This window comes from Actinoalloteichus fjordicus, from assembly GCF_001941625.1.
Classification (GTDB): Bacteria; Actinomycetota; Actinomycetes; order Mycobacteriales; family Pseudonocardiaceae; genus Actinoalloteichus_A; species Actinoalloteichus_A fjordicus.
In genome coordinates this window covers 5,013,553-5,071,223 of the sequence record NZ_CP016076.1, presented here as the reverse complement: position 1 = coordinate 5,071,223, position 57,671 = coordinate 5,013,553, and the positions used below count along the sequence as shown (strand labels likewise).

Sequence of the window (57,671 nt, the reverse complement as noted above, 5' to 3'; positions counted from 1 at the left end):
CGTGATGGCGAGCACTCGGCGCTCGGGCCGCACCGTGTCCCAGCGGTCAGCGTGCAGGCGGTCTCGACGCGTGTGGCGGCGGACTCCACGCCTCATCCGACCTCCTTGACGTGCACGCGGTCCGCGACGCTTTCCCGTGACCCGACGAAGGTGACAAAGCTACCGTGATGCGGAGCGTCGGTCGGCTGTTCCCTGCGTCTCGCAGGCGGCTTCGTTCCGGCTCGACCGGCGGCGGACGTCTCTGAACGGGCCGGTACGTCTCGGTGTCCCCGCGCACGCCGCGTTGCCCACCTCGCTATGACCATCTCGGCACCTGCTGTGATAGTCGTCGCAGGTCAGCGGGGCGATCGTGGTGGCGAACGAGTACCTCGGGCCACGACGTTCCTGACAGGCAGGAGATCATGGAGGGGACCGCCTCGGAGAGATGATCGCCGTCGTCTGCCGAGATCGGCCGCGGACGCGGCAGGCACGCTGATGCGCCTCGGTTTCGAGGCTCGAGCGCCTCGATGCCTCTCGTGGGCAGGGTGCGTCCGGTGACGGCGAAGCGTGGTGCCGTGTCCTGTCGAGTGGGTGTCGGCCTCGACCCGGCTCGTCGCCGCCGTGGGCGCCTTTCCCGGCCTGGGGCCGGATGGTCCTGGACCCTGCGTGGCCGGAGTGTTCGTGCTGCACCCTGCGTGCTCTCTCGTCGCTGGTGGGGCCGATGACGGCAACAGCGGACAGAGATCCACTCGATCGATATCTTGCGATGATCGAACACGTGTTCGATCATCGAATCATGTCAGAACACAGCGCCTCCCACGCCGTCTCTCCCCGTCGACTTCGTACCCATGCTGTTCTCGATCGCCTCCGGCGCCGGGTCGGCTCTCGCGGTGCTCCCGCCCGTGCCGTGGCCGGGACGCGCTCCTCCCGGTTGCATCGCCTGTGTCGCCTCCTGCACGGGGCGCTGCACGATCGACTGCCGTGTCTCCGACATCGCCGAGGCGGCTCGACGCATCCGCCGCCTCCCCGCAGGCTCGACGATCTTCGTGCTCCGCAGCCGGCTGGCGGCCGCCGAGAGCCTGCGCCCGGCGGGCGGCCCGAGCCACGGCGTCACGCCGACCGCAGGCGTTCGTCGCGCGTGGCCGCCCGCCAACCTTGCGTCGGCGTGCACACGGCGTGCGTCGATATCGCTACGTCCGGTCCCCTTCGGCTCGGCCTGCGTCATGGTGGCGGTGCTGATCGACGTCCGTGCCGGTGCGGTTCGCCACCCGGTGAGGATGTCCGGGTCCACTCCCGCTCGGAAAGAGCCGGCGGTGGTCGCCGTACGGGGCCTGCCCCGCCGTCCCGGCACACGGCGCTCGTTCGTCTCGACCGAGTCCGGCACGGCGCGGGCGATCTGCTGAAACCGGGCCGAACTCCATGTTCCCGACACGACCGATGCGAGCATGGGGCACGGCCTGTCACGGCCCCGTCGTGTGACCACGGACCGGGGCGACGACTCGGCTGCCATCGGGAGCAGTCACGACGGCGACCGTGGCGTCATAGTGCGCGGCGAGCAGCGACTCGGTCAGGACGTCCTGAGGTGCGCCGTCCGCCACCACCCGCCCGTGATCCAACAGGAGCAGGCGCGTGGAGTACTGCCCCGCGAGGGTCAGATCATGCAGCGTGCTGACGACGGTGACCCCGTCCTCGATGCGCAGCCGATCCACCAGCTCCAGAAGTGCCTGCGCATGGCCGACGTCGAGGCCGGTGGTCGGCTCGTCCAGCAGGAGCAGGCGGGGTTGTTGGGCGAGCACCCTGGCGAGCACGGCCCGTTGCCGTTCTCCACCGGAGAGGGTTCGCAGCTCGCGATCAGCCAGCGACACGAGGTCCAGCCTCAGGAGCACATCGCCGACCACCGCGAGATCTCGACGGCCCTCCCTGCCCAGCGCGGGCAGGTACGGGGCGCGGCCCAGCAGTACGTAGTCGGTGACGGAGATGCCGGGAGGGATCTGGGGGATCTGCGGGGAGTAGCCGATCGCCCTGGCTCGCTCGCGAGTGGTCATCGTGTGTAGCGGGCGATCATCGACGGTCACCGAGCCCTGATGAGGCACCAGGCCGGCGACGGCTTTGAGGAGGGTCGATTTGCCTGCGCCGTTGGGGCCGATCACTCCGAGCCAGTCGCCCACGCCGACGGTGGCGACCGCATCGGTCAACACCGGGCCGGTCCGATAGCTCACGGTCAGGCCGGTGATGCTCAGTGCCGTCATCCTCGACTCCTCGTTCGCAGTATGAGGGCGAAGAAGGGGGCGCCTGCGAAGGCGGTGATCACTCCGATAGGCAGCTCGGCGGGGGCGACCACCGTTCGAGCCACCACGTCTGCGGCGGCCAGGAACGCGCCGCCGCCCAGAAGGGAGAGCGGCACGACCACCCGGTAACTGCTCGCCACCATCAGCCGTACCAGATGCGGCACCACGATGCCGACGAAGCCGATCAGTCCGGCCACGGACACGGCGGCGGCCGTCGCCAGCGAGGCCGCGACCAGTACGGCCAGGCGTACCCGGCCGGGTCGCACCCCGAGGGCGGTGGCCTCCTCATCGCCGACTCCGAGCAGATCCAGCAGCCGTCCGCAGGCGCACAACACCGCAGAGCAGAACACCACGTACGGCAGGACCAGCAGCACGTCGTGCCAGCCGGTCGTGCTGACCCCGCCGAGCACCCAGGCGTAGATCCGCCGTAGATCCTCGGTGTGCAGTTGCTGCACCAGCGTCTGTCCCGCCGTCAGAAAGGAGGCGACCGCGACACCAGCGAGAACGAGCGTCGCCGACCCAGCCGCCGCCGATCGGCCCAGCAGCCAGGCCAGACTGACGCCACCCAGCGAGCCGATGAAGGCCGCCAGTTGGACCGGGCCGAGGACCCAGTCTGCGGTGCTGGGCAGAACGGTGAGCGCGAGTGTGGCGCCCAGCCCGGCGCCCGCAGCCGCACCGAGCAGGTACGGGTCCGCCAGGGGATTGCGGAAGACACCCTGGAACGCGGCACCTGCCGAAGCCAACGCTGCGCCGACCAGGCAGGCGAGCACCACCCTCGGAACGCGGAGCTGCCAGAGGATGGCTGCCTCTCGTTCCGACAGCGGGGAGACGCCGCCGGTCAACTGGGCGGCGATCTCGGCGAGCACCCGTGTCGGGCCGAGGTCGACCGCGCCGATCAGCACCGAGACCGTGACCACCGCCAGCAGCGCGGCGGTGCCGACGATGAGATGTCGCGGCCGCAGTCGGGTGGGGCGAGGCAGCACGGCGACGGGCGGGGCCGAGTCGGCGGATGCGGTCCGGCGGCCCCGATGCGGGTCGGAGGTGCTCACGGCGGGCTCGGGACTCCTTCTCGGGCGGGCGGTCCGGCTGTTCGGGGACGAGAGCAGGCGGGAGGCGCTGTCGGGCGCCGCCGCCTCGATCTTCATCCGGCCGGTCGGCAGCGGCGGGCCCGAGTATGTCGGGCGCCTTGGTCGTCGGGCGCCCTGCGCGGACGGGAGCTGGTCGGTGGTGTCAGGGCCGTCCGAGCCGGTGATGACGGCTGCGGTTCGGAGGGCCAAGGCGCCACCCCCCCGCACGGACAGCCGGCGCACAGACCGCCGCCGCACAGACAGCCGTCGGCCTGACCGCCGCCGCACAGACAGCCGCGCACAGACAGCCGCCGGTCTGACAGCCGCGGACCAGACCGACGGGTGGTAGCCGGCTGTGCTCCGTCACCTGCCGCCGTCCGTCGCCTGCCGCCCTCCCGACTTCCTTGGCCTGCAATTACCGGCTCGGCACGTCGGCAGGCCTGCGGGCGGCGGTCGGCCCGCGCCCGACGCCGTCACGGCCTGGGCGGGTCGGGATCAGCCGGACTGTTCGGTGGTGCCTGCGGCCTCGGCGACGGCGTCGACGAACTCCACCACTCGAGGGCCCCAGCGGGAGGCCACGTCGTCGTCGAGCAGCACGACAGCACCCGTCTGGACTGCGGTCATCGTCTCCCAGCCGGGACGTTCGGCGATCGTCTCGGCGGACTGTCCGCAGCAGTCGACGTCGGCCAGGAAGATCAGATCGGGATTGCCGTCGACGACGAACTCGTTCGCGAGCTGTGGGTAGTCGCCGCCCCCGGCTGCCTCGTCCGCGATGTTGGTCATGCCGAACAAGCCGTAGATCTGGCCGATGAAGGTCGCCGATCCGACGCTGTAGAGGTCCTCGGTCACCTCGTGGTAGAAGCTCAGTCCTTCGGGGACCTCGGCTGCGGCCACGATCTCGTCGATCTGGTTCTCCAGGTCGGCGGCGAGGGCGCGGGCAGGCTCGGCGTGGCCGGTGGCCTCGCCGAGGGCCTCGATCTGGGCGTAGGTGTCGGACAGGTCCTCGGCGGCCGGGAGCAGCAGCACCGGCACGTCCACGGCGCCCATGCCCTCGACGAGCCCCTCGGAGTCGGCGGAGGCGACCACCAGGTCCGGATTCTGGTCGGCGACGGCCTCGGGGCTGGGAGAGAAGCCGGAGAGGTCGCTGGTCGGCGCCTCCGGCGGGTAATCCGAGTTGTCGTCGACGGCGATGACCTGATCGCCCGCGCCGATGGCGAAGAGCATCTCGGTGGCGCTGGGGCTGAGCGAGACGATCTGGACGGGCCGTCGGTCGATGGTGACCGGCGCGCCGCCTGCGACGGAGACCTCCACCGGGAAGTCGCCGTCGACCTGCTCCGCCGAGGTGTCGACGGACTCTTCGCGGCTCGCGCAGCCCGTGAGTCCCAGCACCCCCACCAGCGCCAGGAGCAGCAGCGCGGCGGGCCCGCGATGCGGGCGTCGGCGGGTGGCGCCGAGGGGCGCCTGCGGGTTCGAGTTGATCACAGCGGTTCCTCGTGCTCGGCCGACGTCGGGTAGACGGCGATCCGCAGGACCGTGGGAGACGATGATCCGGTGGACGCGTTAACCCCTGCGTCGGGAGTGTTGGCGTCGCGCTCCGGTGGTCGACCTGGCTCGTCCCCGAGACGGGGCATTACAGTTGCGGCACAGCGCCGGACTCGCACCGGACTTCGGCCATCTGGAGGCGCCTGCAGGCGGTTGACCTGCTGGCGAGCGGACCCTACCAGGCGAAACGCCTGTCGCGACGGCGCACGGTAACCTGGCTGGAAGCGCTGAAATACCAGGTGATCTGTGGTATCGGTTCAGTATGCCAAAGCGTTACCATGCATGGCGAGGATCACTTTCGAGGGTCTCGTAATTATTCACATGGCTGTTACAGTCCCATGTACTGATCGCCCATCCCAGGTTACGGGCGCATTAACCGCGGGCCACCGTCGTCCCGACCACCCACCACCGGCTTGATCCAAGCCGACAGGACGACGAGGGAGGTCTGTTCGTGATCTTCTCCGCCATCCCGGGCCCGCAGGGCCTGTACCACCCGGAGGACGAGCGCGACTCGTGCGGCGTGGCGATGGTCGCCGATGTCAAGGGACGTCGGTCCCACGACATCGTGCGCGATGCGCTCATCGCATTGGCGAATCTCGACCACCGGGGAGCTGCGGGCGCGGAGCCTAGCAGCGGGGACGGTGCGGGCATCCTGCTCCAGCTCCCGGACCGGCTGCTTCGCGCGGAGAGCGGCGTGCGGCTTCCCGAGCCTGCTGCGAGCGGCGCGCATCGTTATGTCGCGGGGATGGCCTTCCTGCCCGTGGACGAGACGGATCGTGATGCGGCGAAGGCCGTGGTGGCGGAGTTGGCGGCGGAGGAGGGACTGCGCGTCCTCGGCTGGCGGGACGTGCCGGTCGATCCCGACGGCGCGGACGTCGGTCCCAGTGCGCGCTCCTGTATGCCCCACTTCGCGATGCTCCTCGCCGAGGGCCTGCCGAACGCCGACGGCGAGCAGGCCGCCGGGCTCGAGCTGGACCGAATGGCCTTCTGCCTCCGTAAGCGCGCCGAGCGGGAGACCGTGCGAGCGGGCTGCGGGGTGTACTTCCCCTCGCTGTCCTCCCGGACCCTGGTCTACAAGGGGATGCTCACCACCGAACAGCTCCCGGCGTTCTTCCCAGACCTGCGCGATCCCCGGCTGATCAGCGCCATCGCCCTGGTGCACAGCCGGTTCTCGACCAACACCTTCCCCTCCTGGCCCCTGGCGCACCCGTTCCGCTTCGTCGCCCACAACGGCGAGATCAACACGATTCGCGGCAACCGGAACCGGATGCTTGCCAGAGAGGCGCTGCTGGCCTCCGACCACCTGGCGCGGCGACCGAACCCCGAGGGCCTGCACGCCGACGGCTCGAACCCCGATGGCGGTGACGCCGACCTGGACCGCCTGTTCCCCATCTGTGCCGAGGACGGCTCCGACTCCGCGTCCTTCGACGAGGTGCTGGAACTGCTGCACCTGACCGGGCGGAGCCTGCCGCACGCGGTGCTGATGATGATCCCGGAGGCGTGGGAGAACCACACCGGCATGGATCCGGCTCGGCGGGCGTTCTACAAGTTCCACGCCAGCCTGATGGAGCCGTGGGACGGTCCCGCGTGCGTCACCTTCAGCGACGGGACCCTGGTCGGCGCGGTGCTCGACCGCAACGGCCTGCGGCCTGCGCGCTGGTGGCGCACCGCGGACGACCGCGTCGTGCTGGCCAGCGAGGCAGGCGTGCTCGACATCGCGCCGGAGCAGGTGGTGGCCAAGGGCAGACTGCAGCCCGGCCGCATGTTCCTGATCGACACCGAGGCCGGCGTGATCGTCGACGACGACCAGGTCAAGAGCAGCCTGGCCGCCGAGCGGCCTTACGCGGAGTGGCTGCACGCGGGCATGGTGAAGCTGAACACGCTGCCCGACCGGGACCACGTCGTGCAGAGTCACGACTCGGTGGTCCGGCGACAGCTCACCTTCGGTTACACGGAGGAGGAGCTGCGGGTGCTGCTGACGCCGATGGCCGTCACCGGCGCCGAGCCGACCGGCTCGATGGGATCGGACACCCCGGTCGCGGCGCTCTCGGCGCGGTCTCGCATGCTCTACGACTACTTCGTGCAGGGCTTCGCCCAGGTCACCAACCCCCCGCTTGACGCGATCCGCGAGGAGATCGTCACGTCGGTGGCGCGGGTGATGGGGCCGGAGCACAACCTGCTCGATCCCTCGCCCGCATCGTGCAGGCACGTCGTGCTGGCTCGGCCCGTGATCGACAACGACGAGCTGGCGAAGCTGATCCATATCAACGACGACGGCGACCTCCCCGGTTTCGCCTGTAGCGTCGTCTCCGGGCTCTACGAGGTCGACGGGGGCGGCGACGCGCTGGTCCAGGCGATCGACCGGGTCCGTCGCGAGGCGAGCGCCGCCATCGCGGGCGGCGCCAGGGTCCTGGTCCTGTCCGATCGCGACTCCGATCACGCGCACGCGCCCATCCCGGCGTTGTTGCTGGTCTCGGCGGTGCACCACCACCTGGTCCGGTCCAAGGAACGCCTGCAGGTCGCGTTGGTGGTGGAGTCCGGCGATGCGCGAGAGGTGCACCACATCGCGCTGCTGCTCGGCTACGGAGCCGCTGCGGTCAACCCCTACTTGGCCTTCGAGACCATCGAGGACATGGTCTCGACGGGGGAGATCACCGGCATCGAGCCTGCCAAGGCGGTGCGCAACTACGTCCAGGCCCTGGTGAAGGGCGTCCTGAAGGTGATGTCCAAGATGGGTATCTCCACCGTGGGCGCCTACACGGCAGCGCAGGTCTTCGAAGCTGTCGGGCTGGCCGGGGACGTCGTCCGGGAGTACTTCACCGGGACGGTCTCCAAGCTGGGCGGCGTCGGGCTGGACGTACTCGCCGAGGAGGTGGCCCGCCGCCATCGGCTCGCCTACCCCGAGAATCCGACCGATCGGTCGCATCGGCGGCTGGAGGTCGGCGGCGAGTACGCCTACCGCCGCGAGGGCGAACTGCACCTGTTCAGCCCCGAGACCGTCTTTCTGCTGCAGCACGCCACCAAGACCCGTCAGATGGACGTGTACCGCAAGTACACCGCCGAGGTCGACCGGCTGGCCAAGGCAGGCGGCACGCTGCGAGGGCTGTTCCGCTTCCGCGAGGGCGAACGGCCCGCCATCCCGCTGGAGGAGGTGGAACCGGTCTCGGCCATCGTCAAGCGCTTCAACACCGGCGCGATGTCCTACGGCTCCATCTCGGCCGAGTCCCACGAGACGCTGGCGATCGCGATGAACCGGCTCGGCGGTCGGTCCAACACCGGGGAGGGCGGCGAGGAGACCGCGCGCCTCTACGACCCGGAGCGTCGGTCGGCGATCAAGCAGGTCGCGTCGGGTCGTTTCGGTGTGACCAGTGAATATCTGGTCAACTCCACGGACATCCAGATCAAGATGGCTCAGGGTGCCAAGCCCGGCGAGGGCGGGCAGCTGCCCGGCTACAAGGTCTATCCCTGGATCGCTCGCACTCGACACTCGACGCCGGGTGTCGGACTGATCTCCCCGCCGCCGCATCACGACATCTACTCGATCGAGGACCTCGCCCAGCTCATCCACGACCTGAAGAACGCCAACGAGCGGGCCAGGGTGCACGTGAAGCTCGTCAGCGAGGTCGGCGTCGGCACGGTGGCGGCGGGCGTGGCCAAGGCGCACGCCGACGTGGTGCTGATCTCCGGTCACGACGGCGGCACGGGTGCCGCGGCGTTGACCTCGCTGAAGCACGCGGGGACGCCGTGGGAGGTCGGGCTCGCCGAGACACAGCAGACGCTGCTGCTCAACGGGCTGCGCGACCGGATCACCGTGCAGGTCGACGGCGCGATGAAGACGGGCCGAGACGTGCTCGTCGCGGCGCTGCTCGGCGCCGAGGAGTACGGCTTCGCCACCGCGCCGCTGGTGGTGGCGGGGTGCGTGATGATGCGCGTCTGCCACCTGGACACCTGTCCGGTGGGTATCGCGACGCAGAATCCCGACCTGCGCAAGCGCTACACCGGCAAGCCGGAGTTCGTGGAGACCTTCTTCCAGTTCGTGGCCGAGGAGGTTCGTGAGCTGCTCGCGGAGCTCGGGTTCCGCACGCTGGACGAGGCGATCGGCCACGCCGAGATGCTCGACACCCGCGAGGCCGTGGACCACTGGAAGGCCGAGGGCCTGGATCTCACCCCGGTCTTCGCCGTCCCGGTCGGCATCGCGGACGGCACCGCCGCCTACGGAACGATGCGTCGTCGGGTTCGCGACCAGGATCACGGGCTGGACCACGCGCTGGACCGGACGTTGATCCAGCTCGCCGAGGCAGCCTTGGAGGACGCCCACGTCGTGCGGCTGGAGCTGCCGGTGCGCAACGTCAACCGGACGGTCGGCACCCTGCTCGGCTCCGAGGTGACCCGCCGGTTCGGCGGGGAAGGCCTGCCCGACGGCACCGTCACGGTGGAGCTGACCGGCTCTGCGGGCCAGTCCCTCGGGGCGTTCCTGCCGTCGGGGATCACGCTCGACCTGATCGGCGACGCGAACGACTTCGTCGGCAAGGGCCTGTCGGGCGGCCGGATCGTGGTGCGGCCGCATCCGGATGCCTCGTTCGTCGCCGAGCATCAGGTGATCGCGGGCAACGTCATCGGCTACGGCGCGACGTCGGGGGAGATCTTCCTCCGTGGACAGGTCGGCGAGCGCTTCGCCGTGCGCAACTCGGGTGCACTGCTGGTGGCCGAGGGCGTCGGCGATCACGCGTTCGAGTACATGACCGGGGGGCGGGCCGTGGTGCTCGGCGGAACCGGTCGCAACCTCGCGGCGGGGATGTCCGGCGGCATCGCGTTCGTGCTCGACCTCGATCCGAGGATGGTCAACCCGGCGATGGTCGAGTTGCAGCGGCCCAGTCCGGACGACCTGCGGTGGCTGCGCGAGATCGTGCAGCGGCATCACGAGGCCACCGGCTCGGCGGTGGCGGCGTCCCTGCTGGGCGACTGGCCGCGCCGTTCGCCAGGGTTCACCAAGGTGATGCCCGGCGACTACCAGCGTGTCCTGGAGGCGGTGCGCATCGCCCGCGCCGAGGGCCGCGACGAGGACGAGGCGATCATGGAGGCGTCCCGTGGCTGATCCACACGGCTTTCTCAAGCACGGCAGGACTGAGCCGGGCAAGCGTCCCGTCGACGAGCGGCTGGGCGACTGGCAGGAGGTCTACGCCGCGCTGCCACCGGAGCGGCGGGACGACGAGGTCCGCACCCAGGCTGCCCGGTGCATGGACTGCGGCATTCCGTTCTGTCATTCCGAGACGACGGGCTGCCCGCTGGGCAACCTGATCCCGGAGTGGAACGACCTCGTCCGGCGCGGTCAGTGGACCGAGGCGGGCGAGCGGCTGCACGCCACCAACAACTTCCCTGAGTTCACCGGCAGGCTCTGCCCCGCGCCCTGCGAGGCGGGCTGCGTGCTCGCGGTGTCGCCGCTGGCGGGCGGCGCGGTCGCGATCAAGCGCGTCGAGCAGAGCATCGCGGACGTGAACTGGGACAACGGGTCGGTGGCCGCGCAGCCCGCGACGATCTCCTCCGGCAGGAGGGTGGCCGTCGTCGGCTCGGGACCCGCAGGGCTCGCCGCAGCTCAGCAGCTCACCAGAGCCGGTCATGACGTCACCGTCTTCGAGCGGGACGACCGGCTGGGCGGCCTGCTCCGCTACGGCATTCCCGAGTTCAAGATGGAGAAGCGCGTCCTGGACCGGCGGCTGGCGCAGATGCGGGCCGAGGGCACCGGGTTCGTGACCGGATGCGAGGTCGGTGTTGACCTCACCGTCGAGCAGCTGCGCGCCGACTACGACGCGGTCGTGCTGGCCGTCGGCGCGCTGCGCGGTCGGGACGCCCCGGACATCGTCGGGCGGGAGCTGACCGGCGTGCACCTGGCGATGGAGCACTTGGTGCCTGCCAATCGGGAGTGCGAGGGCGACGGACCGACGTCGATCAGCGCCGAGGGCAGCCACGTCGTGATCATCGGCGGCGGGGACACCGGTGCCGACTGTCTGGGCACGGCGCATCGGCAGGGGGCGGCGAGCGTCCTTCAGCTCGACCAGTACCCGAAGCCGCCCACAGCGCGAGACGACGCGCGGTCGCCGTGGCCGAGCTGGCCGCTGATCCTGCGCAACTACCCGGCGCACGAGGAGGGCGGCGAGCGGCGATACGAGGTCGCCGTGGAACGCTTCATCGGCGACGAGGCCGGGCACGTCCGCGAGATCGAGCTGCGGCGGGTGAAGGTGCAGCGCGACGAACAGGGCGTGCGGCGGGTGGTGCCCGCCTCCGCCGAGGTTGATCGGCTGCCCTGCGACCTGGTGCTGCTGGCGATCGGTTTCGAGGGCGTCGAGCCGATGCCCCTGTTGGACGAGCTGGGGATCTCGCTGTCCGGCCGGGGCACCATCGGCTGCGGCTCGAACTGGGAGACCAGCGCGCCGGGAGTCTTCGTCTGCGGCGATGCCCACCGGGGTGCGTCGCTCGTGGTCTGGGCCATCGCCGAAGGCCGTTCGGTGGCCAACGCGGTCGACTCGTACCTGACCGGCGACTCGATCCTGCCGTCGCCGGTACACCCCACGGCCCTTCCGCTGGCCGTGGTCTGACGAGAGCACCGAACGGGACGTCCGACGCGCTCGGGCGTCCCGTTCACCGCTTTCGACGGCTCACGCCTCGGCGTCACCGTCGTCCTCGGCATGGTGATCATGATTGACCACGCCGCGCTTCCAGTAGCCGTCGACCTTGTAATGCCTGCGGTTGAGACCGAGGGACCGTAGATGACGGCGGATCGGCTTGAGGTCGCCGGACTCGCCCGCGACCCAGACGTAACCCGCGCCCGCAGGCGTGGTGAACGCCGAGAGCGCCTCGTGCAGTAGCTCGCGCCCGCCCGCCGCGGCGCCGCCGCGGTGCAGCCAGGTCAGTCGGGTGTCGGGCGGACGACGCAGGTCCTGCTCCTCGGCGGGGCCGTCGACCTCGACGAAGGCCTGCACCCGGGCGGTCGGGTGCAGCTCGGCGAGCTCGGCCAGGCGGCGCCCGATGGCGGGCAGCGCCGTCTCGTCGCCCGCGAGGAGATACCAGTCGAAGTCGTTCGGCACCAGGTGCGAACCGCGCGGCCCGAGTACGCCGAGGCGAGCGCCGGGGACGGCGTCGGTGGCCCAGCGTCCCGCGATGCCGTGCGGGTGCAGAACGAAGTCGATGTCCAGCTCGCCTGCCTCGGGGTCGAAGCGTCGCACCGTGTAGTCCCGGAAGATCGGCTGCGGCCCGTCCGTCGGCGGCGGGACGATGCCTCGCTCGCCGAGGGTGGGCATCGTGGGCAGTTCGGCGCCCGGCTCCGGGAAGCACAGTTTGACGTGGTCGGCGTAGTCGTTGGTCTGGAAGCCGTCGAGGTCGTCGCCCGCCAACGTGATCCGCGTGGTTCGCGGAGTGATGCGAACCACCCTGGTCACCTGGAGCAGCCGAGGCCGCAGCTCGTAACGCAGGACGCGGATCTCCTGCTGCGCGATGCCCATCGACCGGTGTCGCCTCTCCTTCGGTCTTGCCGATACGTCCCCAGGAACTAAGGGCACCCTAACATGCCCCGCCGGGGGCGATTCGCGAGCAGGCCGGTCGGTCGCCGATCGCGGCTCGCCGCCGCGCCGCAGGCGGGGACCGTCCGCCTGCGCCTTCGAACCCGCCTCCCCTGATCGGTGTCACTCCAGTGGGGAACTAACCGCTGCTCGTGAACGCAGCGATGCTTGTCAGTCGATTTCCCGCGCCGTAGATTCCAAATTTGGGCACCTGTTCGTGTGACGATGTGCCGAATTTTGGTTGATGGCTACACACGGTGACTTTTGGTCGAATTCTGCGAGCGGATCGCGCTCGGGGCGGGGAGTGGTCGGATGTCAGGACTCAAGCGCCGCGATCTCATCGGGGGAGCGGCCGCACTGGCGGCGTTCGCCATGGTCGGCGCCACCACCTCGAACGCGTTCGCCGCGCCGAGGGTGCGGCCGGGTGCGGGCTCCGCGCCGACGCTCGGGCTCGGAGACCGTGCGGTGGCGGCCTCGGTCGACGCCCGGCGAGCCCTGACCCACATCCAGCATCTCGCCGGGACCATCGGCCCTCGGATCGGCGGCACCGAGTCCGAGCACCGCGCCGCCGACTACGCCGCCGCGCGGTTCGAGGAGCTGGGTTATCAGGTCACCCGCCAGCCCTTCCCCGTCGCGGACAAGTACCTCGCCGACCTCGTCCTGCCCGACGGCGAGAGATGGCAGGCCAGCGCCTCTCCGCAGGGCGCATTCGACACGGAGGTCCAGGCCGCCGTGGTGGACGTGCGCGGCGGGGGAGTCGGGAACGACACCGACTACTCCGGTCGAGACGTCACCGGACAGTTCGCCCTGATCGACCACCGGACCGCCGACCGGGACGCTCAGGTGCGCGGCGCCGTCGAACGCGGCGCGGCAGGCGTGCTGCTGATCGCCGCGTCCGCCGATCCGGAGCGCAAGGCAGGCGCGTTCCTGCCCACCCTGGCGGCGCCCGTCGGGGTGCCGGTGCTCGGTCTCGGCCAGGCCCACGGCGAGTGGCTGCGTCGACGGCTGGTCGCCGGGCCGGTGCGCCTGCGGGTGATCGTCACGGCGCACACCGGTCTCACCTCGTACAACGTGCTCGCGGAACGACCTGCCTCCCTTCCCGCCGGAGACGAGGTCGTCATGGTGGGCGCGCACTACGACTCGGTGCCCGGTTCGCCCGGCGCCAACGACGACGCCAGCGGCTCGGCGCTCTGCCTGGAACTGGCTCGCGTCCTGCGGCGCCTGCCGACCCAGAAGGCGCTGCGGTTCGCGCTCTGGGGCTCGGAGGAGCAGGGTTTGATCGGCTCCCGCTACTACGTGAACCAGCTCGACGACCATGCCGCAGGTCGGATCGCCGCGTGCTTCCAGAACGACATGGTCGCCACCAGCCACCCGCCTGCGGACCTGTACTGGCTCTTATCCGTCGACGGCGCGGACAACCTCGCCACCGCCACGGTCGCCCAGGCCGCGTCCCGACTGGGCTACCTGGCCGACGTCGCGGGCCCCACGGCGCGCGGCGGCAGCGACCACGTCCCGTTCCACGAGCGCGGGATCGCGGCGGCCAACTTCAGCTGGCGAGGGGAGGCGGGACCGCACCTGCTGGAGCCCGTCTATCACACGCCGGAGGACACCGTGGCGGGCAACGTCAGCAACGAACGGCTGCAGGTCTCCCTCGAACTGGTCGGTTCGGCCGTGTACGAGGTGGCCAGGGCGCGCTGAGCGGTGTGAGCGGGCCTCGTCGCATGGCGGGGCCCGGTCCGCCGTCAACCGCCGAGGCCCGACGTCGGTGCCGAGGACGATCCGGCTCGACCAGAGGGAGTCTCCTGGCGTCGGACTCCCGGCGCTGCTCCTGCCGCCTCAGGAGGCCGCGTTCAGATCCCGGCTCGGGGCTTCGGCGACGGTCGCCGAGGCTTCCGCCGGGGCGGCCGACGCCTGCGACGGGTCGGCACGGGACGCCGAGGAGCGACGCGAAGCGAGCCGCCCGCCGAACCGGACGAGTCCCCAGCCGATGCCGAGCCCGACGAGGTCGGCGAGCACGTCCCATGGATCGCCGCTGCGGCCCAGCGGGAGGACGGCCTGAAGCACCTCGGTGAGGCAGGCATAGCCGACGAGGCCGAGCGACAGCGGCAGCCGGGAGACGGCCGCCAGGAGCCCGGTCACCGCCAGCATGGCGAACACCGCCCCGTGGACCACCTTGTCCGTGCCGGGCGGCGCCGAGGGCACCCCGCCCGCGGGCATGAAGAACACCACGAGGCTGATCAGCACGGCGAGGGGGAAGAGCAGCTGCCGGAGCGACACGCGAGCAGTCTCGCACGCCGGCCGCAACCGGCCGGGCCGCGCGCCGGGCCGGTTGCGCCGTCGCTGCGAGTCGCGGATCACCCACTCCGCGCAGGTGAGCGGCTCGCCCAGGCTGCCCTGGGTGGGCAGACCGGTCACTCCCGGTGCTCGAACGACTGATCGACTGCAGAATGAGACAACTTTTCTGCCGCGTGGGGCAGAATCGGTCCAGTGGGCGGACTACGCTGACCAGACGTGAGTCGACGTGCGAAGATCGTTTGTACGCTGGGCCCTGCCACCGCGACCCCGGAGAAGATCCGGGACCTCGTTCGTGCGGGCATGGATGTCGCCCGGATGAATTTCAGTCATGGCGAGCACGCGGAGCACAAGCGCGTGTACGAGCTGGTCCGTGAAGCCGCCCGGGAGTCCGGACGCGCCGTGGGAGTGCTCGCCGATCTCCAGGGACCCAAGATCCGACTCGGTCGGTTCGCGGGCGGCCCGGTGGAGTGGGAGACGGGCAAGACGGTGCGCGTGACCGTCGAGGACGTGGTGGGAACCCACGACCGCGTGTCCACCACCTACAAGGGGCTGGCCGACGACGCGAAGGTGGGCGATCGTCTGCTGGTCGACGACGGCAAGGTCGGCCTGGTGGTCACGGCCGTCGAGGGGTCGGACGTCGTCTGCGAGGTGACCGAGGGCGGCCCCGTCAGTGACAACAAGGGCCTCTCGCTGCCCGGCATGGACGTCAGCGTCCCGGCGCTCTCCGAGAAGGACATCGCGGACCTCGAGTTCGCGCTCTCGCTCGAAGTCGACTTCATCGCGCTGTCCTTCGTCCGCTCGCCTGCCGACATCGACCTGGCCCATCAGGTAATGGACCGCGTGGGCAGCCGCAGACTCCCCGTCGTGGCGAAGCTGGAGAAGCCGGAGGCGGTGGAGAACCTGGAGGCCATCGTGCTGGCCTTCGACGGCGTGATGGTCGCCAGAGGCGACCTGGGCGTCGAACTGCCCCTGGAGCAGGTGCCGCTCGTGCAGAAGCGGGCGATCCAGATCGCCAGGGAGAACGCCAAGCCGGTCATCGTGGCCACCCAGATGCTCGAATCGATGATCAACAACTCCAGGCCGACCCGCGCCGAGACCTCGGACGTGGCCAACGCCGTGCTCGACGGCACCGACGCGGTGATGCTGTCCGGCGAGACCAGCGTCGGGCGCTATCCGGTCGAGACCGTCCTGACCATGGCCCGCATCATCGAGGCGGTGGAGACCGAGACGACCGTGGTCCCGCCGCTGACCCACGTTCCGAGGACCAAGCGGGGCGTCATCTCCTACGCGGCCCGCGACGTGGGCGAGCGGCTCAACGCCAAGGCGCTGGTCGCCTTCACCCAGTCCGGCGACACGGTGCGCCGAGTGGCCCGGCTGCACACCTCGCTGCCCCTGCTGGCCTTCACCCCGGAGCCGGAGGTGCTCAGGCAGCTGTCCATGACCTGGGGCACCGAGACGTTCCTGGTGGACAAGGTCGACTCCACCGACCGCATGGTGGAGCAGGTCGACCTGGCGATGCTCTCGATGGGTCGTTACCAGCGCGGCGACCTGGTCGTCATCGTCGCGGGCTCGCCTCCCGGCACGGTCGGCTCCACCAATCTGATCCGTGTTCACCGGCTCGGTGAGGACGACCACGCCTGAGCCCTTCCGGGCCCGCCCCGCCGTCTCGCGGGGTAGCGTTCCGAGTCATGCGAGGCGCACCGCCGGTCGATCGCGAGACGACCGCATGACCGAGACGAACCGCAACGCGGCGTCCGATCCGACCGGAGTCGGCTCGGACGCCGTGCCACGGTCCACGGCCGCCGCCGGGCGTGCCGAGGTCGGGGGCGACGACGTCGCGTCCGGACAACCGGTCCTGGACCGGCTGGTGACACTGCTCGATCTGGAGCGGATCGAGGAGAACCTCTACCGAGGCGTGAGCCCGGCGGAGTCCCCGGTGCGGGTCTTCGGCGGCCAGGTCGCCGGGCAGGCCCTCGTGGCCGCCACCAGAACGGTGCCCGCCGATCGTTATGTGCACTCGCTGCATGCCTACTTCATCCGCGGCGGCGACCCGAGCGTCCCGATCGTCTACGAGGTGGACCGGATCCGCGACGGCCGGTCGTTCACGACTCGGCGTGTGGTCGCCGTTCAGCACGGCAAGGCGATCTTCTCCCTCTCGGCCTCCTATCAGATGCGCGAGACCGGACTGGATCATGCCGAGGTGATGCCCGAGGTGCCTGCCCCGGAGACGCTGCCCACCTGGGCGGATCGGGTCGCGGCTTATCGGGACAAGCTCGGGGTGTTCGCCACGACCCCCCGCCCGTTCGACCTGCGCTACGTCAACGACCCGCCGTGGCTGTCCAGGGAGAGCGGTCCGAGGGAGGCGCACAACAAGGTCTGGATGCGCGCCGCCGGGAGCCTGCCCGACGACGAGGTGCTGCACGTGTGCCTGCTCGCCTACGTCTCGGACCTGACGTTGCTGGACTCGGTGCTCGCCCGCCACGGCGTCTACTGGGGGACCGATCGGGTCGCGGGCGCGAGCCTCGATCATGCGATGTGGTTCCACCGGCCGTTCCGCGCCGACGAGTGGTTCCTGTACGACTGCGCCTCGCCCAGCGCATCCGGCGGGCGCGGCCTGGCCACGGGCCGCTTCTTCACCAGGGACGGCAGGCTGATCGCCTCGGTGGTCCAGGAGGGGCTGCTCCGCGTCTCCCCGTGATCTCCGCTCCGTCGGCGACCGTCGCCGATGGTTCCGGCAGGGGCAGGAGTGCTGCGTCGACCCGGGGAGCCGCAGACCGCGGTGATTCGGTGCGGCACGGCGGGCGGATATCGTGCCTACCGTGCCCTCACCGAAGCCCTCGCCGAAGTCCTCGCCGACATCCCCACCGGAGCCACGATCGCGGCTCCGACCGACGACGTGGAGATCGGCTCCGCTGAACTTCCTGGCAGGTGGCCTCATCGGCACCGTGGAGATCATCCCCGGAGTCAGTGGCGGCACGGTCGCGCTGGTCACCGGGCTTTACGAACGGCTGATCGCCTCAGCGGGCCACCTGGTGACCATGATGCGACTGCTGGTCTCCGGGCTGCGCAGGCGGGACTTCGCCCCGATGAAGGCCGAGGCCGCCAAAGCGGACTGGGCGCTGCTGGGCGCGGTCCTGGCGGGCATGGCGATCGCCGTGGTGACGGTGGCCCGTCTGCTCACCCCGATCCTCGACGACTATCCGGTCGAGTCGCGGGCGGTCTTCATCGGCATGGTGGCGGCCTCGATCCTGGTCCCGGTCCGAATGATGGGCGGGCTGAGACGACCGCTGCACTGGGTCCTGCTGATCGGCACCGCCGTGGCGGCGCTGCTGCTGACCGGGCTGCCCTACGGCGCGTTCGAGGACCCGCCGCTGTGGCTGGTCGGGATCGTCGCGGCCTTCGCCGTCTGCGCCCTGGTGCTCCCCGGGCTCTCCGGATCGTTCCTGATGATGGTGGTCGGGCTCTACGAGCCGACCCTGGATGCGCTCAACGCGCGGGACCTGACCTACATCGGCGTGTTCATGCTCGGTGCGGTGATCGGCCTTGGGACCTTTGTGAAGGTCCTCCAGTGGCTGTTGGAGCATCGTCGGCGGGCGACTCTCGCGGTCATGACCGGCCTGATGATCGGCTCGCTGCGTGCGCTCTGGCCGTGGCAGGACGCCGACAGCGCGGCCCAGTCACCCGATGGAGACCTGATCCCGGTTCTCCTGCTCGCTCTCGCCGGGGCGGGCGTGGTGCTCGTGTTGGTCTTCGCTGAGCAGCAGGTCGCGGCCAAGCGGGCGGCCGAGGCCGCCGAGCAGGCGGGAGCGGACGCTGCGGTGTCCCCGAATGAGGAGACGATGCGCATCCCCCGGACGAGTGGGGACGAACCCACCGAGCGCATCCGACGCTGATCTCCTGGGGCGGGTGCCCGCCAGGGGGCATCGCCGTCGTCGGCGACCGCGGAGAGCAGGCAGGGCGTTGAGCTCGGCGGACCCCTTCGCCTGCCGGTCGGGCCCGGATGTGCGGAAAGCGTGCGGCGGGGTGGGTCGAGGAACACCCGGCCGCTGACGCCGGGCCCCGGCCGACGGTGGCGAAGGCAGGCCGAGCCTCGACTACGCCCGATCGAACTCCTCCCGGAGAAGGCGCCAGAGCTCCAGGACATGTCTGCTCTCGGTGGTGACGCCGCCGATCGCCACCCGTATCACCGGGCGCCCATCCACCGCCGTGTGACTGAGAAACGCCTGACCGGTCTTGTTGACCGAGGCGAGTAGCCGCTCGGTGCGGCGGTCGTCGGCCGCCGCACCGTTCCCGGTGTGCGCCCGGAGACAGACCAGGGCGAAGGACGGCTCCGTGACCAGAGTGAACCGATCGTCGGAGCGGACGAGATCCGCCAGTTCCGCCGCGAGCGCGACGTGGCGGCGAAGGTGTTCCCGCAGACCCCGCAGTCCGAACCAACGCAGCACGGCCCAGAGCTTCAACGCTCGAAATCGCCTGCCGAGGGGGATCTGCCAGTCTCGGTACTCGACGACCGCCCTGCTCTCGCCTGCGGCGTTGCGCAGATACTCCGGCAGGATCGACAGGGCGTCGACGAGTACTCCCGGATGGCGGGTCCAGTACAGGCTGCAGTCGAAGGCGGTCATCAGCCACTTGTGCGCATTGGTGCAGAAGGAGTCCGCCTCGGCGACCCCGGGGAACAACGCGCGCAGCTCGGGGCACAGGGCGGCCACCCCGGCCCACGCGCCGTCGACGTGCAGCCAGATCCCGTGTTCGCGGCAGATCGCGGCGATCTCGGTCAGCGGGTCGATCGCGCCGGTCCCGGTGGTGCCCACCGTCGCGCACACCAGCACCGGCCTGCGCCCGGCGGCCACGTCCTCGGCGACGGCCTCGGCCAGCTCGTCGGGCCGCATCGCCAGGGTGACGGGATCGACCGGCACCAGCCGCAGCCCGTCGTGGCCGAGACCGGCCACTCGGACCGCCTTGGCCAGGCTGGAATGCGTCTCCGTCGATCCGTAGACGACCTCCCCGCCGGTGAGTCCGCTCGACCGCCAGGCACCGAGGGAGTCGCGGTGGAGTGCGGCGAGCAGCGTGACCAGGACGGCGGAGGACGCCGAGTCCTGAATGACGCCGCCTCCGCCGCCGGGGAAGGTGAACTCGGCGGGCAGCCCCAGCTCCTCGGCGAGCCGGTCCAGCAGGTACTGCTCCAGTTCGGTCGACGCCGGGGCGGTCGTCCACGAGATGCCCTGGACGCCGAGGCCGCTGGAGAGCAGGTCGCCCAGCACCGAGGCCAGTGAGGAGTTCGCCGGGAAGTAGCCGAAGAAGGCCGGATGCTGCCAGTGGGCCAGGGCGGGCACGATGACGCGGTCGAGGTCGGCCAGCAACGCAGCAGGCGACTCGCCCTCCTCGGGCAGCCGATCGGGCAGTTGCTCCCACAGTCGTCCCGGCCGAATCTCGCCACGCACGGGCAGGTCGGCCACGCCTGCGCGGTAGTCCGCTATCCAGTCCACGACGGCGTGGCCGAACTCGCGGAACTCCTCGGAGGTCATCTCGGTACCGGGCACGAACACCCACGCTAGTCCCCGAGCCGCAGGCCTGCCGTCGCGCGACGGAACAGGCATCGGGCCGGGACCGACCTGTCTGCCCACTGGTCGGGGGCCGCCGGTTCCCACTGAACGCGGAGATTCCCGGACGAGGCGTTGCCGACAACGACTCGCGCGAGACACACCTCTCGGGGGAGGCTGTGGACATGACGGATGATGTTGCGCGTACCGCACGGATCGGGGTCACCGGGCTTGCCACGATGGGCAGCAATCTCGCCCGCAATCTCGCCAGGCGCGGATACACGGTCGCGGTGCACAACCGGACCCAGGCCAAGACGCGCGAACTGCTTGATCAGCACGGCGACGAGGGTGCCTTCGTGGAGGCGGCGACCCTCGCCGATCTGGTCGCGGTCCTCGAACGGCCTCGGAAGATCATCGTGATGGTCAAGGCGGGCGCCGGGACCGACGCGGTGCTGGACGAGCTGGCCGGACTCCTCGAACCCGGCGACATCCTGCTCGACGGCGGAAACGCCCACTTCGCCGACACTCGGCGGCGGGAGGCGGCCATGCGGGAGAAGGGCCTGCACTTCGTCGGCACCGGAATCTCCGGCGGCGAGGAGGGCGCCCTGCTCGGCCCGAGCATCATGCCCGGCGGCTCCGCCGAGGCCTACGAGCAGGTCGGTCCGATCCTCGAGTCGATCGCCGCCGTCGTCGACGGCGACCCCTGCTGCGTGCGGCTCGGCCCCGACGGCGCAGGCCACTTCGTCAAGATGGTGCACAACGGCATCGAGTACGCCGACATGCAGTTCATCGCGGAGACGTACGACCTGCTGCGCCGGGCCGCCGGGCGAGAGCCCGCCGAGATCGCCGAGGTGTTTCGCACCTGGAACGAGGGCGACCTGGAGTCCTACCTGATCGAGATCACCGCCGAGGTGCTCGCCCACGTCGACCCGGCCACGGGCAGGCCGTTCGTGGACGTCGTCGCCGACCGTGCGGAGCAGAAGGGCACCGGTCGCTGGACGGTCCGGGAGGGACTGGAACTCGGCGAGCCGGTGGCGGGGATCGCGGAGGCCGTGTTCGCCAGGGCGCTCTCCGGTCACGTCGAGCAGCGTTCCGCCGCCGCGAACCTGCCCGGTCCGGCCGCGCCGCCCAAGCTCGGCGACGACTTCGTGGACGACCTGCGCGAGGCGCTCTACGGCGCGAAGCTCGCGGCCTACGCCCAGGGCTTCAGCATGATCACCGAGGCGGGTCGGGAGTACGGCTGGGACATCGACCTCGGTGCCACGGCGCGGATCTGGCGTGGCGGCTGCATCATCCGCGCCCGATTCCTGAACCGGATCACCGATGCCTACCGTGCCGACCCCGGCCTGGTGAACCTGCTGGTCGACGAGTACTTCACCGAGCAGATCGGCCGTGCGCAGGAGGCATGGCGGCGGGTGGTCGCCACCGCCGCCGCCGCAGGAGTGCCGGTGCCGGGCCTGGCCTCCGGGCTGGCCTACTACGACTCGCTGCGTGCCGAGCGGCTGCCCGCCGCCCTGGTGCAGGGCCAGCGCGACTACTTCGGCGCGCACACGTACCAGCGGGTCGACCGGCCGGGCAGCTTCCACACCCGGTGGGGCCAGGGCCGGGACGAGGTCGAGGCCTGATCAGAGCCCCTCGCCGAGGGGTGGACGTGACGACTTCTCAGAGTCTGTCTTTGATCCTCCTGGAGACGTGAGCGGGGATCAGCGTGGCTGAGCTGCCAGGCGGAGGAAGGGGGCATAACGAAAGTTATGTTGACTGACGACAACGCCGCAGATCGCCGCGCTGGCCCCGCGCAACTCCGAAAGTGGGGATCAAAGACAGGCTCTCAGACGAGAGCGATCTCGGCGTCCACCCCGACGGCGCAGGCTATCCTCTGGCCGTGGACTTCGGGTTAGAGCTGTCCGGGCGCAACGCGCGGTGGTCTTTCGAGGCCGCAGGCATCCGAATCCGGTACGGCACCGGACGGCGGACTCACGCCCTGCTCCGGGAGTTCGGCGAGGTCTTCGTGCCCAACGAGGCGCTGGCCGGGGTGACCCTGACCGAGAAGCGGCGGCCGAGTCTCGACCTCCGGCTGCGTCCCCGCGCCGAGCCAGTCCTGGCCGTCGCGGCGGGCGGACTGCCCGACGGGGCCGAGCCGTATCGCCTGACCTTGGACTCCGCGCAGCAGGATCTGGCGGGCTACTACGCCTCCGAGATCGAGGACCGGGTCGCGGTCAATCCGGACTCCGAGGTGCCCGCCCCGCGTTTCCTGGTACGCCTTCCGCCGCCGCCACTCACCGCGAAGGGCTTCGACGGCACCGTGGCCTTCGACGGCCGGGTGCTAACCATGCGGTGGGGCATCCAGGCCCACCGGTCCAAGCGAAAGGTCGGCTCGGCGGTGTACCCGGTGGAGCGACTGCGCGACATCGAGTGGGTCTGCCCGGAGTACGGCGGCTACGGCCATCTCCGAGTCGCCACCGACGACACCAACACCGCCGTGCGACCGAAGCCCGCCCTCGATCTGGCGGCCGTGGTCCTGTACGGGGCGACCGCCGCGCTCTCCGTGGCGTGCGCGGTGCGCGTCGCGATGGACGACGTCGTCTCGACCCCGGCCGCACTGCTCGGAACCGACCTCCCGCCCTCAGCAAGCTCGCCCGCGGAGCCGAGTTCGCCGCCGATGTCGCCCCGTGGCGCGGTGGATGTGGACGAGATCTTCCAGACCATCCGCAAGCTCGGCGACCTGCGCGACGCAGGCCTGCTCAGCGACGAGCAGTTCGAGGAGAAGAAGGCCGAGCTGCTCGGGCGCATCTGAGAGCCTGTCTTTGATCCCCAGTTTCCTGTTGCGCGGGGCAGGCGCGGCGATCTGCGGCGGTCGTCAGTCGACATGACCCCGGTTATGTCTCTTTCCCCCGCCTGGCAGCTCAGCCACGCTGATCCCCGCTCACGACTCCAGGGGGACCAAAGACAGGCTCTGAGCGGCCCTACCGGCCTGCCTCAGGCCGCCGGGCCCGACGGCCGTCCGTGCCGCAGGCGGCGGGTCCGCCGCGCGATCTCCTGCGATCCGGTGCTGCGGGGCGGGACTCGGCCGGGTTCTAGCGTGCCTCTTCGCGGAGCTTGCGCAGCGTACGCGCCAGCAGGCGCGATACGTGCATCTGCGAGATGCCGATGCGCTCGGCGATCTGAGTCTGGGTCATGTTCGCGAAGAACCGCAGCAGCAGCACAGTGCGATCCCGCTGCGGCAGGGTTGCGAGCAGCGGCTGGAGCACCTCCCGGTTCTCCACGCTCTCCATCTCCGGCTCGACTACTCCGAGGGTGTCACCCAGGGCCAGGCTCTCGTCGTCGATGAGCATCTCGTCTAGTGAACTGCTCCGATAGGCGTGGCCTGCCGCCAGACCCTCGTAGACCTGCTCGACGGGCACCTTCAGCCGCTCCGCCAGCTCGCGGGGCGTGGGGGCCCGCCCCAGCGTCTGGGACAGCTCGCCGTTCGCCGAGTTGAGCGCCAGGTGCAGCTCCTGAAGCCTGCGCGGCACGCGCACCGTCCACCCGGTGTCGCGGAAGTGTCTGCGCACCTCCCCCATCACGGTCGGCACCGCGTACGAGAGGAAGTCGACCCCCCGCTCCGGGTCGAAGCGATCCACCGCCTTGATGAGGCCCATCGTGGCGACCTGGACCAGGTCGTCCTGCGTCTCGCCTCGATTGGCGAACCGCCTGGCCACGTGCCGGGCCAGGGGGAGGTGCTCGGTGACCAGCCGCTCGCGCAGCGCCGTGTGCTCCCGACAGTCGGGGGCGAGCGCGGCGAGCTCGGCGAACAGCGGAGCGAGATGCCCGTAGCGGACGTTCTCGTCGTCGCTCGCATCCCGCTCGCCGCCTGTTGGCCGGGCAGCACCCGGACGGGCCCCTCGGCTCACGCCGCGCCCGCTCGCCGTCTCTGCGATTCCACGTGCTCCAGCTTGCCTGCACTCCGGCCCTCCTGCTCGTCGTGCGGACCGGGCAGGCGGCAGGGAGTGGACGGCCGGAACGAGCGACGCCCGTTCGGTCGGACAGCCACGTCGTCGGGCTGGATGCCGACGCCGTGGGGCTGGATGCCGACGCCGTGCTGCCTGCCGTAGGCGCCGCCGGGCCGGACGGTGCCGGTTCGCCGGAACGAACCGGCACCGTGCCTCGGGTGGATCAGACCCTCCCGGATGAGCCGCGTCGCGGCATCACCGGATCGTCCTTCTGGCCTGGCACGTCGGTCGGTGCGGATGCCTGCGACGGCACGTCGTCCGCGTCCTCGCGTTCCAGGACGGCGGCCGCCTGCGGCTGGTCCGCCTGGGGTGGTGCCTCCGTCGCCGATGCGGCCGAGTTGTGGGTGCGCGGCGCGACCAGGTCGATCGTCGACGGCGGCGGTGTCTCCGCCTCGATCTCGGCCTCGATCCGGTCGGCCATCGCCGGTTCGACCCCGGCGTCGATGTCCGCCGCGATCTCGGTCTCGACGATGAGGCCCGCCGCGTCCGCCCGGTCCGAGTCGTCCTCGGCTGCCGAGTCGATCGGCTGCGGGTCCTCGTCGAAGAGCTCGAAGATGTCGGCCTCGAGGAACTCCTTGAACCGTTCGAGGTCGGCGCGCACGCGTTGGGCGATGAGTCCGAGCGCGCCTCCTGCCTTCTCCACCAGCGTCGTCGGCTCGTAGTCCATGCGCAGGTGAACGCGGGTGGTGTCCTCGTCGACGGCCCGGAAGGTGACTACTCCCGCGTGGTCTTGGCCGCCGTCGGCCTGCCAGCTGATCAGGTCGTCGAGACGCTGCTCGACGACCCGCGCGTCGAACTCCCGACGGACCCCGGCGATCTCGATCACCCAATGGCTGGCCCGGCCGTCGACCGGAGTGATCTCTTCGACGCCCTCCATGAAGAGGGGAAAGTCCTCGATGCGTGCCCACCCGGCGTAGGCGACGCTGATCGGGACCCGAACGTCCACCGATTCCTCGATCCTCGTCACGGCGGGACCTCCTTCGGCTGATCGTGGGGCACGGACTACCCGGAGGATCTGCCGTTCACACCTGGCCGAGCGGCTCGGAGAGGGCCCGCAAGGTGCCGTCGTGCTCGTCCACGAGGTACATCCGTGCCTCGGCCAGGTCGAAGTACATGCCCGCAAGCGTCAGCCGCCCCGCCAGGACCGCCTCCCTGACCAGCGGGTACGTCATCAGGTTCGTCAGCTGTTGCCGGACGTTGATGACAGCGACCGAGTCCGCCGCCGAACCGGCCCCCTCGTCCTGCCCGGCATCCGAGGGCGGCAGCGAGCGGAAGCGCCGCAGGCTCGGCTCCGCGTGGACGAGCCAGTCGGCCAGATGACTGCTCGGATTCATGTCGTCTTCGAGCAGGGAGCGCATCGCCCCGCAGTGCGAGTGGCCGCAGACCACGATGCTGGTGACGGCGAGGCGCTCGACGGCGAACTCGACGGCCGAGCCCACCGAGCTGTCGCCCAGCGAGTCGCTCGGCGGCACCAGATTCCCCACGTTGCGCAGGGTGAACAGGTCGCCAGGCCCGCTGGTGGTGATCACGTTGGGCACCATGCGGGAGTCCGCGCAGCAGACGAACAGCCGGGCGGGGCGTTGGCCGTGCTCGGCCAGCTCGGCGAGCAGCGGACGCAGCAGGGGAGCGGATCGCCGCTCGAACTCCTGCACACCGAGGATCATCGGATCGGCCTCGTCGCGCTGTCGGGGGATGGCGGACTCGATGTCGGTGCGCTGATCACGATGTCGCTGCCAGTGCTGCCAGGGAGCGAACCAGTGCGGTGCCAGGGCCGTCGAACTCCGCGACGTCGCGGGCCTGCCGCCTCGGACGGCCCGGTGATACCAGGCGGCGCCGATCTCGTCGACGCGCACGGTGCCCCCCGCCCGTTCGTAGCCGACCCGCCAGTCACGCAGCGCCTCGAAGGCGCCCTGGTCTAGACAGTCCAGGTGCAGCTCGACGGTCACGTCCTGCCCGGCAGGCACCGTGTTCAGCCGGGAGGTCAGGGAGCTGACGCCGAGGAAGACCAGCGACCCGCCGACCGTGACTCGCCAGCGGTCGTCGCCGAGCGGAACCACCTGGATGCTGTGCCTGGCGAGGCGCCACAGGGTCTGCACCATGGCCAGTGCCAGCCCCGCGAGGACGCCGACGACCAGGTCGAAGCAGACCACGCCCGCCATGGTCACGGCGTAGGGCAGGAACTCCCGCTGCCGCCAGAGCAGCCGCATCCGGGCCGGGTCCACCAGCTTGACGCCCACCACGATCAGGACGGCGGCCAGCGCGGTCAGCGGGATCATCTCCAGCAGGGCGCCGAGGAACAGGACGGCACCTGCCACCCAGACGCCGTGCAGGATGCTGGATGCGCGGGTGCGGGCACCAGAGGAGACGTTCGTCGAGCTGCGGACGATCACGCCGGTGATGGGCAGCCCGCCGAGGGAACCGGAGCCGATGTTGGCCGCGCCCTGCGCGAGCAGCTCGCGATTCAGGTCGGCACGAGGGCCGTCGTGCATTCGGTCGACGGCGACTGCCGACAGCAGCGACTCGACGCTGGCGACCAGCGCGACGGTCAGCACGCCGACTCCGACGGCGAGCAGATCGGAGTCCGGCAGCGCGGGCAGGCTGATCGCGCCGAGCGGATCGTCCGGCAGCGAGACTGTCACGACGTCGGGACTGCCCATGGCCAGCAGCGTGGCGATGGCGACGGCGGCCAGCGGCGCGGGCACGGCCCGCAGCACGGGCAGACGCGGCCAGGCGATCAGCACCACGACGGCTGCCAGACCGATGAGCAGGGTCGGTGTGTGCAGACCGGTGAGGACCTCGGGCATCGCATCGAGGTTCTCCAGCGCCTCGGGACGGGACTGGCCGCCGAGCATGACCTGGGCCTGACCGATGGCGATCACCACGCCGATGCCCGCGAGCATCCCGTGGACGACCGCCGGGGAGAGCGACAGGGCGAGCCGGGCGACCTTCGAGACGCCGAAGAGCAGTTGGAGGAGGCCGGCTCCGACGGTGATGGCTGCGGTGACCGGCCAGCCGTGCCGCTCGATCAGGCTGGCGACGATCACCACCAGGCCTGCCGCCGGGCCGCTGACCTGGAGGGGGGCGCCCGCGAATGCCCCGGCGACGACACCGCCGACCACGGCGGCGATCAGCCCCGCCATGATCGGCGCTCCGGTCGCGGCCGCGATGCCCAGTGACAGCGGCACGGCGACCAGGAACACCACCAGGGATGCGGGCAGGTCGTGACGGAGGAGCTCGCCCCATCGTCCTGTGGGCGGGCTCGCTGGAGGGTCGACGGTGGTGTGCTCGCCGCCGTGCGGGCGTGGCTCGGATCGTTTGTTCATGGGCACTCCTCTGGACGGGTACGGGTCAGGGGCCGCTCGGCCCCGGTGTGGCTCCCGGGTCGGCGCAGGCGTCGCCGGGGATTCCGAGCGCGGATCGACCTCGCCGGTCGCGGGGTCTTTCGTCGACGGCCGAGGGATCGGTGCTGCCTGATCGCAGGCGGGAGAGGCCGGGGCGGCGAACCGGGACTGGCACGGGCAGACCGGCCGGGGAACGGACGGCGTAGAGCGCGGAGCGAAGGCGGAGCAGCGGGCAGGCATCAGGTTCGATGGCCGGTCGGGTCGATCAAGCCGCGCGGCCGTTCTGCCTTGCGTGACACGGCGGGCGGCCTCGCCTGCGGTGATCGGCGACCGTGCGGGCGTGGGCGGCGGGAGTCCGGACCCGGACTGCGCCTGCCGGACGTCTTCGCTCCCGGACGGGTACTCGGGATGGTTCCACGAGGTGCTCTCCGAGGGGTCGGTGTACGGGATCGGGTCGACGATCGGCCGATGGTCGCCACCCCGAGAACCATCATCACCAAATAGGATTGATCGGACAAAGAGAATCATCCGGTCGGGTAATGCCCAGGTGAGGAGCCGATCGGTGGGTGCGGGGAACTTCGGTAGGGTCGACACCGTCCGAGTGATGCCCGTCGCCAACCGCAACGGCACGGGGCGGCTGGGACTGAAGAACCCGGTCGGGTGATTACCCGACGGGTGGGTCCGTTGCTGTCAGCACGGCGTATGCCCGGACGGGCACGTCACATCAAGGGGGAGTGTCTCGGGTGGGTCCGCTCACGGAAGCTCTGAATGCGCTGGCGGAGCTTCCGCAGCCCGCAGTGATAGCGGCGACCGGGCTTCTCGTGCTCGCTGAGACGACGATCGGCCTCGGGTTCATCGCACCCGGCGAGACCGGACTGCTCATCGCGGCCACCACGGTCCGTGACCCGTGGGCCTTCGCGATCATGTGCATCGTCGTGACCGTGTGTGCCTCCCTCGGCGACTCGATCGGCTATCTGCTCGGCAAGCGATTCGGCCCGAGGATTCGAGAGACGAAGCTGATCCGCAAGATCGGGCAGGCGCACTGGGATCGGGCGGGCGAGCTGTTGCGCAAGCACGGCGTCTGGGCGGTGTTCTTCGCCCGATTCCTCCCGGTGGTGCGCACCCTGACGCCCGCCGCCGCAGGCGCCTCCGGGCTGGTCTATCGCCGGTTCCTGCCCGGCTCGATCGCGGGCGCGGCGTGCTGGTCGGTCCTGCACGTCGGCATCGGCGCGGGCGCGGGCGCCTCCGCGCAGTTCATCGAGGCCCGGCTCGGTCGGGCCAGTTGGATTCTGCTGATCGCCCTCGCGGTCCTGGTGGTCCTGGTGATCCTGCTCAAGACCAGGAAGGCCAGGAAGACCGCGGGCGCGGCGGCCACCGCCACGGGTTCGACGGCGGCGGACACCGGCGACGCGGCGACCTCGGGTATCACTCCCGCGACGAGCGGTGCTCGGCCGGAGGAGCCGATGCCTGCGAGTGCTCCGCAGGACTCCCGGCCCTCGGAGACCGCCCGTCGCCCGGACGACGCTGCGACGGCAGACACCCCGAAGACGTCTCAGCCCGCCGGGTCCGACGCGCGGGACCCGGAGGAGCCGGCCTCGCTGGACCCGGTGTCCTGACGGTCGAGGACGCAGGCAGGCGCGCTCGCTCTGATCTCGGGCGAATCTCCGTTGCTGTCAAGGAGATCGCGCCCGGTCCTTGTCACGATCGGGCGACGCGGTTTCAGGCACAATGGTGAACGGATGCGGCGTTGGTGACTAGCACCGTGCTGATCTCGCCGGAGCGTCCGCTCTGGGCGGGACCGCAGCTGGGGTGAGTCACTTCACTCCCCCGCCAGGCAACGTGGTCTCGATCACCGACGTCTTCCGAAGCGGCAGCGGTGTGCGCTGTGCTCGGCGTTCGCCGATCATCGACGCCGGTCCGGTCGCATTCGACCGCCGGAGGAAGGAGTTGTGCCAGCCGTGTTCCTGGCTCGGGCGAAGGGCCTGTCAAAACTCTTAGGTCTGTGTCTCATCGCGGGCGTCTTGGTGGCTGCGGTGCTGTTCCCCGTGGCCGCAGGTTTCGGTGCCGTGTCAAATCAGGCGGCGGAGACGGTGAACAACACGTCTGCCGAGTTCGAGGAGAGGATGCCCGCCACCATCTCCACCATCACCGACATGCACGACACCCCGATTGCTCACCTATATCACCAGAATCGGGTGATCGTTCCGCCGGAGGCCATCTCCGAGGAGATGAAGGCGGCGATCGTGGCCGTCGAGGATCATCGATTCGAGGACCACGAGGGTGTCGACTGGCAGGCGACCATCCGGGTCGCCCTCCAGAACCAGATGGCCGGTGACGTTCAGGGCGGCGGATCGACGCTGACCCAGCAGTACGTGAAGAACTACCTGGCGTTCGTCGTCGCCGACGGCGACTCGGAGGATCCGGAGTTCCAGGCAGCCACCGAGACCACGATCGCCAGGAAGCTCCGCGAGGCGCGGATCGCGTTGGACATCGAAGAACGGATGACCAAGGACGAGATCCTCGCCGGGTATCTCAACGTCGTGCCCTACGGCAACGAGATCTTCGGCGTGCACCAGGCGGCCGACGCCTATTTCGACACCACGCCCGATCAGCTCAACGTGGCTCAGTCGGCCCTGCTGGCCGCCATCGTCAACCAGCCTTCGACGCTGAACCCGATCCGTCGTCCCGAGCAGGCCATCGAACGACGCAACCTGGTGATCCAGCTCATGGCGGATCAGGGTCGGTTCTCGGAAGACGGTGCGGAGGCGAACCAGGAGATCGGCGACGAGATCAAGCAGGAGCCGCTCGGGGTGCTCAACCCGCTGAACCAGACCTCGCACGGCTGTGTCCCGGCGAGAGAAGGAACCGTCAACGGCTTCTTCTGCTCGTACGTGATCAACTACCTCCTGAGTCACGGTTTCGATCTGGAGGAGATCAAGCGCGGCGGATACACGATCAAGACCACGCTTGATCCGAGGGCCACGGAGCTCGCCAAGCAGGCGGCCGAGAACCATGTCCCGAAGAACGCGGACGGGATCGCCAACGTGATGGCGATCGTGGAGCCCGGCACCGAGTCCCACAAGGTGCGGGCGCTGGTCGCCAACCGGGACTACGGCCTGGACAGCGAACAGTTCCAGACGACCATCGACCTGCCCAGTTATGTCACCACCTTCGGGGCGGGCTCGATCTACAAGGTCTTCACCGCGGCCGCCGCGTTGGAGAACGGCTACAACATCAACCAGACACTCGATGTCCCGGATGTCTACACGTCGCCGGTCTATCGGGGCGACGGCGGGCCTTACCAGGTTCGGAACTCTGGTAACGGTTATCCGGAGACCATGTCGTTCACCGAGGCGCTGGCCACCTCGCCGAACACGCCGTTCCTCCCGATGCAGGAGGCCGTCGGGGTCGGTTCAGTGGTCAACATGGCCTCCAGTCTCGGGCTGCGCCGGGGCATGAACGAGGTCAACCTGTCGGGAACCGCGATTCAGCCGGATTCCGACAACGGGATGCTCAACAGGTCACAGGGTGAGGCGGTGACCCAGGGCAACCAGGGCTCGTTCACCTTGGGCGCCGGGCCGACCAGCGTGCTGGAATTGGCCAACGTGAGTGCCACGCTGGTCAGTGGCGGCGTGTGGTGCCCGCCGAGCCCGATCGAGGAGATCCGGGATCGCAACGGCGAGGTCGTGCCGATCGACGAGGCGCCGTGCGAGCAGGCGGTCGACGAGGGCCTGGCCAATTCCATGGCCCAGGCGATGAGCCGGGACACGACGGGCAGCGGCACCGCCGCGAACGCCGCGTCCGCTGCGGGCTGGTCTCGTCCGATGGTGGGCAAGACCGGTACCACGCAGAACTACCGCTCGGCGGCGTTCATGGGGGCGACCCCCCACTGGGCCGGGGCGAACATGGTCTTCGGGGACAGCTCCCGGCCGGGGCCGATCTGCAACGGGACGCCCCCGGTGCAGTGCGGGTCCGGAAACATGTACGGCGGCCACGCACCCGCCAGGACCTGGTTCCAGACGATGACCCCGCTCCACGAGGGTCTGCCCGACGCACCACTGCCCGCGGCCGATCCTCGCTACTCCTGATCGACCCGGGTTGTTGAAGACCCCCCGAGGGGATGAGACGCTGACCGGCGTCCCACCCCCTCGGGAAGGTCCAGCGAGATGACGCAACGCATTGCGGTGATCCCCGGCGACGGCATCGGAGTCGAGGTGACCAGCGCGGCTCGGACCGTGTTGGACGCGGTGGCCGCCCGGCACGGCCTCGATCTCGCCTTTCAGGAGTTCGACTGGTCCTGCGCCCGTTTCGCGGAGACTCGAGAGATGATGCCGGAGGACGGCATCGACACCCTCCGAGGCTTCGACGCGATCCTGCTCGGCGCCGTCGGCTGGCCCGGCGTGGCCGACCACGTCTCGCTGTGGGGCCTGCTGATCCCCATCCGTCGCGCCTTCCACCAGTTCGTCAATCACCGGCCCGCCCGCACCTTCGCGGGCGTCCCCTCGCCGTTGTCCGGGGTGGGACCGGGCGACATCGACATCCTGGTGGTCCGGGAGAACACCGAGGGCGAGTACTCCCAGATCGGCGGCCGGTTCAATCAGGGCCTTGCCGAGGAGGCCGCCGTCCAGGAGGCGATCTTCACCCGCCAGGGCATCACCAGAGTGGCGGACTACGCCTTCACCGCCGCCCGCGCTCGCAGCGGCAGGCTGGTCTCGGCGACCAAGTCGAACGGCATCGTGCACACCATGCCGTTCTGGGACGAGGTGGTGCGCTCCCGCGCCGAGGCCTTCCCCGAGGTCAGCTGGCGCAGTGAGCACATCGACGCCCTGGCCGCGAAAGTGGTGCTCGCGCCGAGCTCGCTGGACGTGATCGTCGCCTCCAATCTGTTCGGCGACGTCCTCAGCGACCTGACCGCCGCCGCGACGGGCTCCATCGGGCTGGCGGCCAGCGCCAACCTCAATCCGAGCGGCGAGCATCCCTCGATGTTCGAGCCGGTGCACGGCTCGGCACCCGACATCGCCGGGCGCGGCATCGCCAATCCGGTGGGCGCCCTGTGGTCCGTGGTGCTGATGCTGGAGCAGCTCGGGCACGCCGAGGCCGCCTCGGACCTGATGGGCGCCATCGAGCGAAGCCTCGCCGATGCCGCCACCCGCACCGGGGACGTCGGCGGCAACGCCGACACCGCCGCCGTCACGGAGTTCGTCGCCGCCGCTGTCGGCGGGTGATCGCGGTCGCCGCCGGGGGTGAGCGCCGCTCGCGACCCGGCGGGGCTCGCGGCCGACACCGTCGAGCACGGGCGTCAACGCTCCTCGCGATGGAGACCGACCGCCTGGCGGCATTGATCGGGTTCAGCCATGGATTCGAGGAGCAGGCGGCGAATCGCGAACGGGTCGACCGGACGCGGCAGCACTCAAGGAGCCCGTACCAGGCAGACCGAGGAGCAGGCGCTGCTGACGGGGCCTCGGCCTCGCACCGAGCCCCGTCGGCGTCCGTTCCCGCCCCCCGCGCGGCCGCCGACGCGGCAGGGGCGGCACTGTGGTGCGTCGTGGGCGACCGCCGACGCGGCTCGTCCCGTCGTCCGAGGAAGATCACATCATCGTCGGAGTGGCTACCCGTCGCGGCCCGGTGGCACTAGGTTGTTGCCCCGTGACTCTTTCCCCCGGCAGAGTGTCCTCCGGCGAGGGTTGTCCCGTCGCCGATCCCCAGGTCTGGCATCAGCAGCCCGCCCCGCAGCGCCCGGAGCAGCCGGACGTCCTTGCTCAGGCCGAGGAGTTCCTCGATCTGTTCGAGAAGGAACACGACATGGCCGGGGCACTCCAGTCGCGGCGACGCTGGATTCGCGCCGAGATCGAGGCCACCGGTACCTATGTGCACACGACGGCGGAACTCGTCTTCGGTGCCAGGGTCGCCTGGCGCAACAGCGCGCGCTGCATCGGCAGGCTGTACTGGAAGAGCCTGCGCGTGCGGGACTTCCGGGCCGTGCGGGGCTCCGCCGCCGTCGCCGAACGGTGTGTCGACCACCTTCGCTCCGCCACCAACAACGGGCGGGTGCGTCCCACGATCAGCGTGTTCGCGGCCGACGCGCCGGACCGGCCGGGGCCGAGGATCTGGAACGAGCAGCTCATCCGCTACGCGGGCTATCGGACCGAGGACGGCGGGGTGCTCGGCGATCCCCGATATCTGGACTTCACCGAGGCCGTGCAGGCCCTCGGCTGGCAGCCGCCCGCGCAGCCGGGCGCGTTCGACGTCCTGCCGCTGGTGATCGACAGCCCGGAGGAGGGCACCCGCTGGTTCGAGCTGCCCCGGTCCGTGGTGCACGAGGTGGAGCTGCGCCATCCGGAGCTGCCGTGGTTCGCCGAGCTGGGACTGCGTTGGCACACGGTGCCCGCCATCTCGAACATGAGCCTGGTGATCGGCGGCGTCTCGTATTCGGCCGCCCCCTTCAACGGCTGGTACATGGGCACCGAGATCGGGGCGCGCAACCTCGCCGACCACGACCGCTACGCGATGCTGCCGGAGGTGGCGCGGCGAATGGGGCTGGACACCTCCAGCGAGCAGACGCTGTGGAAGGACCGTGCGCTCGTGGAGCTGAACCGGGCGGTGCTGCACTCCTTCGCCAAGGCCGAGGCGACGATCACCGACCACCACACCGAGTCCGAGCGCTTCCTGACCCACGTGAGCCGGGAGGAGAAGGCAGGCCGCAGCTGCCCGGCGGACTGGAGTTGGATCGTGCCGCCGCTGTCGGGCTCGCTGACGCCGGTCTTCCACCGCTATTACGACACCGAGGAGCTCTGGCCGAACTTCGTCCTGGACGACGAGGCGGCGAAGCGCGGCACCCAGGGCGGCCCGGTGCGCGCCCCGATGCCTGCGGAGCTGCCGGAGGCGGGCCTGCTCTCGATGTTCGGCCTGCCGCTGGTGGTGAACTGACCGAGTCCTGCTCGCCCTGATCCCGTGGTCGGCAGCCGGGGGTCGGGTGACGACGGCGGACACCGCTTGAGGAGCAGGCCCGCAGGCCCGGCGACCTCGGCGATCCCGCTGCTCGGTCGGCCGCCGAGCGGCTGTCGTCGTCAGTCCTGTCGTCGTCAGGCCTGTCGCCGGGCGACGCGAAGCAGGGCGAAGGACTCGGGCCCGAGGTCGAGATGGTCCGCGGTCTCGGCGGCCTGCTGCGGCCCGAGTGGGGGGACGGCGGTCAGGACCTCCTCGATCTGGCCGCCCGAGGGAATCCGTCGGGCCGTGTCCGAGAGATTGCAGACCAGCCGCAGGTCTCCCCGCCGGAGCATGATCCAGCGGGCCGCCTCGTCGACGTCGACGCCGAAGCGGTCCAGCCGGGGATCGGTCAGTTCGGGGTGGGCACGGCGGAGTGCGATCAGCCGCCGGTAGACGTCGAGCAGTTCGCGATGCCCGGCACGCGTGGGCTCCGACCAGTCCAGCGTCGACCGGGTGACGGTGGCGGGGTCGAGCGGATCAGGCACGTCGGCCTCGTCCCAGCCGTGGGCGCCGAACTCCGCGCGGCGCCCGGTGCGCACCGCCTCGGCCAGTGCCGGGTCGGGGAACGAGGCGAAGAACTGCCACGGCGTGCCCGCGCCCCATTCCTCACCCATGAACAGCATCGGCGTGTAGGGCGTGCACAGCACCAGCGCGGCACCGCAGGCCAGCAGGCCGGGGGAGAGGCTCGCCGAGATCCGATCGCCTGCGGCGCGGTTGCCGATCTGGTCGTGGTTCTGGAGGTAGATGAGGAATCGATGTGCGGGCACGCGGTGGGTGTCCACCGGCCTGCCGTGGTCGCGTCCTCGGAACGAGGACCTCGTGCCTGCGTGGAAGAAGACGCCGCGCAGCGTGTCGGCCAGGGCCCGCAGCGAGCCGAAGTCCGCGTAGTAGCCCTGGCGTTCGCCGGTCAGCGCGGCATGCAGGCAGTGGTGGAGGTCGTCGTCCCACTGGGCGTGCAGTCCGTGGCCGCCCGCCTCGCGAGGCGTGATCAGCCGAGGGTCGTTGAGGTCCGACTCGGCGATCAGCGTCAGCGGCCTGCCCAGATGGGCCGACAACCCCTCGACGGCGACGGACAGCTCCTCCAGCAGGTGGATCGCCCGCTGGTCACGCAGGGCATGCACCGCGTCCAGTCGGAGACCGTCCACCTGGAAGTCGCGCAGCCAGCCCAGCGCGTTGTCGATGATCAGGTTGCGGACCTCGTCGGAGTCGGCGCCGTCGAGATTGACCGACGGTCCCCACACCGTGCTGCCCGCGAAGTAGGGGCCGAAGCGATCGAGATAGGCCCCCGACGGGCCGAGATGGTTGTAGACGACGTCGAGCAGCACGGCGAGTCCTCGCTCATGGCACGCGTCGACGAAGCGCTTGAAGCCGTCCGGGCCGCCATAACTCTCCTGGACCGCCGACCAGGCGACTCCGTCGTACCCCCACCCTGCGGGCCCGTCGAAGGAGTTGACCGGCAGCACCTCGACGAAGTCGATGCCCAGCGCCACGAGGTGATCGAGGCGTTCGACGGCGGCATCGAAGGTCCCCGCCTCGGTGAAGGTGCCGATGTGCAGCTCGTAGACCACTCCGCCCGGCAGTGGCCGTCCCGTCCAGCCCTCGGCCTGCCAGTCGAATCGACCGTGGTCGTAGACCCGCGACAGGCCGTGCACGCCGTCGGGCTGCCAGCGCGAACGGGGGTCGGGCAGCGGCTGTTCGTCGTCGAGCCGGAATCCGTAGGCGGTGCCGTGCCCGGCCTCGGGGAGCGACGCCAGCCACCAGCCGCCGTCGGTGCGCCGCATCGGATGCTCGGCATCCTCGGTGTGCAGGGTGACCGTCTGCCGCTGCGGTGCCCAGACCGCGAAGTCCGCCATGTGGATCATCTTGGCGTCGATGGTGCGTCGTTGCCCAGCCACCGAGGAGAAACACTGTTCTGTAACAGTGTTACCGCCGGTGGGGTGTCGGACGGCTCCCGAGGAGAGGAGAGTCGATGGCTCCGCTGATCATGCTGATCGCGGCGACCCTGCTCGGGAGGACGGCGGGCCTGTTCGGCGTCGAGGCCCTCGACGAACGGCCCGCCGCCTTGCGGCTCGGGCTGGCGGCGATGGTGCTGCTGACCGGCCTCGCGCACTTCGTCGAGCCGCGCCGCGCGAGCATGATCGCGATGGTGCCGCCGAGCCTGCCCCGCCCCGCACTCCTGGCGACGGCGACCGGCGTGCTGGAGCTTCTCGCCGTGCCCGGCCTGCTGTGGTCGCCGACGGCGCGCTGGGCGGCGGCCGGGCCCGCGGTGCTGCTGGTCGTGATGTTTCCCGGCCGACGTCTCCGCGCCCGGCGTGAGGTGGTGTTCGCAGGCAGGCCCGCGACGCCGCTGCTGCCGCGCACGCTGATGCAGCTCGGGTTCCTGTCGGCGTGCCTGGTGGTGGTGTTCGGCTAGCGCCGTCGACGGCGCCGAAGCCGCCCCATGCCTCCCTCAGTCTCGCCGCAGCAGCGCCACCGGATACCGGGAGAGGACGTCGCCCAGCAGCGGCGTCGCGGTGTCGACCCGGTCGCCGCTGATCACGTCGATCCAGGAGGCCCGGCCGTCGGGCATGGCCAGGATCGTGTCCCGCCAGCCGCCGGACTTCGCCAGCGCGACGGGGAGTCGGGTGGCCACCGCGACGAGTTCGGCGTGCCTGCCGCCCCTGGCGAAGGCGACGGCGTGCCGGGCGGCCGGTCCGTCCGAGGTGAGCGGCCGATAGCCGGTGAACAGCGCAGGCTCGTCGCGGCGCAGCCGCAGCACCCGCGAGGTCACCAGCAGCTTCGCGGCCCCGGAGTGATCGATCTCGGGCAGGGTGCCCTGGTCCAGGCGGCTCAACAGGCTTCGACGGGCCCCGAAGTCGACCGGTCGCCGGTTGTCCGGGTCGACCAGGGAGAGGTCCCACAGCTCCGTGCCCTGGTACACGTCCGGCACGCCGGGTCCCGCCGTCTGGACCAGCTTCTGCCCCAGCGAGTTCGACCAGCCCGGCCGGGTGATGCGGTCGGCGAAGGCCGCGACCTCGGCGGCGGTCTGCTCGTCGCCGAGCACCGAGGCGGGCCAGGCGGCGACGGCCGCGTCGAAGTCGGGGTCCGGCGCCGTCCAGCTCGTGCCGAGCTTGGCCTCCTTGGCCGCCTTGGCCAGGTAGTCGCGCAGTCGGTCCTCGGTGATCGGCCAGGCGCCGAGGAGACACTGCCAGCCCAGCAGATTCAGGCTCGCCTCCGGCAGCGGATGACGAGCGGTCCAGCGCCGCAGCGCCTCGGCGAACTCCGACGGCAGTTCCGACAACACGGCCAACCGCGCCCGGACGTCCTCGGAGCGCTTGGTGTCGTGGGTGGACAGCGAGGTCATCATCGAGGGCAGCCCCGCCGCCCTGCCCTGGGCGGCGGCATGGAACTCGGCAGGCGAGACCCCGAAGCGCGCCGGGTCCCCGCCCACCTCGTTGAGTGCCACGAAGCGGTTGAACCGGTAGAAGGCGGTGTCCTCCACGCCCTTGGCCGTCACCATGCCCGAGGTCTGCTGCACACGGATCGCCAGCTCGCCGTGTGGCCGGGCCACCATCTCGGCGGCGATCGCGTCGATCACGCCGCGCACTTCGGGGCGATGGCCGTGTGCGGTGGCCACCGCCTGGTCCAGTGCCTCCCGCCCCTCCGGCAGATAGCTGCGATAGACGGGGAACGACCGCAGCAGCTCCGCCGTCGCCAGCCGGGCGGTCTCGCGGTCGGGGCCTGCGGGCAGCGCGGTGACCAGCCCCGCGATGCGGTCCAGTTCCGCGCCCAGCACCTCGGCGGCCGCGAAGTGCTTGCAGGCCGACTCGGTGCCGTGCGGGTCGGCGCAGGCCGCCGCCGACTCCGGCGCCGACAGCTCCTGGGCCAGTGCGGTCAGCGGCGCCTCGCCCGCCGGGTCGACGAAGAGCCCGCACACCTCCCGCAACGCCTCGTAACCGGTGGTGCCGTCGACCGGCCAGGAGGCGGGCAGCGCCTCGCCGGGGGCCAGGATCTTCTCCACCACCAGCCAGGCGTCCGGGGCCGCCTCGCGCAGCCTGCGTAGATACTCGCCAGGATCGGCCAGCCCGTCGGGATGGTCGATACGCAGGCCGGTGACCTCGCCCTCCTCCACCCACCGCAGCAGCTCACCGTGGGTGGCGGCGAACACGGTCGGGTCCTCCACCCGGATCGCCGCCAGCGTGCTGATGTCGAAGAACCGCCGGTAGGTCAGCTCCGCGCCGCCGCGTCGCCAGGAGACGAGCCGATAGTGCTGTCGTGCGTGCACCACTGCGGCCGCCTCGGCAGGCGTCGCGGCGTCGGGCGTCTCGGCGGAGCCCTCGGCCAGGGGGAACTCGTGTTCGTGATAGCGCAGCACCCCGTCGACCACCCGCAGGTCCGCGAGCGCCGCCGCTCCGCCGTCGCCGTCGTCGGCGAGCACCGGCAGCAGGATCGGGCCCCGCGAGAAGTCGATGTCGAAGTAGTCGGCGTGCACGGCAGCCCGACCCTCGCGCAGCACCTCCCACCACCAGGGGTTCGCCGAGGGCACGGCCACGCCCATGTGATTGGGCACGACGTCGACCACCAGGCCGAGGCCGCGAGCCCGCAGCCGCTCGGCGAGGGCGTGTCGGGCGGACTCGCCGCCCAGGACGGCGGCGGCCTGCGTCGGATCGACCATGTCGTAGCCGTGCGTCGAGCCTGGAGCGGCCGTCAGTACGGGGGAGACGTACAGGGCGCCGACCCCGAGGTCGCGCAGGTAGTCGACGAGCGCCCGTGCCTGGTCGAAGGTCTGGTCCGGCCCGAGCTGGAGCCGATAGGTCGAGGTCGGGACCGTCACGTGTTCTCCTCCGTACGCTGCATCACGATCAGGGATCGGGCCGGGACGGTGAGCACGCCCCCGGCGAGGATCGAACGGACCCTCGTCGGAACCGAGCCTGCCATCGCGCCGCTGACCGTGTCCGCCGCCGTGCCGAAGACCTCCCCGGTGGCGGTGTCGACCACGACGGTCCACTCGATGCCGTAGTCCGAGCCGGGCAGGGTGATCTCCAGGTCCTCCCCGTGGGCGTTGAAGCACAGCAGGAACGAGTCGTCGGTGACCGGCTCGCCGCGCCGGTCTCGGTCGGGGATGCCGTCGCCGTTGAGGAACACCGTCACCGCTCTGCCGAAGGGCACGTCCCAGTCGTGTTCGGTCATCTCGTCCCCCGACGGGGTGAACCAGGCGATGTCCCGCAGCTCGTCGCCCTTGCGGATGGGTCGGCCCGCGAAGAACTTGCGCCTGCGGAACACCGGATGATTGCGGCGCAGGCGGTTCAACGCCGACACGAACCCGATGAGGTTCTCGTGGACGTCGGCCAGTGACCAGTCGACCCAGGACACGTCGTTGTCCTGGCAGTAGGCGTTGTTGTTGCCGCGTTGGGTCCGACCGAGCTCGTCGCCGTGCAGCAGCATCGGGGTTCCCTGGGACAACAGCATGGTGGCGAGGAAGTTGCGGCGCTGCCGCGCCCGCAGCTCGTTGATCGCCGGATCGCCGATCGGGCCCTCTGCCCCGCAGTTCCACGAGCGGTTGTCGCTCTCGCCGTCGTGGCCGTCCTCGCCGTTGGCCTCGTTGTGCTTGGAGTTGTAGGCGACGAGGTCGTTGAGGGTGAAGCCGTCGTGCGCGGTGACGAAGTTGATCGAGGCATACGGCCTGCGTCCGTCGTCCTGGTAGAGGTCGCTGGAGCCGGTGAACCGGGAGGCGAACTCGCCGAGCGTGCCGGGCTCCCCGCGCCAGAAGTCACGCACCGTGTCTCGGTACTTGCCGTTCCACTCGGTCCACAACGGCGGGAAGTTGCCGACCTGATAGCCGCCGGGCCCGACGTCCCACGGTTCTGCGATCAGCTTGACCTGGCTGATCAACGGGTCCTGCTGGACGAGGTCGAAGAAGGAGCTGAGCCGGTCCACGTCGTAGAACTCCCTGGCCAGCGTCGACGCGAGGTCGAAACGGAAGCCGTCGACGTGCATCTCCTCCACCCAGTAGCGCAGCGAGTCCATGATGAGCTGCAAGGTGTGAGGGCTCCGGACGTTCAGCGAGTTTCCGGTGCCGGTGTAGTCCCGGTAGTACTGCGGATCGTCCTCCATCAGCCGGTAGTAGGCGGCGTTGTCGATGCCTCGCATGGACAGCGTCGGCCCGAGGTGATTGCCCTCGGCGGTGTGGTTGTAGACGACGTCGAGGATGACCTCGATGCCCGCGTCGTGCAGGGAGCGGACCATCGCCTTGAACTCCGGCACCTGGGCTCCTCGCCCGCCCGCCGAGGCGTAGCCGCTGTGCGGAGCCAGGAAGCCGAGCGTGTTGTAACCCCAGTAGTTGGTCAGCCCCCGCTGCACGAGGTGGTGATCGACCACGAAGTGATGCACCGGCATCAGTTCCACGGCCGTGATCCCCAGCCGGGTGAGGTGGTCGATCATCACCGGGTGGGCGAGCCCGGCATAGGTCCCGCGCAGCTCGGCCGGGATCTCCGGGTGGGAGATGGTCAGGCCCCGGACATGAGCCTCGTAGATGACCGTCTCGTTGTAGGGCGTCTTGGGATAGCGGTCCATCCCCCAGTCGAAGAAGGGGTTGATGACCACCGACTTCGGCAGGTAGGCGGCCGAGTCGAGGTCGTTACGCCGATCGCCGTCGTCGAAGTGGTAGCCGAAGAGCGACTCGTGCCAGTCCAGCGTCCCCTCCACGGCCTTGGCGTAGGGGTCGATGAGCAGCTTGTTCGGGTTGCAGCGCAGGCCTGCGGCGGGATCGTACGGCCCGCTGATGCGGTAGCCGTACCGCTGACCGGGGCCGATGCCGGGGAGATAGCAGTGGTGCACGAAGCCGTCGACCTCGTACAACGCGATGCGGGTCTCCTTGTCGTCCTCGTCGAAGAGACACAGCTCCACCTTGTCGGCCACCTCGGAGAAGATGGCGAAGTTGGTGCCGGCACCGTCGTAGGACGCGCCCAGCGGATAGGCGGTACCCGGCCACGGCTGCATGATCGCTCCCGGTGAGGCAGTCGCCCGATGCAGGCTGCACGGGCTTGTGCGATTCACGCTATTCGATCAGCCTCCCTCCCGGCGATATCTGCGCGGCAAAGCATGCTGAGCGGGCGCGGGTGACCGCGGCGAGGCCGTGGCCCCCGGCTGCGAGCGCCGCCGCTCGCTGGTCGCTCCTTTTGTGGATCAGGCCCAATTGCTCCGAGGTCTCGGGGATCTGTCCACCATCTCGACCTGCGGTTGTGACTCTTTGTAGATAATTCCTCTAGTTGATATCCGCCAATTGGGTGCTGGGTCACACCTGGTTGAAGCTCTCGGTGACGGCCGATTACGGTCTGGCTTGTTCGTCACGGTTCGGTCACAAGAACAACACGAGGTGCCTGTCGGAGTGGACAGCACCTGTCGGACTTCCCCCACCGGCAGATGCGTGGCCGTGCCGTCCCCGAGACGCAGGAAAGGCTCGAAATGCCCCGACACCACAGAAAGGCCGGGCAGCTCAGCACCTCGGCGCCCACGGAACACCGCACGACCTCCGAGTCCGCCCGAGGCGCCCACCGCGCCGCCCCCGGCCGCCGAGGCACGGGCAAGGCCGTCATCGCCTCCGCACTGGCGGGTGCGTTCCTGCTGGGCGGACAGCCGCTGCTCGCGGGCGCCAGCGCCGAGCAGGGCGAGAAGTCCAGCGCCGCCGAGCAGCACGCCGCGACGCTGGCCGAGTTGAGCGAGCAGCGTCAGCTGCCGAGGATCACCCCGTCGGTGCTCCCGATCTTCCATGACGTGAACCCCACCCTGGAGCTGAGCAAGCTGGTCCGCGCCGCCAAGGTGGAGGCCGACCGCGTCGCAGCGGAAGAGCGCGCCGCCGCCGAGGCCGCCGCCGTCGAGGAAGAGGCCGCTGCCGCTGAGGAGCAGGCCGCCGCTGAGGCTGCCGCTGCTGAGGCTGCCGCTGCTGAGGCTGCCGCTGCTGAGGAGCAGGCCGCCGCCGCCGAGGAAGAGGCCGCTGCCGAGGCCGCCGCCGAGGAAGAGGCCGCTCCCGCCCAGGCCACTGCCGACTTCGTCAAGCCGACCGAGGGCACCTTCACCTCGGGCTTCGGGGCACGCTGGGGCACCACGCACTATGGCATCGACATCGCCAACTCGATCGGCACGCCGATCGTGTCGGCCACCAGCGGCACCGTCATCAGCGCGGGCACGGCCAGCGGCTTCGGTCAGTGGGTCCGGGTCCAGGCCGACGACGGCACCATCACGGTCTACGGTCACATCGACACCTACTCCGTGAGCGTCGGCCAGCAGGTCGCCGCAGGCGAGCAGATCGCCACCATGGGCAACCGTGGTCAGTCCACCGGCCCGCACCTGCACTTCGAGGTGCACGTCAACGGACAGAAGATCGACCCGCAGCCGTGGCTCGCCGCGCGGGGCATCTCGGTCCAGTAAGAACCGACCGCCCCCCGCAGCTCGCACTGAAGGCGCCCGTCAGGTCACCCTGGCGGGCGCCTGCGTGTGCGGGTGTGCCCTCCTGCTCCACCTTCTGCGTCCCCGTCGCCCTCGCATCAGCGGCGGGGACGTCGCCGTGTCATCCGCCGCCGAGCCCCCGACGACCGCGCCTCGTCGGCGACCGGGATCTGTCCCGAGTCCCAGAACCTCTCCGACGCGGGTCCGTCGCACTGTGATCCCCGTCGCAACCTCGATCCGAACCCGCGGCGCGGTGCGAACCACCACCGGCCTGCCCGACACCGGGCAGGCCGTGATCGGCGGGACGGGTGGGAGGCCGGATGACGGGATCGACGAGGTTCTTCGCAGGCACCTCGCCTCGGGTCGCCGTCTGGCGTCCGACCCCGGACCGCCCGGTGCGCGCGGTCGTCCTGCTGCTGCACGGCGGTCGCGCCGACAGCTACCGCCCCGCACGGCGAACTCAGCTCGCCTACCTGCGGATGATCCCCTTCGCCCGCGTCCTGCACCGTGTCCTGCGAGACCGGGGCGTCGCCGTATGGCTGCTCGGTTACCGGGTGCGCGGCTGGAACGCCCCGGATCTCGATCCGGTGTCCGATGCGCGGTGGGCCCTCGCCGAGATCCACGCCCGCCACCCCGGCGCCCGCGTCGTCCTGGTCGGTCACTCGATGGGCGGTCGGGTCGCGCTGCGGATCGCCGACGACCCCGCCGTGCTCGGGGTGGGCGCCCTGGCGCCGTGGGCTGAGCAGGGCGAGCCGGTGGCGCAGCTACGCGGTCGCCAGGTGCTGATCGCCCACGGCGACCGAGATCAGCTGACCGATCCGAGGCAGTCCTTCCTGCTCGCCACGCGGGCCGTCGTGGTCACCGACGACGTCGCGCGTTTCGACGTCCACGGAGAGGGGCACGCGATGGCCAGACGTGCCGCTGACTGGCACCGGCTGGTGCGCGACTTCGTCTTGGGCGTCCTCGGACTCGAACCGCACCGCACCGGCATCGCGAACGCCTATCGAGCACCCGCGCCGATCGGACTGCGGGTCCCGTTATGAGACGTCGACCGTGGGAGTCACCAGCATGACGAGCCTTCATCCAGCCGACCGACCCGGACCCTCGCGCGACGGCGGGGACCGATGACGCCCCGTCAGATCGCCGTGATCGGCGCCGGGGTGGCGGGACTGACCGCTGCCTACCTGCTGCAACGGCGATACGACGTCACCCTCTTCGAGTCCGACGACCGGCTCGGCGGCCACGCGCACACGCGGGACCTGGCCGACGCGCACGGCACGACGGCCGCCGTGGACAGCGGCTTCCTCGTCCACAACGACCGCAGCTACCCCTCGCTGCTGCGGTTGTTCCGGGAATTGGGCGTGCTGACCAGGGACACCGAGATGTCGATGAGCATCCGATGCGAGGGCTGCGGCCTGGAGTACGCCGGAGCCAAGGGCGCCGCCGGGCTCTTCGCCCGACCGGACAACCTCGCGCGACCCCGTTACCTGCGGATGCTCGCCGAGATCCCTCGATTCCATCGACACGCCAGGCGGGTCCTGGCGGCCACGAAGGAAGACACCAGGGCCGACGGCACGACGCTGTCCGTCTTCCTCGAGGAGGGGCGCTACACCCGCTACTTCGTGCAGCATTTCATCCTGCCGCTGGTCTCGGCGGTCTGGTCGGTCGACGCGGCGCTGGCCCGGCGCTATCCCGCGCGCTACCTGTTCGAGTTCCTCCACCACCACGGGATGCTCGGCATCGGCGGGTCTCCCCAGTGGAAGACCGTCGTCGGCGGGTCCAGGGAGTACGTCGAGCGCGCCGTGAAGGGCCTCGCCTCGGTCCGCTCGTCCACTCCGGTGCGCGGCGTCCGGCGGACCACCGACGGCGTGCAGGTGCGTACCGAGGACGATCGTCCGCAGCACTTTGACGGCATGGTGATCGCGACGCACCCCGACCAGGCCCTGCGGCTGTTGACGGACCCGACCGACGCCGAACGCCGCGTCCTCGGCGCCTTCCGCTACTCGGTCAACGAGACGTGGCTGCACACCGACACGAGCCTGCTGCCGCGTGCGCGGGGCGCGAGGGCGTCCTGGAACTACCTGAGTCCTGCCTGCGACGCACCGCAGAACGCGGTCTTCGTCAGCTACGACCTCACCCGGCTGATGGGACTCGACCTGGCGATCCGGCCGGTCGTGACGCTGAACGCGACGGATCGAATCCGGGAGTCCTCGGTCTTGGAGCGCATGGTCTATCAGCATCCGAGCCACACGCCGGAGTCGGTCGCCGCGCAGCGGGAGCTGCCGCTGCTCGACGACGCCAGGACCGCCTACGCGGGCGCCTACCACGGCTGGGGCTTCCACGAGGACGGCTGCGCCTCCGGCGTGCGCGCCGCCGCGTCGTTGGGAGTCCGCTGGTGACGGCGGCCGGGTTGATCCCGGTCGGTCGCGACCCCGGCAAGGTGGCTCCGGCGTTGTATTGGGCCGAGGTCCGGCACGATCGGCGAGAACGGGTGCGCCACTCCTTCCGGCATCGGATCTATCTGTGGCTGGTCGACCTCGACGACCTGCCGAGACTGCCCGCCGTGCTGCGGCCCTTCGCCCGTTTCGAGGCGCGAGACCACCTCGGATCGCCCGAGGCCTCGATCAGGGCGAACCTCGACGCCTGGCTGGCCGAGAAGGGCGTCGACCTGGCGGGCGGCCGGGTGTTGATGTTGGCGAGCGCCCGCGTGCTCGGTCACGTCTTCAACCCGATCAGCGTCTTCTGGTGCTACCGCTCGGACGGGTCACTGGCCTGCGTGGTGGCCGAGGTCCACAACACCTACGGCGGACGCCACGCCTACCTGCTGCGGCCCGACGAGTCCGGCCGGGCCGAGCTGGACAAGGAGTTCTACGTCTCGCCGTTCCTGCCGGTTCGAGGCCGCTACCTGTTCCGGGTCAGCGGCCCGGGGCCGAGAGTGAGTCTCACCATCGCGGTACGCCAGGACGGGCGAACGCCGCTGCTGGCGACACTGCGGGCGGGCCGTCGCCCCGTGACAATCGTCGGAGTGGTCCGAATGCTGGTGACCCGACCACTGGTCACCAGGTGGGTTGCACTGTTGATCCGTCGCCACGGCGTGCTGCTGTGGCTTCGTCGAGTGCCGGTGGTCTCGAGACGCCTGCACCTCACCGAGGAAGGTGGGCAGTGATGCGTCCATCGCCACAGGAGACTCCTCGGCGCCTCGTCGCCGATGCACATGCCAGAGCGGTGCCGCGTCCGAACGAGCGCAGCTGGCCGGGACTGGCGGTCGCGCCGGAGTCGCCGTTACGAGCACGAGTCGCCGAGCTGCTGTTCCGTCGCGCGGTCCGCTCCCTGGCGCTGCGGGTCGAGCTGCCCGACGGGACACGGCTGGGGACCGGCGGTCCCGACGCCCCGGTCATGCGAGTCGTCCGGCCCAGGGCGTTCTTCCATCGCCTCGGTGTGGACGTCAAGATCGGCTTCGGCGAGGCCTACCTCGTCGGAGACTGGACGTCGGACCGGCTGGCCGACCTGCTGACGGTGTTCGCCGAACGGCTCGCCGTGCTGATCCCGCCGAGGCTGCAGACCCTGCGTCGCTGGGTGGAGCGCGGTCAGCCCGTCGAGGAGCGCAACACCCTGCGGGGGGCTCGCGAGAACATCCATCGTCATTACGACCTGTCCAACGAGCTGTTCGAGACGTTCCTCGACGAGACGATGAGCTACTCCTCAGCCCTGTTCGACGAGACGTCGGCGGCGGCCGAGTTCGCCCATCCCGACGCCGACCCGATGGTGGTCCTGCGGAGTGCGCAGCTGCGAAAGATCGACGCGGTCCTCGATCACGCCAGGGTCGGGCCGGGTACCGAGCTGGTGGAGATCGGCACCGGCTGGGGAGCACTGGCGGTCCGCGCCGCGCAGCGCGGTGCGCGGGTGACCTCACTCACCATCTCGGCGGAGCAGCGTCGGGCGGCCGAGGAGCGCATCACGGCCGAGGGGGTGGCCGATCGGGTTCGGGTACTGCTTCAGGACTATCGCGAGGCCGAGGGCGAGTACGACGCGGCGGTCAGCGTCGAGATGATCGAGGCCGTCGGCGAGCGGTATTGGCCGGACTACTTCCGGGCGGTCGATCGACTGCTGCGGCCGGGCGGCCGGTTCGGCCTCCAGGCCATCGTGATGCCGCACGACAGGATGCTGGCCACCCGGCACAGCTACGGATGGGTGCACAAGTACGTGTTCCCCGGCGGGCTCATCCCCTCGACGCAGGCGATCGAGGAGAACCTGCGGACGCATACCGCCCTGCGCGTGCGAGAGGCCCGTTACTTCGGCACCGACTACGCCGAGACGCTGCGGCGGTGGCGAGAGCGGTTCCTCGACCGGTGGTCCGATGTCGCGGCGCTCGGCTTCGATCAGACCTTCCACCGAATGTGGGAGTTCTACCTGGCCTATTCGGAGGCGGGCTTCCGGGTCGGCTATCTCGACGTCGCCCAGTTCTCCATCGCCAAGCCGAGCTGATCCGCCGTCGCTCCGCCGGGCGGCCGCCGATCCTCCGGCGGCCGCCCGGCCTTGTTCGGTCGGCGGTGCGTGATCGTCCTGCTCCGGCCCGTGTCCGAGGCGTGGCCGGGCGGCGATGCGGGCTGCGGTCGCGACGACGGCTGGTGCTAGCGTCGCAGGGTGCGTTCGGAGCTGCTGCGGCCTCGGTGGATCCTGCTGCACGTCGTGACCGTGCTGGTCATTCTCGTCAGCCTTCGGCTCGGCTGGTGGCAGTGGGAACGGTCGCAGGCGGTGGGCGGCGACGGCCAGAACCTCGGCTACGCGGCACTGTGGCCCGCTATCGCCGTGTTCGTCGGTTATGTGTGGTGGCGGTGGACTCGTCTGGAGCTGGAGCAGAGCGCTCAGCGGCGCGAGCCCGACACGGCAGGCTCGGCCGCCCCGGACCCCGGCACGGCGCCTTCGCAGTCCTCGGCTCCCGTGCTCGAGTCTCTGCCTTCGGGGCCGCTCGGGCCTACGCCCTCGACCCCGACGCTCGGGCCTACGCCCTCGGTGCCGACACTCGGGCCTACGCCCTCGGTGCCGACACTCGGGCCTACGCCCTCGGCGTCGACACTCGGGCCTACGCCCTCGGTGGCCCCGCCGGAATCGGCCAGGGCGGCCGCCAGGCGTCGCCAGCTCGACCGGCTGCGGACCCGGGGTGAGACGGTGGCGGACGGCGCGGTCGGCACGCCCGGCGACGCACTGTCCCAGTACAACGGCTACCTCGCCGAGCTGTCCGACTCGGACGCCGAGCGGGCGCGGCAGGCTTAGGAGATGACGTGTCAGACGTGACCGAGACGGCGGCGACCCCGCCCGTCCAGACGGTGCCCTCCGGAACCCTCCTGCGGTACCGGGTGATCTCCTACGTGGTCGGCGTGATGCTGGTGGCGTTAGTACTGGTCGCGATGCCCGTCAGGTACATCGCCGGTGACCCGTTCCTGGTCGCGCTGATCGGACCGCTGCACGGCTTCCTCTACATGGTGTACCTGCTGTTGTGCTTCGATCTCGCGCTCAAGGCGAAGTGGTCGATCAAGGCGACGATCCTCACCCTGTTGGCGGGCACGGTCCCGTTCCTCTCCTTCGTCGCCGAGCACATCGTGACTCGCAAGGTCCGCGCGGGCATCCGAATCTGAGAGCCTGTCTTTGATCCCCACTTTCGGAGTTGCGCGGGGCAGGCAGCGGCGATCTGCGGCGTTGTCGTCAGTCAACATCACTTTCGTTATGCCTCCTTCCTCCGCCTGGCAGCTCAGCCACGCTGATCACCGCTCACGACTCCAGGGGGATCAAAGACAGGCTCTGAGGTCACCGACGCCCGCCGCGTCGGTTCTCCGCGCAGGTCGCAGGCCGTGGCCGCTGCGCCCCGCCCCGCCGATCGGCGATCCGTGACGGACCCGGGACACCGATGCGCCGGGTGAGTCACGGTCGGTCCCAGGCCGGACCGGCGGGGCAGGGCGTGCGGCCGGATCGGCAGGGCTGCGGCCGATCGTGTGACGGCTCAGCCGAGGCGGTCCTGCCACAGGCTCCAGGCGATCGCCGTCGCGGCGAACAGGGCGCACCAGGGCAGTGCCGCCCCCGCCGCCCACAGCACGGCGGCGACGAGCACCACGTCGGGCCCGCTCACCACCTGAAGGATCAGCCCCATGGGCACGGCGCCGCTGACCGGGTCGAGCGTCCCGCCGGTGTGGTAATCGATCGGCGGGCGCTTCGCCGAGCGCAGCAGCCCGGCCAGGCAGACCAGTCCGATGGTCGCCGCGGTGCCGGCCCAGAACGTGCCAGCGACGGCCGGTGCGGTGGCCGCCCCCCACAGCAGCGCGGCAGAGGCGGGGACCACCAACACTGTGAGGCGGATGGTGACGTCGGAGAACGGCAGCATGCGTCGCAGCGCCGCGCTGCGCGCGGTGAGTCGCAACCCGCTCGCGAGCCTGCCGAGTGCCAGGTATCCGATGATCAGCGTGACGGGCATCGTCCACAACGAGGGGAGCAGGGCGGCCGTCACGTAGGGCAGCACTCCCAGCGCGGCCCACCAGCCGATCGACGAACGGCGACGAAGCACTCGTCGAAGCTCGGCGCGGACCAGTGTCGATGCGCCCCGCCCCGTCAGCAGGGTGCTGCGGACCGTGGCCCTGCGCCGCCAGCGCCGCTGGTCCAGCAGGTCCGCGAACAGCGACACGTCCAGCCAGCCGACGGTCAGGCGCACCGCCCCGGTCACCTCGGCCGCCTCGTTCAGCGCGCCCCGATCGATCCGGCCTGCGGTTCGACGTGCCGCGATGAGACTCCAGGACGCAGCGAGCGCGGCAGGCGCCGCGAGCGCCGCCAGGGGCAGCGCGGGGGGAGCGGGCAACGTCACGTCCAGCATCGTGGACAGGCCCGCCAGCGTGGCGAGGAGACCGCCGAGCGCGGCGGTCAGGATGCCGATCCTGGCCACCCCGGCCGGGCCTGCCCGGTGCGTCTGCGCCGCAGCGGCCCGACTGAGGGCGGTCACGCCGATCGCTGCACCGAGCACGGCCGACCAGAGCAGGTCGAGATCGGCGACCCCGACGGTCAGGGCCGCGCCGGAGACCACCACCAGGGACAGCGCCGCTGCCACCGCCGTCGAGGCCGCGAGCCTGCGCCACAGCAGGGCGCCTCGGTCGACTGGAGTGGAGAAGAGCCAGGTCATGCTGGTCGAGGAGGCCGAGAGCGGACCCAGCTCGGCCGCCGCGCGCAGCGCCAGCCCGAGACAGGCGAGGACGGCGGCGACGACCAGCCAGCCGGTCGCCGCCGGGTCGGCGGGCGGGCCTGCGGCCTGCGACCAGTCCAAGGCCGCCAAGACCGTCTGCACGAGGAGGCCGCCGGGGATCACCGCGTACAGCAGACCCTCGTAGATCCGCCCCGCCACCGTCGTCGTCGAGGAGCGTCTGCGCCGTCGGGACCGCAGCAGCTGCCGCAGGGTCCGCGCGGAGACGGGGGCCTGTTCTGGCGGGTGTGGCGCGGTCGCCGCTGTCGAGATCGTGCTCACCGGGCCACCTGTAGCTGTTCGTCGGCCACGGCCGAGGCCATCTCGGCGTCGTGGCAGGAGAGGAGGATGGCCACCCCGGCGGCCTTCTCCGCGAGCAGGCGTTCGGCGAGCCACTGCTTCCCTTCGGCGTCGAGCCGTTGTTCCGGCTCGTCCAGGACCAACAGCTCCCGAGGTCGGACCAGGCACGAGGCCAGGCCGAGCCTGCGCCGCTGGCCGGAGGACAGCGCGCCGGGAAGTCGGTCGGCGACGGGGCTTAGCCCCAGCTCGTCGAGGACGTCGTCGAGCATCGCCTCGGGTTCCGCGTCGCCGTGCGCCCGTGCCAGCAGGTCGAGGTGCTCGATCACCGAGACGTCGGGGAAGAAGTCGACGTCGTCCAGCCCCACCGCCATCGCCGCGCGGATCAGCGGATCGCTCTCGCGGATCTCGCGGCCCGCCCAGCGAACCTCGCCCTCGTCCGCGTGATCGACCCCGGCGACACACCGCAGCAGAGTCGTCTTGCCCGCGCCGTTGGCCCCGACGAGCACGGTGGCCTTGCCGGGAGCGGTCGTGAAGCTGACACCGTCCAGGATGGTGTTCGTCCCGAACCGGCGGACGAGATTGCTTACCTCAAGCACGCTTCGAGCTTAGCCATTGATCGAGATCACCATTCTCGATCACTGGAGCTGAGGGCTGACCTGCCTCGACGTCCGATACGGGTCCGACTCTCGACCCGGCAGACCAGGGCAGGGTCCCATGGTCGCCCGAGCAGGCCCCGGCGGGGCCGAAGCGCGTCTTCGACGCCGTGACAGGCGCGTTCCCGACGCGCGTCCGACCGTCGCCCGGTGGCTTTGTGATCTTGATTTGGGCATAGTGGTGATCGTCGGTGTTCGTCCATCGCAGCGTGGAAGGCAGAGCGTGAGCAGCAAGCGACCGGGAGTCGCCGGGCAGTCGGGCGGCCCGCCCAGACGGCGTTCCGACGGGTCGTCTCGGCGTCGTGAGGAGCTGCTCGGCATCGCCGCCCGCCTGTTCGCGACCCAGGGCTATCTCGCCACCAGCGTCCGGGAGATCGCCGACGAGGCAGGCATCCTGTCCGGGAGCCTCTACCACCATTTCGACTCCAAGGAATCACTGGCCGACGAGCTGCTGCGCGGGCTGCTGGCGGCGCAGCGAGGTGGCTATCAGCAGGTGCTGGACGTGGGTGGTCATCCTCGGGAGGTGCTCGCGGGGCTGCTGCGCGCCGATGTCGCGCTCCTGGACACTCATCTGGAGGCCGTCGCGGTCTTCCAGGCGGAGCGGAGGCACCTGGCCCGGGTGGATCGCTTCGCCTACCTCGATCGGCATCGCCGCTGGGTGCAGCGGCAGTGGACGACGCTGGTCGGCGAGGGACAACAGCTCGGTGCCTTCCGGAAGGACCTGGACGGCTCGGTGCTGTACCGCCTCGCGCACGAGGCCGTGTGGAACGCCGCCCACTGGTTCAATCCCCGAGGGCGGACGACGGCCGCCGAGTTGACCGAGCAGTACCTGAACCTGCTCTTCGACGGGCTGCTCACGCGGGACACCGCGCCTGCGGACGTCGATGTCGCCGACGGCCTGCCGACGGTCCGGCCGAGGCAGCCCGCCGATGAGGACGCCCGCCCGGCGCCGTCGGCGGACGACCCGTCGATTGAGGACGCGGCCGGGCCGGTTCGGGAGGCAGCCCTACCGGTGGTCGGGGACCCACGACACGCCCCCGGCGACGGCGCATCCGAGGCCGACGAGTGATCTGACCCGCCGAGAGCCCTGGTCGGCTGCCGGTGAGTGCTGCCCGTCAGTCGGTGTCAGGGCCTGCGTCGTCGGGCCGGCGCGCGGCGCGGGCCTGCCTACGGCAGGCGATCAGACCGACCGCCTACCGGCCTGCCCCGCCCGTCCGGGCGGGGCAGGCCCGTTCTCAGCGCAGGGCGTGCTCGTAGATCTGCCGCATCGCCTCGGCATAGCGGTTCGGGGTCAGCGACTGCACCCGGGACCGGGCTGCCTCGCCGAGCCGTTCGGTGGCCGCCGGGTCCGCCAGCAGCCGCAGCAGCGCCGCGCCGAAGCCTTCCGGGGTGTTCTCGGCCAGCACGGCGTCCTCGCCCAGCGGGCCGGAGGCGTGCAGCGCCGGGTCACAGAGCACCGACGGCCTGCCTGCCAGCGCCGCCTCCTGGAGCACCAGGCCCTGCGTGTCCGTCATGGACGGGAAGGCGAAGACCTGAGAGGCGGCATAGCCCGCCGCAACGACGTCCGGCGGCTGCTGCCCGAGGATGATCGTGTTGTCGGTGATGCCGTGCTCGGCGAGCAGCTTGGTCAACCACCGTCGCTCGTACACGGCCCCGATGAGCACGAGCCGTGCCGACGGCAGCTTCTCGACCACCTTGGCGAAGGCCGGGGCGAGCAGCCCGATGCCCTTCTCCCGGTTGATCCGGCCGACGAACAACGCCACGGGTGCGTCGGGGGGGATGCCCCACGCGGCCCGCAGCTCCTCGGCGGCCTTGGGCTCGGTCCTGGGCAGATTGATCCCGGCGGGCGCGACGAAGAGGCGGTCGCTGTGCGTCGTCAGCTTCGCCCGGTCGAGGATCGCCGCGGTGGGGGCGACGATCGCGTCGGCATCGCCCAGCAACAGCTGGTTGATGGCGTCGATGAGCGCGCCGCGTCGTTCGACGTCCTCCTCGACCTCTGGCGGCGGGGTGCCGAGCCTGCGCGCGTAGAGGCGCATCATCGTCCGCAGGCCGATGGCCGGGATGCGATACGCATCGACGTAGGCGTGCAGGTCGGTGTGGTAAGTGTGCACGATGGGCAGGTTCAGCGACCGCGCCACGAACAGGCCGAGCAGTCCCATGGGTCCCGGCGTGTGCACGTGGACGAGGTCCGGCTTCCACTCGGCGAGCTGCGCGACGTGCCTGCTGCGCGGCCAGGTGAGCCGCAGGCCCGCGACGCCGCAGGGCATCGAGCCGAGCTGTAGGACGCCGGGTTCGTTCTCCTGCTTCGGGTGCCGGGGCACCACCAGCATGCTGGGATGTCCTGCGGCGGCGAGGCTCGACATCAGCGTGCGCACCGAGGTGACGATTCCGTCACGTCGCGGCAGGTAGGTGTCGCTGAAGTGCAGCACGCGCAACTGCCGGGACCGATGACCGGAGTCGTGCGTGCCGACCTGCGCCGGGATCATCGGCGGAAAGTGCAGTGCTCGTCGTCGAAGGCGAAATCTGCTTCGTCTCGTGCCTGCGCGCCTCAGGAGCGGGGAAATCTTTCTGATCCTTCCATGCAGGAACACTGATCCAGTGGATGTGGACAACCCAAAATACGGGGCGCCGAGGTCTGGCGGGAACCTTTCCCGACGGCTGGTCGGAGTGTCCCGTTCGTCACCCTCAGGGAGCAGCAGAGCTTCTCATGTCGGATGCCGGCCAGGCCGACTCCCGTCGAAACGGGCGAGTCGGACTTGCTATTCCACTGCGTCTGTGTTCGGCGATCGTGCCGAGCCGACGGGTGATGCCTGACGTCACCCGCGAGAGCTTGTCGATCGATCGTCGAGATGTCCGGCGGAGGACGTCGATCGAAGGCATGGATACCGAGCCGAGCTGCACGGCGGATCGCACAGGTGCCGAGCGGAGCGTGCTCGCCGATCGTCGGCTTGCTGGTTCGAACATGTCTCCAAGACTCTTCCTGCTCGCGCTGCCGGTGCGGACCACGCCTGGGCGGCGCCCGCTCCGCCGTCGTTGTCGAAACGGTGACACACCCTGGCCGACGGTTCAATTGTGAAGTGATGTTTTCGGGGTGAAACCAGGGTCGTCTCAGGGCTTGCCCGACGGGTTCATTCGTCGTTCGCGGCCCCGAGGCCTGGATGTCAGCCCAAGGCCGCCCGGGCGATCTTCGCGACCACCCGCACGGCGATATCCTCAGACGCCCGTCGGGGCGGCTCGTCGGGTCCGGCAGGCAGTCGTGTCTGATGGGTGACGGACAACCGAGGATTTCGAGTCGACCCGGAGGTGGGCACGCTGGACATCGAGTGGCGGGAACTGGTCGAGGCACCGCTGAGCTCCGAGCTGACGCTGGTGCTGGGAACGGGCCTGCTCGCCCTGGTGCTGGTGGCCCAGCGGCGATTATGGCGGGTGACCCGCAACGTGGTGACGATCGTGCACGAGGGCGGCCATGCCCTCGTGGCGTTGATCACCGGCCGCAGGCTCATGAGCATCCGGCTGCACTCCGACACCTCGGGTGTCACGGTCTCGCGGGGACGTCGGAACGGTCCTGGGATGGTGTTCACCGTCCTTGCAGGATACCTCGCCTCCCCGTTGCTGGGGCTGGCCGCCGCAGCCGCCATGGTCTCGCAGCGTCACGTCGTGCTGCTCTGGGTGACGGTCGGGCTGCTCGCGGCGATGCTGCTGCTCATTCGCAACCTCTTCGGCGTGGTCTCACTGGTGCTGACCGGTGCCCTGGTCTTCTGCGTCTCCTGGTTCGCCCCCGAATCGGTCCAGGTGGCGTTCGGCTACGCCTTCAGCTGGTTCCTGCTGTTCGGCGGTGTGCGCCCGGTGCTGGAACTCCGCGTGCTGCGCCGGGGGCCCGGTCCGAGGGACTCCGACCCGGACCAGCTCGCCCGCCTGGCGGGCGGCTCGGCCCTGCTGTGGACCGTCGTCTTCTTCCTCGTCGCGATCGGCTCGCTGGCCTTCGGCGGCCTGATGCTGCTCTCCTCGCCGAGCTGAGCCGCCTGCGCGGCGGGGCGGGCGCGGGCTCCCGCCGCCTCCGCACTCAGCGGGCCGGCCTGAGGGCGCCCCGTCATCACGGACGGCCTCCGTCGCGGCGAGGCGACGGAGGCCGTCTGGTGATCGAGGCGAGCCCGAGGTCAGCCGAAGTCGTCGGGGTTCATGCCGATCCTGGTATCCGAGTTCAGCCCGGTGACCGCCGCCATGTCGTCCTCGGTGAGGGCGAAGTCGAAGACGTCGATGTTCTCCGCGATCCGGGACGGGGTCACGGACTTGGGGATCACGACGTTGCCGAGCTGGATGTGCCACCGCAGCACGACCTGGGCCGGGGTCTTGCCGTGCTTCTCGGCCAACGCGGTGATCGTCGGGTCGGTCAGCAGGCCGCCCTGGGCCAGCGGGCTCCAGGCCTCGGTGATGATGTTGTGGCTCGCGTCGAACCGGCGCAGTTCCGCCTGCACCAGGTTGGGGTGCAGTTCGATCTGATTGATCGCGGGCACCACCGCGCTGGAGTCGAGGAGTCGTTCGAGGTACGGGACGTGGAAGTTGGAGACGCCGACGGCACGGGCCCGTTCCTCGTCGAGCAGCTTCTCGAACGCCCGCCAGGTGTCGACGTAGTGCCCGCGCTTGGGCTGCGGCCAGTGGATGAGGTACAGGTCGACGTAGTCCAGACCCAGCTTCTCGATGCTCTCGTCGAAGGCGCGCAGCGCGCTGGCATAGCCGTGGTCGTCGTTCCAGAGCTTGGTCGTGACGAAGACGTCCTCCCTCGGCAGGCCCGAGGCGCGCAGCGCCCGACCCACCGCCGCCTCGTTGCCGTAGACGGCGGCGGTGTCGATGCTGCGGTAGCCCGCGGCCAGCGCGGCGGTGACCGCGGCCTCGGTCTCGGCGTCGGGGATCTGGAAGACGCCGAAACCCAGCTGCGGGATCTGCACTCCGTTGTTCAGTGCGATGGAGGGAACCTGCGGCATGGTCTGTCGACCTCCTGGCTCGAAGACGGTGCGAGCCGAGCCTGCCGCGCCGGTCGAAGGACGTCGGGCTCGGCTGCCGCCGACCAGTCTCCCAGCACTGGCCGCCGCCCGCCCGGCCGAATGACGGCGGCCCGTGCCTGGACTCGCACCGTCTAGCGGGTCTGTTGGCTCGGGTAGGGCAGCAGTGCCATCTCCCGCGCGTTCTTTACCGCCCTGGCGACCTCTCGCTGCTGCTTGGAGTTCAACCCGGTGACCCGCCGAGCCCTGATCTTGCCTCGATCGGACAGGAACTTGCGGAGCAGCCCGACATCCTTCCAATCGACGTGCTCGACCCCTTCGCGCTTCAACAGGTTGACCTTGCGCTTGAGCGGGCGAAGCTTGCCGTTCTTCGGCTTCGGTGGCATCGCAGACCTCACCAACTCGACTTCCGCACGCCGGGCAGTTCGCCCGCGTGTGCCATCTCCCGGAACCGGATCCGTGAGAGCCCGAAGGTCCGAAGGTAGGCACGCGGCCTGCCGTCGGAGACGTCCCGGTTCCGGATTCGGGTGGGGCTGGCGTCCCTCGGCAGGCGTTGCAGGGCGAGCTGCGCCGCGTCCTTCTCCTCGGTGCTGGACCGAGGCGATCGGATGGTCTCCTTCAGCGTGGCTCGCCGCTCGGCGTGTCGCGCGACGATCTCCCGGCGCCGGTCGTTCTTGACGACCTTGGACTTCTTCGCCATCAGCGTTCCTCCCGGAACTCGACGTGCCTGCGGACGACCGGGTCGTACTTCCTGATGCGCATCCTGTCGGGATCGTTGCGCCGGTTCTTCCTGGTGACGTAGGTGTAGCCGGTGCCTGCGGTGGACCGGAGCTTGATGATCGGACGCGTGTCGTTGCGGGCCATCTAGAACGCCACCCCTCTGCTCCTCAGCTCGGCCGCCACGGACTCGATCCCACGGCGATCGACGATCTTGATCGCCGTGGTCGACAGTCGCAGGCGGATCCAACGGTTCTCGCTCGCCAGCCAGTAGCGGCGGCGCTGCAGGTTGGGTTCCCATCGTCGGGACGTGCGAACGTGCGAATGCGAGATCTTCTTGCCGTAGCCCGGCTTGGCGCCGGTGACCTGACAGACGGCGGACATCGCTTCCCTCCCTCTCCTCGCTCGGCGTCGGTCGGCCCGTGCGGACGACCGAGCGCTTCGAGACTATGACAACCATTTTCAATAAACGTCACGGGGGGTCGGTGCCGAGGCGGTCCGGCCTGCGGGGCGGGCGATCGGCGGGGTTCGCCGTCGTCGGGCGGCTCGCCGGGGCCGCCGTGGAGTTCTCGGGCGACATGCGCCGTCATTTATTGGTAATGATTGCCATTATCTACTAACCTTCGCCTCCCGGCCGGTCGACGGCTGAGCCGGGAACCGAACGAGAGGGTGAGGTGGAGGTCCTTGACTGCGGCGGAGCGGAATCCGTCCCTGGTCGTCGTCGCGGGGTTCGCGGCCGACGGCGCGGCGCAGGTCGCCGATCAGCTGTGCGGACCG

44 protein-coding genes (1 of these 44 running past the window's edge) are annotated in these 57,671 nt (G+C 70.4%); 23 read left to right on the top strand and 21 right to left on the bottom strand.

Annotated elements, in window-relative coordinates; genetic code table 11:
• Window positions 1–778: 778 nt before the first annotated feature.
• The 4 genes from UA74_RS32275 to UA74_RS21410 form a co-directional block, all read right to left on the bottom strand.
• Window positions 779–1,426: a hypothetical protein gene (locus tag UA74_RS32275; RefSeq protein WP_157434358.1), complete on the bottom strand. Its 648-nt coding sequence runs from the start codon at window positions 1,424–1,426 to the stop codon at window positions 779–781.
• A 13-nt stretch (window positions 1,427–1,439) separates the two neighbouring features.
• Window positions 1,440–2,228, bottom strand: a complete 789-nt coding sequence (locus UA74_RS21420) for an ABC transporter ATP-binding protein (RefSeq protein ID WP_075741857.1) — start codon at window positions 2,226–2,228, stop codon at window positions 1,440–1,442.
• A complete protein-coding gene (locus tag UA74_RS21415) occupies window positions 2,225–3,316 on the bottom strand; it encodes a FecCD family ABC transporter permease (RefSeq protein WP_404799947.1) in 1,092 nt (363 codons plus the stop codon). Before UA74_RS21415 ends, UA74_RS21420 begins: the two co-directional genes overlap by 4 nt.
• A 513-nt stretch (window positions 3,317–3,829) precedes the next feature.
• On the bottom strand, window positions 3,830–4,816 hold the full coding sequence (locus UA74_RS21410; RefSeq protein ID WP_318533263.1) for an ABC transporter substrate-binding protein: 987 nt from the start codon (window positions 4,814–4,816) through the stop codon (window positions 3,830–3,832).
• 511 nt (window positions 4,817–5,327) lie between these two features.
• Between UA74_RS21410 and gltB the strand changes: the two genes are divergently transcribed.
• Entirely contained in the window at window positions 5,328–9,971 is a 4,644-nt protein-coding gene (gene gltB / locus UA74_RS21405; RefSeq protein ID WP_075765306.1) for a glutamate synthase large subunit, read from the top strand.
• Window positions 9,964–11,469: a glutamate synthase subunit beta gene (locus UA74_RS21400; protein ID WP_075741854.1), complete on the top strand. Its 1,506-nt coding sequence runs from the start codon at window positions 9,964–9,966 to the stop codon at window positions 11,467–11,469. Before gltB ends, UA74_RS21400 begins: the two co-directional genes overlap by 8 nt.
• A gap of 60 nt (window positions 11,470–11,529) precedes the next feature.
• On the opposite strand, the gene UA74_RS21395 is transcribed toward UA74_RS21400, so the two are convergent.
• Entirely contained in the window at window positions 11,530–12,372 is an 843-nt protein-coding gene (locus UA74_RS21395; RefSeq protein WP_075765304.1) for a siderophore-interacting protein, read from the bottom strand.
• Between the two features lie 369 nt (window positions 12,373–12,741).
• Between UA74_RS21395 and UA74_RS21390 the strand changes: the two genes are divergently transcribed.
• On the top strand, window positions 12,742–14,127 hold the full coding sequence (locus tag UA74_RS21390; RefSeq protein WP_075744066.1) for a M28 family peptidase: 1,386 nt from the start codon (window positions 12,742–12,744) through the stop codon (window positions 14,125–14,127).
• A 138-nt stretch (window positions 14,128–14,265) separates the two neighbouring features.
• Here UA74_RS21390 and UA74_RS32270 read toward each other — a convergent pair whose 3' ends face one another.
• Complete coding sequence (locus UA74_RS32270) at window positions 14,266–14,706, bottom strand: VanZ family protein (protein WP_232237360.1); 441 nt, start codon at window positions 14,704–14,706, stop codon at window positions 14,266–14,268.
• 234 nt (window positions 14,707–14,940) lie between these two features.
• Here UA74_RS32270 and pyk point away from each other — a divergent pair, with 234 nt between their 5' ends.
• The 3 genes from pyk to UA74_RS21370 all read left to right on the top strand — a co-directional run bounded on the left by pyk (window position 14,941) and on the right by UA74_RS21370 (window position 18,617).
• Complete coding sequence (gene pyk / locus UA74_RS21380) at window positions 14,941–16,365, top strand: pyruvate kinase (protein WP_075741851.1); 1,425 nt, start codon at window positions 14,941–14,943, stop codon at window positions 16,363–16,365.
• 85 nt (window positions 16,366–16,450) lie between these two features.
• Window positions 16,451–17,422, top strand: coding sequence for an acyl-CoA thioesterase II (gene tesB / locus UA74_RS21375; RefSeq protein WP_075741850.1), 972 nt, complete (start codon window positions 16,451–16,453; stop codon window positions 17,420–17,422).
• A gap of 121 nt (window positions 17,423–17,543) precedes the next feature.
• Window positions 17,544–18,617 (top strand): DUF368 domain-containing protein, encoded by a 1,074-nt coding sequence (locus UA74_RS21370; RefSeq protein ID WP_198042808.1) that lies wholly within the window; start codon window positions 17,544–17,546, stop codon window positions 18,615–18,617.
• Window positions 18,618–18,818: 201 nt separating this feature from the next.
• Here UA74_RS21370 and UA74_RS21365 read toward each other — a convergent pair whose 3' ends face one another.
• Window positions 18,819–20,249, bottom strand: coding sequence for an aminotransferase class V-fold PLP-dependent enzyme (locus tag UA74_RS21365; RefSeq protein WP_075744065.1), 1,431 nt, complete (start codon window positions 20,247–20,249; stop codon window positions 18,819–18,821).
• 200 nt (window positions 20,250–20,449) lie between these two features.
• On the opposite strand from UA74_RS21365, the gene gndA reads away from it, so the two are divergent.
• Together gndA and UA74_RS21355 are read left to right on the top strand one after the other, a co-directional pair.
• Window positions 20,450–21,889: an NADP-dependent phosphogluconate dehydrogenase gene (gene gndA, locus UA74_RS21360; RefSeq protein WP_075744064.1), complete on the top strand. Its 1,440-nt coding sequence runs from the start codon at window positions 20,450–20,452 to the stop codon at window positions 21,887–21,889.
• Between the two features lie 257 nt (window positions 21,890–22,146).
• On the top strand, window positions 22,147–23,058 hold the full coding sequence (locus UA74_RS21355; RefSeq protein ID WP_198042807.1) for a DUF4429 domain-containing protein: 912 nt from the start codon (window positions 22,147–22,149) through the stop codon (window positions 23,056–23,058).
• Window positions 23,059–23,338: 280 nt separating this feature from the next.
• On the opposite strand, the gene UA74_RS21350 is transcribed toward UA74_RS21355, so the two are convergent.
• The 3 genes from UA74_RS21350 to UA74_RS21340 form a co-directional block, all read right to left on the bottom strand.
• Window positions 23,339–24,154 carry a SigB/SigF/SigG family RNA polymerase sigma factor gene (locus tag UA74_RS21350; RefSeq protein ID WP_075741847.1) on the bottom strand — a complete coding sequence of 272 codons (816 nt, stop codon included), beginning with the start codon at window positions 24,152–24,154 and terminating at the stop codon, window positions 23,339–23,341.
• 262 nt (window positions 24,155–24,416) lie between these two features.
• Window positions 24,417–25,220 (bottom strand): SRPBCC family protein, encoded by an 804-nt coding sequence (locus tag UA74_RS32265; RefSeq protein ID WP_075741846.1) that lies wholly within the window; start codon window positions 25,218–25,220, stop codon window positions 24,417–24,419.
• Between the two features lie 55 nt (window positions 25,221–25,275).
• Entirely contained in the window at window positions 25,276–27,576 is a 2,301-nt protein-coding gene (locus UA74_RS21340; RefSeq protein WP_083683452.1) for a SulP family inorganic anion transporter, read from the bottom strand.
• Between the two features lie 761 nt (window positions 27,577–28,337).
• Between UA74_RS21340 and UA74_RS21335 the strand changes: the two genes are divergently transcribed.
• The 4 genes from UA74_RS21335 to UA74_RS21320 all read left to right on the top strand — a co-directional run bounded on the left by UA74_RS21335 (window position 28,338) and on the right by UA74_RS21320 (window position 34,521).
• A complete protein-coding gene (locus UA74_RS21335; RefSeq protein ID WP_075741845.1) occupies window positions 28,338–29,210 on the top strand; it encodes a DedA family protein in 873 nt (290 codons plus the stop codon).
• A gap of 333 nt (window positions 29,211–29,543) precedes the next feature.
• Window positions 29,544–31,682, top strand: a complete 2,139-nt coding sequence (locus UA74_RS21330; protein ID WP_232237359.1) for a transglycosylase domain-containing protein — start codon at window positions 29,544–29,546, stop codon at window positions 31,680–31,682.
• Window positions 31,683–31,760: 78 nt separating this feature from the next.
• Window positions 31,761–32,819, top strand: coding sequence for a tartrate dehydrogenase (locus tag UA74_RS21325; protein ID WP_075741843.1), 1,059 nt, complete (start codon window positions 31,761–31,763; stop codon window positions 32,817–32,819).
• Window positions 32,820–33,240: 421 nt separating this feature from the next.
• A complete protein-coding gene (locus tag UA74_RS21320; protein ID WP_083683451.1) occupies window positions 33,241–34,521 on the top strand; it encodes a nitric oxide synthase oxygenase in 1,281 nt (426 codons plus the stop codon).
• A gap of 155 nt (window positions 34,522–34,676) precedes the next feature.
• On the opposite strand, the gene treZ is transcribed toward UA74_RS21320, so the two are convergent.
• Entirely contained in the window at window positions 34,677–36,434 is a 1,758-nt protein-coding gene (gene treZ / locus UA74_RS21315; RefSeq protein ID WP_075744062.1) for a malto-oligosyltrehalose trehalohydrolase, read from the bottom strand.
• A 116-nt stretch (window positions 36,435–36,550) separates the two neighbouring features.
• On the opposite strand from treZ, the gene UA74_RS21310 reads away from it, so the two are divergent.
• Complete coding sequence (locus tag UA74_RS21310; RefSeq protein ID WP_075741841.1) at window positions 36,551–36,994, top strand: DoxX family protein; 444 nt, start codon at window positions 36,551–36,553, stop codon at window positions 36,992–36,994.
• 36 nt (window positions 36,995–37,030) lie between these two features.
• On the opposite strand, the gene treY is transcribed toward UA74_RS21310, so the two are convergent.
• Window positions 37,031–39,394 carry a malto-oligosyltrehalose synthase gene (treY, locus tag UA74_RS21305; protein ID WP_075741840.1) on the bottom strand — a complete coding sequence of 788 codons (2,364 nt, stop codon included), beginning with the start codon at window positions 39,392–39,394 and terminating at the stop codon, window positions 37,031–37,033.
• Window positions 39,391–41,559: a glycogen debranching protein GlgX gene (glgX, locus tag UA74_RS21300; RefSeq protein WP_075741839.1), complete on the bottom strand. Its 2,169-nt coding sequence runs from the start codon at window positions 41,557–41,559 to the stop codon at window positions 39,391–39,393. Before glgX ends, treY begins: the two co-directional genes overlap by 4 nt.
• A gap of 606 nt (window positions 41,560–42,165) precedes the next feature.
• Between glgX and UA74_RS21295 the strand changes: the two genes are divergently transcribed.
• From UA74_RS21295 to UA74_RS21265, 7 genes are all read left to right on the top strand, one after another.
• Window positions 42,166–42,987: a peptidoglycan DD-metalloendopeptidase family protein gene (locus UA74_RS21295; protein WP_075766276.1), complete on the top strand. Its 822-nt coding sequence runs from the start codon at window positions 42,166–42,168 to the stop codon at window positions 42,985–42,987.
• 338 nt (window positions 42,988–43,325) lie between these two features.
• Entirely contained in the window at window positions 43,326–44,048 is a 723-nt protein-coding gene (locus tag UA74_RS21290; protein ID WP_075744060.1) for an alpha/beta hydrolase, read from the top strand.
• 81 nt (window positions 44,049–44,129) lie between these two features.
• A complete protein-coding gene (locus tag UA74_RS21285; RefSeq protein ID WP_075741838.1) occupies window positions 44,130–45,404 on the top strand; it encodes an NAD(P)/FAD-dependent oxidoreductase in 1,275 nt (424 codons plus the stop codon).
• Entirely contained in the window at window positions 45,401–46,171 is a 771-nt protein-coding gene (locus UA74_RS21280; RefSeq protein WP_232237358.1) for a DUF1365 domain-containing protein, read from the top strand. Before UA74_RS21285 ends, UA74_RS21280 begins: the two co-directional genes overlap by 4 nt.
• The gene (locus UA74_RS21275) at window positions 46,171–47,490 is read left to right on the top strand and encodes an SAM-dependent methyltransferase (protein ID WP_075741837.1); all 1,320 of its coding nucleotides are present in this window, start codon (window positions 46,171–46,173) and stop codon (window positions 47,488–47,490) included. Before UA74_RS21280 ends, UA74_RS21275 begins: the two co-directional genes overlap by 1 nt.
• A gap of 159 nt (window positions 47,491–47,649) precedes the next feature.
• Window positions 47,650–48,279 (top strand): hypothetical protein, encoded by a 630-nt coding sequence (locus tag UA74_RS21270; protein ID WP_075765302.1) that lies wholly within the window; start codon window positions 47,650–47,652, stop codon window positions 48,277–48,279.
• An 8-nt stretch (window positions 48,280–48,287) separates the two neighbouring features.
• Window positions 48,288–48,641, top strand: a complete 354-nt coding sequence (locus tag UA74_RS21265) for a DUF3817 domain-containing protein (RefSeq protein ID WP_257787483.1) — start codon at window positions 48,288–48,290, stop codon at window positions 48,639–48,641.
• 362 nt (window positions 48,642–49,003) lie between these two features.
• On the opposite strand, the gene UA74_RS21260 is transcribed toward UA74_RS21265, so the two are convergent.
• Together UA74_RS21260 and UA74_RS21255 are read right to left on the bottom strand one after the other, a co-directional pair.
• Window positions 49,004–50,506 carry a DUF6297 family protein gene (locus tag UA74_RS21260; protein WP_075741834.1) on the bottom strand — a complete coding sequence of 501 codons (1,503 nt, stop codon included), beginning with the start codon at window positions 50,504–50,506 and terminating at the stop codon, window positions 49,004–49,006.
• Complete coding sequence (locus UA74_RS21255) at window positions 50,503–51,120, bottom strand: ABC transporter ATP-binding protein (RefSeq protein WP_075741833.1); 618 nt, start codon at window positions 51,118–51,120, stop codon at window positions 50,503–50,505. The genes UA74_RS21260 and UA74_RS21255 overlap by 4 nt, the downstream gene beginning before the upstream one ends.
• A 280-nt stretch (window positions 51,121–51,400) precedes the next feature.
• Here UA74_RS21255 and UA74_RS21250 point away from each other — a divergent pair, with 280 nt between their 5' ends.
• Window positions 51,401–52,246, top strand: coding sequence for a TetR/AcrR family transcriptional regulator (locus UA74_RS21250; protein ID WP_075765300.1), 846 nt, complete (start codon window positions 51,401–51,403; stop codon window positions 52,244–52,246).
• Window positions 52,247–52,412: 166 nt separating this feature from the next.
• Here the strand turns inward: UA74_RS21250 and UA74_RS21245 are convergent, their stop codons facing one another.
• Window positions 52,413–53,663, bottom strand: coding sequence for a glycosyltransferase (locus UA74_RS21245; protein ID WP_075741831.1), 1,251 nt, complete (start codon window positions 53,661–53,663; stop codon window positions 52,413–52,415).
• Window positions 53,664–54,444: 781 nt separating this feature from the next.
• Between UA74_RS21245 and UA74_RS21240 the strand changes: the two genes are divergently transcribed.
• The gene (locus tag UA74_RS21240; RefSeq protein ID WP_232237357.1) at window positions 54,445–55,194 is read left to right on the top strand and encodes a M50 family metallopeptidase; all 750 of its coding nucleotides are present in this window, start codon (window positions 54,445–54,447) and stop codon (window positions 55,192–55,194) included.
• Between the two features lie 140 nt (window positions 55,195–55,334).
• Here UA74_RS21240 and UA74_RS21235 read toward each other — a convergent pair whose 3' ends face one another.
• The 5 genes from UA74_RS21235 to rpmB form a co-directional block, all read right to left on the bottom strand.
• Window positions 55,335–56,159 (bottom strand): aldo/keto reductase, encoded by an 825-nt coding sequence (locus UA74_RS21235; protein WP_075741830.1) that lies wholly within the window; start codon window positions 56,157–56,159, stop codon window positions 55,335–55,337.
• Between the two features lie 152 nt (window positions 56,160–56,311).
• Complete coding sequence (gene rpsR / locus UA74_RS21230) at window positions 56,312–56,563, bottom strand: 30S ribosomal protein S18 (protein WP_075741829.1); 252 nt, start codon at window positions 56,561–56,563, stop codon at window positions 56,312–56,314.
• 8 nt (window positions 56,564–56,571) lie between these two features.
• The gene (gene rpsN, locus UA74_RS21225) at window positions 56,572–56,877 is read right to left on the bottom strand and encodes a 30S ribosomal protein S14 (RefSeq protein WP_075741828.1); all 306 of its coding nucleotides are present in this window, start codon (window positions 56,875–56,877) and stop codon (window positions 56,572–56,574) included.
• Window positions 56,877–57,041, bottom strand: a complete 165-nt coding sequence (gene rpmG, locus UA74_RS21220) for a 50S ribosomal protein L33 (RefSeq protein WP_075741827.1) — start codon at window positions 57,039–57,041, stop codon at window positions 56,877–56,879. The genes rpsN and rpmG overlap by 1 nt, the downstream gene beginning before the upstream one ends.
• Entirely contained in the window at window positions 57,042–57,278 is a 237-nt protein-coding gene (rpmB, locus tag UA74_RS21215; RefSeq protein WP_075741826.1) for a 50S ribosomal protein L28, read from the bottom strand.
• A gap of 300 nt (window positions 57,279–57,578) precedes the next feature.
• Here rpmB and mrf point away from each other — a divergent pair, with 300 nt between their 5' ends.
• Window positions 57,579–57,671, top strand: the 5' portion of a protein-coding gene (gene mrf / locus UA74_RS21205; protein WP_075741825.1) for a ribosome hibernation factor-recruiting GTPase MRF. It continues 1,155 nt past the right edge of the window; 93 of the gene's 1,248 nt are visible here — the first part of the coding sequence; the start codon lies at window positions 57,579–57,581; its stop codon lies off the right edge, out of view.

Excerpts from the sequence above, each read along its gene's own strand:
- UA74_RS21420 (WP_075741857.1), bottom strand. The coding sequence starts at position 2,228 with ATGACGGCACTGAGCATCACCGGCCTGACCGTGAGCTATCGGACCGGC.
- UA74_RS21310 (WP_075741841.1), top strand. The coding sequence starts at position 36,551 with ATGGCTCCGCTGATCATGCTGATCGCGGCGACCCTGCTCGGGAGGACG.
- UA74_RS21285 (WP_075741838.1), top strand. The coding sequence starts at position 44,130 with ATGACGCCCCGTCAGATCGCCGTGATCGGCGCCGGGGTGGCGGGACTG.
- UA74_RS21235 (WP_075741830.1), bottom strand. The coding sequence starts at position 56,159 with ATGCCGCAGGTTCCCTCCATCGCACTGAACAACGGAGTGCAGATCCCG.
- rpsN (WP_075741828.1), bottom strand. The coding sequence starts at position 56,877 with ATGGCGAAGAAGTCCAAGGTCGTCAAGAACGACCGGCGCCGGGAGATC.
- UA74_RS21290 (WP_075744060.1), top strand. The coding sequence starts at position 43,326 with ATGACGGGATCGACGAGGTTCTTCGCAGGCACCTCGCCTCGGGTCGCC.
- UA74_RS32275 (WP_157434358.1), bottom strand. The coding sequence starts at position 1,426 with ATGCTCGCATCGGTCGTGTCGGGAACATGGAGTTCGGCCCGGTTTCAG.
- UA74_RS21390 (WP_075744066.1), top strand. The coding sequence starts at position 12,742 with ATGTCAGGACTCAAGCGCCGCGATCTCATCGGGGGAGCGGCCGCACTG.
- glgX (WP_075741839.1), bottom strand. The coding sequence starts at position 41,559 with ATGCAGCCGTGGCCGGGTACCGCCTATCCGCTGGGCGCGTCCTACGAC.
- treZ (WP_075744062.1), bottom strand. The coding sequence starts at position 36,434 with ATGGCGGACTTCGCGGTCTGGGCACCGCAGCGGCAGACGGTCACCCTG.
- rpsR (WP_075741829.1), bottom strand. The coding sequence starts at position 56,563 with ATGCCACCGAAGCCGAAGAACGGCAAGCTTCGCCCGCTCAAGCGCAAG.
- rpmG (WP_075741827.1), bottom strand. The coding sequence starts at position 57,041 with ATGGCCCGCAACGACACGCGTCCGATCATCAAGCTCCGGTCCACCGCA.
- UA74_RS21325 (WP_075741843.1), top strand. The coding sequence starts at position 31,761 with ATGACGCAACGCATTGCGGTGATCCCCGGCGACGGCATCGGAGTCGAG.
- gndA (WP_075744064.1), top strand. The coding sequence starts at position 20,450 with ATGACGGATGATGTTGCGCGTACCGCACGGATCGGGGTCACCGGGCTT.
- tesB (WP_075741850.1), top strand. The coding sequence starts at position 16,451 with ATGACCGAGACGAACCGCAACGCGGCGTCCGATCCGACCGGAGTCGGC.
- UA74_RS21365 (WP_075744065.1), bottom strand. The coding sequence starts at position 20,249 with ATGACCTCCGAGGAGTTCCGCGAGTTCGGCCACGCCGTCGTGGACTGG.
- rpmB (WP_075741826.1), bottom strand. The coding sequence starts at position 57,278 with ATGTCCGCCGTCTGTCAGGTCACCGGCGCCAAGCCGGGCTACGGCAAG.
- UA74_RS21340 (WP_083683452.1), bottom strand. The coding sequence starts at position 27,576 with ATGAACAAACGATCCGAGCCACGCCCGCACGGCGGCGAGCACACCACC.
- UA74_RS21245 (WP_075741831.1), bottom strand. The coding sequence starts at position 53,663 with ATGATCCCGGCGCAGGTCGGCACGCACGACTCCGGTCATCGGTCCCGG.
- UA74_RS21395 (WP_075765304.1), bottom strand. The coding sequence starts at position 12,372 with ATGGGCATCGCGCAGCAGGAGATCCGCGTCCTGCGTTACGAGCTGCGG.
- UA74_RS21275 (WP_075741837.1), top strand. The coding sequence starts at position 46,171 with ATGCGTCCATCGCCACAGGAGACTCCTCGGCGCCTCGTCGCCGATGCA.